The sequence below is a fragment of the Xenorhabdus beddingii genome (assembly GCF_002127545.1).
GTDB lineage: Bacteria > Pseudomonadota > Gammaproteobacteria > Enterobacterales > Enterobacteriaceae > Xenorhabdus > Xenorhabdus beddingii.
Map to the genome: position 1 here is coordinate 1 of NZ_MUBK01000001.1, position 57,671 is coordinate 57,671.

The following is a 57,671-nucleotide window of genomic DNA, read 5'->3' on the forward strand; positions in this document are numbered from 1 at the left end:
TGGACTGATTGCTTACTGCCTTAAATGGAAAAAGCCGTCACTGAAAATTTTCTACTCAGACGAAGATTTTCCAGCAACGGCTTAAGCGGTATTCGGGTTAAATTTAGGGTGAATTTGGTTAAACTGTGTATCAGCCATATCGTAAGTCTCCTTTACGTTGTGGTCAGACGCCTCAGATGTGTTAGCGCACTCTGGGGCGTTGTTTTTTTATGTTACGTTTCTTATGTCATGTTCTTTTATGCGTTATGCCGCCCGTGATTCCGCGATACGTTGCGCAATCCAGTCATCAATTTCTGATTCAATAAAGGCGACTGAGCGAGAGCCGAGTTTGATTTGTTTCGGAAATTCCCCGTCGCTAATCAGCTTGTAGATCCACGCTTTGCTATAACCCGTTCTGCGCTGAACTTCCGGCAAACGGATAAGATTTTCCTTCGGTGCTGTTATTGTCATATTTTTTCTCCTGTTACCGAGTCCTTGAGCGCTCATCGTGGACGTTGTTTGATGACAGGAGAATTATTTAAAAAGCAAGATTAAATGAACAGCGTTAATTATTTTTCCAATTTGTTGAATTTATCGTTTTATATGAGGCTCTACCTTTCTATCTGTATGTTGTATGAAAAACTGTCTCTGTTGGCACTACCAACAAAGTCTGAAAAACAATCATGTCATTAGGCCCTTTTACCAAATTTTCCGGTTAACACGTTTTCACCTCGTTCCAGCATCTCCATATAATCCGCATACCATTGCAGCATTTCCTTGCGACCATCGAGATATTGTGCATGATTGTAAGTGCCCCGGATGCTGTTCTTGTCAACATGGGCAAGCTGCGTTTCAATCCATTCAGACGGGTACCCTTGCTCATGCAAAATTGTGCTCATAGTATGACGAAAACCGTGGCCTGTTGCCCGCCCTGTATAACCAATGCGCTTAATTAATACATTTAACGCCATTTCACTCATCGGCTGTGATTGTTTTATTCTGCCGGGAAAAAGATATTTTCCTTGGCCTGTAATAGGTTTCATCTGCTCTAAAATATCAATAGCCTGCTGTGATAATGGAACAATATGAGGGCGACGCATTTTCATTTTTTCAGCCGAAATTTCCCAAATAGCCTTGTCTAAATCAATTTCTGACCATTCCGCTTTACGTAATTCACCAGGGCGAACGCCTAATATCATTTGTAAACGCATCCCCATTTTTACGATGAAACTACCTGTATAAGCATTTAAGGCTTTGTAAAATTCATGGAGTTCATCAACAGTTAAAAATGGATAGTGGGATTTTTTATGAGGAATAAAAGCAGAAGCTAAATCAGGTGCGGGATTATATTCAGCTCTTCCCGTTACTATTGCATATCGCCACACTTCACCGCAGCGTTGACGCACTTTTCTGAGCTTCTCCGTCGCTCCCCGATCATTCAATAGAGATAAAACAGCCATCAGATCCATTGGTTTAATTTCAGCAATAGGTTTTTTGCCTATATAGGGGAAAACATCTTTTTCAAATGTTTCCATCATTTCTAGTGCATAGGAAGCTGACCATCTGTCTTTGCGTTTTTCATACCATTCACGCGTTATATTTTCAAAGGTATTTTCTATCAGGTTTGCTGCAGATAATTTTTCAGCTTTTCTTACTTCACTGGGATTAATTCCATTAACCACTAGTTTTCTGGCTTCGTCACGTTTAGCTCTGGCTTCTGTGAGCGTTACAACCGGATAGACACCTAATGAGAGCATTTTGGTTTTACCAGCAAATTGATAACGGTATCTCCAACCTTTCGAGCCATTAGTATCAATTAACAAAGATAGCCCGTTGCCATCCGCCAACGTATAGGCTTTTTCCTTTGGCTTCGCCCGCTTAATCATTAAGTCTGTCAGCTTCATAATCCACCAATATTGTATAGAAAAAAGTGTATAGGAAATTTCTATACAAAAAACCATACAACAAATTGCATAGATTTAGAAAGACAATACTAGACTAAGAGAGAATAGCATAGGCATGAATCACTTGATTTTACTGAGATAAATAGACTTTTATGGGTCGTGGGAGAAGTGTATCTGGAGCGAGTGAAGGGAATCGAACCCTCGTATAGAGCTTGGGAAGCTCTCGTTCTACCATTGAACTACACTCGCATCAATGACGTGACGTTGTTAAATATATACTCCTTGCTGGATCTCAGCAAGTGATTATCATTAATATTTGTCTACATTTCAACCTGTTGTCTAACGCTTTCTTATCTATATAAAAAAACCCCCTGCCAGTTAATCTGGCAGGGGGTTTCGCCGATTTTAATCAAAAAATGATTATTTATTCGGACGCATTGCCGGGAACAGGATGACGTCACGGATAGTATGGCTGTTAGTGAATAACATTATCATACGGTCGATACCAATCCCCAAGCCCGCTGTTGGTGGCAAGCCGTGTTCCAGCGCCGTGACGTAATCTTCATCGTAGAACATGGCCTCGTCGTCACCTTCGTCTTTCTGGCGAACCTGCTCTGCGAAACGTTCAGCCTGATCTTCGGCATCATTCAGTTCCGAGAAACCGTTACCAATTTCACGGCCACCAATGAAGAATTCAAAACGATCCGTAATGAATGGGTTTTCATTGTTACGACGTGCCAGCGGAGAGACTTCTGCCGGATATTCGGTAATGAACGTTGGCTGAATCAGGTGGCTTTCTGCGGTTTCTTCAAAAATTTCACACTGAATACGACCCAAACCCCAGCCTTTTTCAACGTCAATGCCCAAAGATTTCGCGATAGCAACCGCTTTATCCATATCATCCAGATCCGCCATGTTGGTTTCTGGGCGATATTTGCAGATCGCTTCTTTCATGGTCATTTTGGTGAAAGGCTTGCCAAAATCGAACTCTTGTTCACCGTATGGCACCAACGTTGTGCCCAACACTTCTTGAGTCAAAGTACGGAACAGTTCTTCGATCAATACGATCAGATCTTGGTAATCCGCGTAAGCCATGTAGAGTTCCATCATGGTGAACTCTGGGTTGTGACGCGGGGATATCCCTTCGTTACGGAAGTTGCGGTTGATTTCGAAAACACGCTCAAACCCCCCCACGACCAGACGTTTCAGGTACAGTTCCGGGGCAATACGCAGGTACATATCAATGTCCAGCGCATTGTGGTGCGTGGTGAATGGACGCGCACTTGCACCACCAGGGATCGCCTGCATCATGGGGGTTTCAACTTCCATGAACCCTTTTTGGGTCATGAAGTTACGCAATGCCAACATCATGCGGGAACGGATTTGGAATGTCTTGCGGGATTCATCATTCGCGATCAGATCCAAATAACGCTGGCGGTAGCGGGTTTCCTGATCCGCCAAACCGTGGAATTTATCCGGCAGTGGGCGTAGTGCCTTAGTCAGCAAACGCAGTTCAGTACAATGGATGGAAAGTTCACCCGTCTGAGTTTTAAACAACTTACCCCGTGCGCCTAAAATGTCACCCAAGTCCCATTTTTTGAACTGAGTATTATAAATGCCTTCCGGCAAGTCATCACGGGAAACGTAGAGCTGAATGCGGCCACCCATGTCTTGCAAAGTGGCAAAGGATGCCTTGCCCATGATGCGACGTGTCATCATGCGACCCGCGACGGTCACTTCGATGTTCAGCTCTTCCAACTCTTCCTTGGTCTTGTCATCATATTTTGCATGCAGATCTGCGGAAATGTTTTCGCGACGAAAATCATTTGGGAAAGCAACACCATTGCTGCGCAGTGCAACAAGTTTCTCACGACGAGTTTTCAGTTCATTATTTAAGTCAGGAGCTTGTTCAGCTCCCTGCTGTTGTTGTGACATTTTAGTTCCTCATAGGCCAGCTTTCAGGCTTGCTTCAATGAATTTGTCCAAATCACCATCCAGCACAGATTGCGTATTGCGGGTTTCTACCCCCGTGCGCAAGTCTTTAATGCGGGAATCATCCAAAACGTAAGAGCGGATCTGGCTACCCCAACCAATATCCGATTTGTTCTCTTCCATGGCTTGTTTATCCGCATTCTTCTTCTGCATTTCCAGTTCGTACAGTTTTGCTTTCAACTGTTTCATCGCCTGGTCTTTGTTTTTATGCTGAGAGCGGTCGGTCTGGCATTGGGTTACCGTGCCAGTCGGTACGTGGGTGATACGTACAGCAGATTCAGTTTTGTTGACGTGCTGCCCCCCCGCACCAGAGGCGCGGTATACGTCGATACGTAGATCAGCCGGATTGATCTCAATATCAATATCGTCATCTACCTCTGGGTAGATAAAGGCAGAGCTGAATGATGTATGACGACGGCCACCTGAGTCAAACGGGCTTTTACGTACCAAGCGATGAACGCCCGTTTCTGTACGCAGCCAACCATAAGCATATTCACCAATGATTTTGATGGTGGCGGATTTCAGACCTGCAACTTCACCATCAGATTCTTCAATGATTTCGGTCTTAAAGCCTCTGGATTCAGCCCAACGCAGGTACATGCGCATCAACATGCTGGCCCAATCCTGAGCTTCTGTACCCCCAGAACCCGCCTGAAGATCCAGATAGCAGTTCGCGTTGTCATATTCGCCAGAGAACATACGACGGAATTCAAGCTGACCCAGTTTCTCTTCTAACTGTTCCAATTCCGCGAGGGCTTCATTGAAGGTTTCTTCGTCATCCGCTTCCACCGCCAATTCCAGCAGGCCGTTCACATCTTCCAATCCCTGATCGAGCTGATCGATGGTTTCTACAATGATTTCCAGTGATGAACGCTCTTTACCCAACGCCTGTGCCCGATCCGGTTCATTCCAGACATCAGGCTGTTCCAGTTCAGCATTAACTTCTTCTAAGCGTTCTTTCTTGGCATCATAGTCAAAGATACCCCCTCAGAACGTCTGTCCGCTCAGACAGGTCCTGAATATGGTTTTTTACCGGATTAATTTCAAACATATTTTGTGTCTTATACGTTGTGTATTATGAATAAATGATGGTCGCGATGGTCGCATAGATATTTCCGAACCGTGCATTGTAACGGATCTATCAGAGGCTTTATAGCATTTCTGGAGATTTGCCACATCATCATCTGTTTTTGATTAACCTGCTGTTAATCAGGCCCTTTGGATCATGTGGCAGTGATTATTTCGTTTGCGCCTTCAATTTGGATTCATTCAATACGGCCAAATATGCTGGATCAAAAGCTGGACATCACGATTACCACGAAATTCGTTAATATCCAGTTTATAAGCCAATTCTACCGTTTTGATGCTATTATCCGGCCAGCGACTGACATCAATGTTAAATGCGATGCCATCCAGCATTGGCCCGCCATTAAGTGGCTCAAGCATCACTTTCAGATGATTTGCCCCCACAATTCGCTGTTGCAGCAATTTGAATTTACCGTCAAAAACCGGCTCTGCAAATGCCTGCCCCCACGGGCCACCATCACGCAAGATTTCAGCGACCCCCAGCGACAACTCTCCTAATGCCAGTTCTCCATCACTCCAGATCACACCTTCAAGCTGGGCAATATCCAACCAATCTGCCATCAATTCGGAAAAATGGCGCTGAAAGAGGTCAAATTTGTCTTGCTCAATCGACAATCCCGCCGCCATCGCATGGCCACCAAATTTCAGCATCAACCCCGGATATAGGGTATCAAGACGTTCAAGGGCGTCACGCATATGCAGGCCATTCACAGAACGACCCGAACCTTTTAGCGTTCCGTCGCCAGCAGGGGCGAAAGCGATAACCGGACGATGAAAGCGTTCTTTGATGCGCGAGGCCAGAATACCGACTACCCCCTGATGCCATTCAGGGTGGTAAATCGCCAGGCCATAAGGTAACTGAGTATGGGTACGCTCGATTTTATCGCAAATCTGCAAGGCTTCTTGCTGCATACCTTGCTCTATTTCCCGACGGGTTTGGTTCAGTCCATCCAGCTCACAAGCAATCTGGCGGGCTTGCACGATGTCATCGGTCAATAATAATGCCACCCCAACAGACATATCATCCAAACGTCCGGCGGCATTTAATCGGGGTCCCAATGCAAACCCCAAATCACTGGCTGCCAGTTTTGTCGATTCCCGTTTGGAGACTTCGAGCAACGCCCGTATCCCCGCACAGCAACGCCCGGCCCGAATGCGACTTAATCCTTGATATACCAAAATACGATTATTGGTATCAAGGGGAACCACATCTGCCACCGTACCCAGTGCCACTAAATCCAGCAATTCCGCCAGATTAGGCAGGGGGATCCCCTGCTGCTCGAACCATGCTGATTGGCGTAATTCTGCCCTGAGTGCCGACATCAGATAAAATGTAACACCAACACCCGCCAATGCCTTGGAGGGAAAGGAACAGTCAACCAGATTGGGATTGATGATGGCATCGGCGGCGGGCAATGTTTCACCCGGTAAATGGTGATCCGTGACAACCACTTTGATGCCGTGTTGATGTGCTGCGGCGACACCATCATGGGATGAGATCCCATTATCGACGGTGATAATCAGGTCAGCGCCTTTTTTGACAACTTCATCAACGACTTGAACGCTTAATCCATAACCATCTTCAAAACGGTTGGGGACAAGATAATCAAGATTACGATATCCCATTGCACTCAGGGCGCGAATGCTCAATGCAGTACTGGTTGCCCCATCCGCATCGAAGTCCCCGACAATCACAATGCGCCAATGTTCATGCAAAGCCGTGACCAGCAAGGCAACGGCCTGCCCGATGCCATTAAGGGATTGATAATTGAGAAGTCCTTTTGCGCCACGCTCCAGCTCATCAGCTTGACGTATGCCACGCATGGCGTATAAACGGCGCAACAGCGGATGGATATTGTCGGGAAGAAGGCTGAGGTCCGCCGCAGGTCGGCGGCGGAGTTTTGTTTCTCTATTCACAGATTTTTATTCACTTTCACTGAAAGGGATGCATTATCGATCCCGATTATTCGCCTTGCTTCTCCAGCTCAGCCAGTAAATCTTTCGGTGGCAGGTAACCGCCGAGCACATTGCCATCTTTTAGGATAATCGCCGGTGTGCCCCGAACACCAAACTGCGAGCCTAGCTGATATTGTTTTGCAATATCAATTTTGCAGTTCTTGATGGGCGAAACTTTTTCGCCTTTGAAAACCGCATTCAGTGATTTATTCGGCGTCGCACTGCACCAAATAGACTGCATCTCTTTAGCGGATTCATGTTGCAGCCCATGACGAGGAAATGCCAGATAACGGACCGTGATCCCCAGATCGTTATATTCCTTCATGCTTTCATGCAATTTGTGGCAATAACCACAGGTAATATCAGTAAAAACCGTGACGACATGTTTTTCTTTCGGCGCTTTGTAAATAATCATTTGATTTTTCAAAGCCTCCAGTTTCTTAACCAGAACCTGATTACTGACATTTTTCGGTGCCTGACCACTAATATCATAAAGTGGCCCCTGTAACAGATATTTGCCATCATCGGACATATAAATAACGCCCTGCTCAGTTAAAATGGCACTCACACTTGGCAGTTGTGACGGAGTAATACTTTCAGCCTTAATTCCCATTCTAGACAGTGAGTTATTGATGGCACTTTCATCAGCAAAGACATTGCTGGCAACAGCAGTCAACAGTAATGAAAGGCAAAACGCAATCTTCTTCATTATTTGTTCCTTTATTCTCATCCCGTGGCTACCCACGGGGATGATGTTGTTGATGCAGCACTTTGAGGCGTTCAGTGGCTACATGAGTGTAAATCTGAGTTGTGGAGAGGTCACTGTGACCTAATAACATCTGCACAACCCGTAAGTCAGCGCCATGATTGAGTAAATGTGTGGCAAAGGCATGGCGTAAAACATGGGGTGACAAGCGTTCGGTGTCAATTTCTGCTAATACAGCATAGTGTTTGATCCGATGCCAGAACGTCTGCCGTGTCATCTGCGTTCCCCGCTTACTGGGGAAAAACACATCCGATACGGAGCCATTCAATAACCACGGCCGCCCATATTCCAGATATTTTTCCAGCCAATAAACGGCCTCTTCTCCCAGAGGAACCAGTCTTTCTTTATCCCCTTTACCCACAATTCTGACCACTCCCTGACGTAAGCTCACATCCGATAACGTCAGGCCAACCAATTCAGAGACCCGTAGCCCACACGCATAAAGCACTTCCAGCATGGCTTTATCCCGCAGTTCAATCGGTTGGTCAACCAAAGGGGCATTGAGCAAATTCTCAACTTGCTTTTCGCTTAAATCCTTGGGCAAACGCTTAGGTAATTTGGGCGCAGATAATAATGCGGTTGGATCATCTGCCCGCATTCTTTCACGATAAAGATACTGAAACAACCGCCGCATTGCACTGAGCAAGCGGGCTGAACTGCTCGCTTTATAACCGCCATCCACCCGCTCAGCCAAAAAAGATTGTAGTTCTATAGACTGCACTGAAAGTAAATCATGGTCATAATGCGCCAACCAATTATTCAGGGCTTGTAAATCAAGCCGGTAAGAAGCCAGAGTATTTTCAGCCAGACCTTTTTCCAGCCAGATAGCATCAAGAAATTGTTCTATCAGAGGGTTAGCCGATGAATGCAGTTCCGTTGAACGCGGTTCCGTTGAACGCGGTTTCGGAGAATTATTTTCCGGTGAACGATTTGTAGGTGAACCGTTTTTTGGCGAACCGTTTTTTTGTGAATCGTTTTCTGATAAATCGTTTTCTGATAGATCATGTTTTCTTGGCACAAGCCCTCCTTTTTTATCTGCGCCTTCCAATCGGCTATTATGCCTGAAAAAGCGATTATTCTGTTACAATACCACCCCTGATATCCAAAATTCCCTGATAAAAAATGATGAAAATTGGTCTCTTTTACGGCTCCAGTACGTGTTATACAGAAATGGTAGCAGAAAAAATACGCGATATACTCGGTGAAGACTTAATCGACCTGCATAATGTCAAAGATTGTGATCCCAAATTGATGGAAGAGTATTCTGTCTTGATCCTCGGTATCCCAACGTGGGATTTTGGGGAATTGCAAGAAGATTGGCTGACTATTTGGGATCAGCTTCCCTCACTGGATCTGGCAGGAAAAATCGTTGCCATGTATGGCATGGGAGATCAGATCGATTATAGTGAGTGGTTTTTGGATGCGTTAGGGATGCTGTATCATCACCTGCGGCCAACGGGTGTACAATTTATTGGTTTCTGGCCAACAGCAGGCTATGAATTTACCAGCCCGAAACCCTTATCTGACGATGGTCAGCAATTTGTCGGGCTAGCGTTGGACGATGTCAATCAGTTTGAACAAACTGATGAGCGTTTAAGCGAGTGGTGTATGCAGATTTTGGCTGAGATGGAAGCGTTATTCTGACTATATTTTGTTTTGGCTATTTTTGTTGTGGTTGTTTTTAATTAGCAAGTTAATCAGTTTAACTATCAGAATATTGGCGCATAAGCTGGTTTAAGTGGCGCCATGCTTCTGGTGAGACACTGTCTGAGGCTACCCATAACCGAATTGGCGGCTGGTGGCTTTCGTTTTCTGCCCGCCCAAAGGCATGAAGTATGACAATCATTCCATAGCGACTCAACCACGGTGGTTGAGTAATGCTCCACGCGGCTGTTTGCCAGTGCACTTTATTGCCCTTAAACAACACCAATCTTCCCCGGCACCGACGAATATTTTCCTGACTCCATATCCCACTGATCATGATGATAGCAAGCAAGGGGAGCCAGAAAAAAAGAGTGTCAGCCGGCCACGGTGCCAATAAAGCCGCGACTGCAACTCCGCTATGTACGCCAATAGAAAACCGGCAGGTCAGGCGGGATATTTTTAATTTACTGTTCCACAGGACCACGGGCTTGGTTTCTGCTCTGGATCAATTGCACCATCTGGAAAAGATCATCGTCTTCAGGGCGACCATGATTCATGAGCCAGTTGAAAAGATCGGGGTCTGGGCATTCCAGTAAGCGAACAAAGATCCGCTTGTCGTCATCATTCAATGAATCGTATTCATATTCAAAAAATGGCATGATGGAAATATCCAGTTCACGCATTCCACGACGACATGCCCAGTGAATACGCGCCTTGTTATCAATATCCATGTTTAAAAAGCCTCTTTATCATTTTCATCAGACCGGATTATCAACGATTCCAACCTGTTTTTCATCATCTGCGACGGCTGCATCCCCGAATATATCGACAAGTTGCGAAGCGTATCGCAACAAACCCACCACGAAAGTGTGATCAATAAATAACAGGAATAACCCCTTTGCATTGAGCAGCTTCTCTTTTACCATTAGTGTTATTTCTCAGATAGTTTACTAGCAGGAGCTGTTATGGCTTACCAAATTCCGTTTTCTGCACCATCTCCATCCTCTTCTGCAACACTCCCTCTGACCTTAATTTCCCTTGATGATTGGGGGATCGTGACTGTCATTGGGGCTGATGCGGAGAAATATCTGCAAGGCCAAGTGACCGCCGATATCGTCTCCCTGAATAAAAACCAACATGTGTTAACTGCTCATTGTGATGCCAAGGGAAAGATGTGGAGTAATCTACGGCTGTTTCGGCGTGGCGAAGGTTTTGCTTATATTGAACGTCGTTCTATATTGGATACGCAATTAACTGAATTGAAAAAGTATGCCGTGTTCTCGAAAGTCACTTTTACCCAAGATGAAGAAAGCACCTTGTTTGGTGTCGCAGGTACCGGAAGCCGGGAAGCACTGGCAACTCTGTTCCCTGCTTTGCCGGATGCCGAATCCCCTGTCATTCAACACGAAACGACAACCCTTCTTCATTTATCGCTTCCCACTGAACGTTTCCTTTTAATCACGGACAGTCCCACTGCCGCTCAATTAACCGAAACATTGGTCGAAAAATTCCAATCACAGTTACATGACAGTCAGCAATGGCTGGCACTGGAAATTGAAGCCGGTTTTCCTGTGATTGATGCGGCCAACAGTGCACAATTCATTCCACAAGCGACAAATCTTCAGGCAATCGAAAACAGTATCAGCTTTAAAAAAGGCTGTTACGCCGGTCAGGAAATGGTGGCTCGGGCTAAATACCGGGGTGCAAATAAGCGAGCCATGTACTGGCTGGCTGGCAGTGCTTCTACTTTGCCTGCCGCGGGTGATGATCTGGAATGGCAACTGGGTGATAAATGGCGTCGGACAGGTTCGGTGCTGGCGGCGGTCAAACTGGCTGATGATTCAGTTTGGGTGCAAGTTGTCATGAATAATGATATGGAGGCAGGCAGTATCTTCCGTATCCGCGAAGATGGAAACCATGCACTTACCATTCAGGTGCTGCCTTACTCATTAGATGAAGAAAAATAATTATTGAGGTTTGATATGTCATTAGCTGCACCTCCTGTTGATTTCGGCCCGTTTAGCGATGTTATTGCGTTTATCATGGAGCTGGATAAATTAAAATATGTCCATCGCAAGACAAAGCTACTGAATAATACGCGCCATGAAAACTCCGCTGAACATAGCTGGCATTTTGCAATTGCCGTACTCGGTTTTGCTCCCTATGCCGGGGATGTGGATATTAACCGTGTCATGCAAATGGCTCTGATTCATGACATTGTTGAGATCGATGCGGGTGATGTGATTGCGTTCGATCTGGCTGCCCGTGAAGCCATTCATGAACTAGAGGTTAAAGCCGCTGATCGTATTTTTGGTTTATTGCCGGCAGCACAGGGAAAATATTTTCTGGAACTTTGGCACGAATACGAAGATTCCCTCACTCCTGAAGCGCGTTTTGCCAAAACACTCGACAGGATCATGCCCGTATTTATGAATCTGCATAACCAAGGGCAGAGCTGGGTCGAAAATGACATTCGCTTTGAACAAGTCTACAAACTGCTCCATTTTGTTGCCGAAAGTTATCCTGAACTCTGGAAATACCTGCTTCCGCAATTGGAAGCAGCGAAGGAAAAAGGCTGGCTGAGGTAATTTTTTTCTTTCGATCTGTTTAAATAAGCTGTCAGGTTCAACCAATACGGTATCTGACAGCTTCAAGATATATTTTAAACATATTCTCTCAAAAAATTTATTCACAATCCCATACTGATTGTTCAACCACATTCATCTTTTGTTTTCTTATAGCCATTATCATCACTCAATAAAAATTAGCGGATTATGTGATGATATGGCCGTCAACGTAAGGATTAACTTAATTTAATGGATAGCCATCCAATTCTTCAATGTTATTTCGAAGCCATTCAGTTTTCTCCAAATAAGCCGCTGTCAATTTATCCAAGAAAACAAATAAATAATTATTCATTTCACTGTAATCATGGGAACGCAGAATGTCTGGTGTTTGAACAAATTTATATTCCGCCGCTTCATTAAGATCTTTTTTAGAATGTTTGATAAGCAATTCGACAACATCCTGAGTCAATTCCATATGACACTGGAAACCATAGACGATATCGCTGTATTCAATTATCTGTCTGGGGCAACCTTCACTAAAAGCGATAATTTTTGCATCTGGTGTTAAACCCGGCATGTCATTATGCCAATGCCCAACTTCGAGCGTTTCACCAAAATGGGTAAATTTGTCATTTTTTGCCCCTTCTGTCGTTAGGGTAATCGGATATTTCCCGATTTCTTTCTCCGGGCTGTGTTCGAAAGGTGCGCCCAGCGCTACCCCTGTTAATTGTGCTCCAAGACAAATACCAACAACGGCTTTATTTGAAGCAACAGATTTCACAATCAACTGCTTTTCCGCTTCTGAGTCAAAATGTGCACATTCAGCGATGGTCGTATCTGGACTTTGCGGTCCTCCCATAACAATCAGAAAATCAAAATCTTCTACGGTGTCTGGTAATTTATCCCCCTGATAAACTCGTGAAAAGGTGGTCTGATAACCTCTCTTATTAGCCCAATCTTCGTATGCTCCGGGAGCTTCAAAATATTCATGCACAACAAAATGTACTCGCATAATTGTATTACCTCAAAAAGGATTGAACGGTATTGTTCAGAGGAATATAACGTTCTAAAACTTGCCTGATATTTTTGGCTAATAGTTAAACCTGTTTATCATCCAAAGATGAAATTCTAAGTGTTGAATCAGTTCCTGTCTATTGTCTGATCATGGGATACAGTGTAAAAAAGCAGTGTAGGAATATTTCCAACACTGCTTCGGTTGAATCTCGTTAATTTATCTATTATTAACGTCAGTCGGTGCACAGAACAATGTAAATGGCGATCACCGTAACCCAATCAAAAAACACCCACAAATACAATAAATTTTATTTTATGCAAAATTTTCATTTCATAATGATGATTTTATTAAAATTAACTTTCATTTATAACTTTGCGCTTCAATATCCTAGATCTTCTTAAAAGAGACCAGACGATCACGGCTATAATTCCAGTCAATCCCGTGGTTAACCAACTCGTTATATTAATGGCATTAGTGAAAGACACCGCTGCTGCATCCACTAATATCTGACCTTCAATGCTTGTCAGTGAATGAGCAACTGAATGAGCACCAGCCAATGTCTCCACTGCCAATCTGGCTTGTTCCTGAGAAATCTCATCAGGCAGCTTCAGATTCAAACGATAAAAAGCAGTTACTGAGCCACCAATAACGGTTGTTCCAAGTACAACACCAACCTCATATGCTGTTTCGCTGATTGATGAAGCTGCACCGGCCTTGGAAGGCGGAACAGACGAAAGTATCAAATCATTGGAAACAGAGGCAATCGCACCCACTCCTATATTCAGTAAGGTAAAAGCGATAACGATTGAGGTCAGATCACTGCCTATACAGGCGATCAAGAAAAATGCCGAACCGGCCAAAACAAGTAAAAAGGGCATAAGCCAATATACGGATACTCTCTGAGCAACAGGGACTATTGCCATTCCAACAACAATGGCCATGACTTGACCAGGCACCAATGCAAGGCTGGCTGACAGAGGTTTCATACCTAGCACGATTTGCAGGAACTGAGTGGCAAAAAAGACAAAACCGACCAACAGCCCCAAACTCACTAAGTTTACGATAACTGAACCGGCAAATATGCTATTGCGGAATAGGGAAATGTCCATCAGCGGTACTGCTAATTTCTGCTGCCGACGTATAAACCCTCTCCCGCTAACCAAGCCGATAGCGAGTGCAGCAACGACATAGAGGTCAGCGCCATCACTGGCTATATGCTTAATTGCATAGACAATACCTGCCATTGCGATAATTGATAATAAGGCACTATAACCATCGATAAACCTTGTCTGCTTTTTGTCAGACACAGGTAATAAAATGGGGCCAAAAATCAATAAGGGCACCAGTACTGGTACAGCCAGTAAAAAAATGGCATTCCAGTCAAAATATTGCAGCAGCACACCGCCAATCACCGGTCCCAAGGCCGAACCAACGGTAAGTGTTGTTGCCCAAATAGCAACAGCAATACGACGTTGCTCTCGATCTTCAAAAAGGCAGCTAATCAAGGCCAGCGTCGATGGCATCAGCATCGCACCAAAAAAACCCAATGCAGCTCGCCCAATAATCAACTGTTCTGACGATAGGGATAATGAGGTTAAAACTGAAACAACGGAAAATCCCAGTGATCCCAATAGCAATAACACACGATGGCCTACACGATCCCCAATACTGCCCATAGAAACCAGTAATCCGGCCAACACCAAAGAATAAGCATCGATTATCCATAATTGTTGATTTGCACTCGGCTCCAAAGCCCCGGCTATTTTTGGCAACGCAAATCCCAAAATAGTATTGTCCACAGTGACTAATAAAACAGGCAACATTAATATCAACAATCCAAACCAATTACGCAATCCGGCTCGTTTATTCGAATTTACGCCTTTGTTCAATGACATTATCTGAATCCCTTTTATCTTAATTTAAGCATATAAAAATGCGCGGAAGATTAACGGCATACCAATAAAGTTTTGCTTTATTTTTTACAGTAATATGAAGTTATTTGAAGAAACCGGTAATTATGAGATCACTAAACAATCATCATGTGTCATTAATAAATGACACTGAAAATTATGTTTATGATTAAAGAGGGAGCTAACTATAGAAATAATAAAACGCTGTCCAAACAGGCATACTGGTGGAAGTGGTTTGAGATAAAAATGTCTGTGAGATTTGAAGCATCGTCATAGTGAAAATATCCAAAATAGTTATCTTACTTTACTGCTTTCTCGCTACGGGTTTAAGGGTGTTTTATGACCCGCCGATCACATTTTCATCACTAATGATATTGCAATATTAAAAATAATCAATTAAATTTATCTTGCCATCAAGATACTCTGCAATTTTACCGAATAACATCATATTTAGCGTCTGCTTTGTTAGGCTTTTGATTTTCCCATAGAACCCATTAATCCTCTACTCCCGCCACGTTAACTATTTGAATAAAATCAATAAGTACAAATGACATTTAAATTAACCCTTGCTGCCTAATTTATTGATATGGATTAAAATATGAAAATAATCAAATACCTTTTCATAAAGGTAACACACTGAAATTCCTGACACTTTCTTATTCCCCGTAGAGCCATGAGTAAGGAAGTGTCCTACCCTTTTGAAATATCATTTATATACTCGAATTTATCTTTAAATCAGAACAAAGGAGTCACGGGCTATGTTGCTACCGATTCAGAAAGATGATGAAGAAAAAAAGGAACCTGATGAGATGAGCTCCTCTTCCTTACTTATTCAACAAAAAATGCTGGACCATCGTTCCATTATTATTTCAGGTGAAATCAATCAAACATTGACAGAAAAAGTCGTTTCTCAGCTCCTGTTGTTACAAGGCATCAGCGATGCTCCGATAAAAATATATATCAACAGTCAAGGGGGGCATGTTGAAGCTGCTGATACTATTCATGATATGATTAAGTTTATCAAACCCGAAGTACATATTATCGGTACAGGTTGGGTTGCCAGTGCAGGGATTACTATTTTTCTCGCCGCAAAAAAAGAACACCGTTATGCTCTCCCCAATACTCGTTTCATGATCCATCAACCACTCGGCGGAGTCCGGGGTCCGGCGACTGATATCGAGATTGAAGCGAAAGAAATTGTCAGGATGCTGGATCGTGTTAATCAATTAATTGCGGATGCCACTGGACAGCCAATAGAAAAAGTGAAACAAGATACTGACCGCAACTACTGGATGAATCCAAAGGAAGCCATTGATTATGGTATTGTAGGTCAAATAGTCTCCAAATACGAAGAGTTGGATCTGGATAAATAGAAATCTGGGCCAATAGAAAAATGAAATGTCGTCGAGGGTATTCCCGTCCTACTGGACGGGGATACCACAGCGTACTGCATTAATCGTCATTAACGATAATCATCAATCGGCGCACAAGAACAATGTAAGTTGCGGTCACCATAAACATCATCAAGGCGTTTAACTGTCGGCCAGTATTTATTGGCTTTGGTTTCCTCGGTTGGGAAAACAGCAACTTCACGGCTGTATGCGTGATCCCATTCAGCAATGAGTTCGCTCTGAACGTGTGGAGCATTAACCAATGGGTTATCTTCCAAAGGCCATTCCCCTTTTGCCACTTTGTTGATTTCTTCCCGAATCGCCAGCATTGCGTCAATGAAACGATCGATTTCCACTTTGCTTTCTGATTCCGTTGGTTCAACCATCAGGGTTCCCGCAACGGGGAATGACATGGTGGGTGCATGGAAACCATAGTCAATCAGACGCTTGGCAATATCCATTTCACTGATACCAAACTCTTCTTTCAATGGGCGTATGTCCAGAATACATTCGTGGGCAACGTAACCATCGCGTCCGGTATACAGGATCTCATAAGCGCCTTTCAGACGAGCAGCGATGTAGTTCGCATTCAGGATTGCGACCTGGCTGGCCTGTTTCAGCCCTTTTGCTCCCATCATGCGGATATACATCCAACTAATGGGTAAAATGGAAGCACTGCCAAATGGGGCTGCGGATACCGCTCCCAGTGTCGTCACACCATCCATTTCGACCACTGAATGGCCGGGCAAAAATGGGGCCAGGTGTTTTTTCACTCCAATCGGCCCCACGCCAGGACCACCACCGCCATGTGGAATACAGAAAGTTTTATGCAGGTTCAGGTGTGAAACGTCGGCACCGATAAAGCCCGGTGTCGTGATACCCACTTGGGCATTCATGTTCGCCCCATCAAGGTAAACCTGCCCGCCGTTTTGATGGATAATGTCACAAATTTCACGGATGGTTTCTTCATAAACGCCGTGAGTCGATGGGTAAGTCACCATGATACACGCAAGGTCGTCACGATGTTTTTCTGCTTTTTCACGTAAGTCGCCCAGATCAATGTTGCCTTCTTTGTCACAGTTCACGACAACAACCGTCATGCCCGCCATCTGTGCAGAAGCCGGGTTGGTGCCGTGGGCTGAACTGGGTATCAGGCAAATATGGCGATGTTGTTCACCGCGACTGGCGTAATAGCGGCGAATTGCCAATAGACCCGCATATTCCCCTTGTGCCCCTGAGTTTGGCTGCATACAAAAGACATCATAGCCGGTCAACAGTACCAACCAATGGGAAAGTTGACCGATCAACTGCTGATAGCCTTGTGCCTGCTCGGGTGGGCAGAATGGGTGCATATCCGTAAATTCAGGCCAGGTTATCGGCGTAATTTCCGCTGCCGCATTCAGTTTCATGGTGCACGATCCCAGCGGGATCATGGCCTGATTCAGCGCCAAATCTTTACGTTCCAGACTGTGCATGTAACGCATCATGTCAGTTTCGCTATGATAGCGACGGAAGTTGTCGTGTGTCAGAATTTCATCATTACGCAGCATGGCGACAGGGATGGATTGACTATTGCCCGCGCTTTCCCTGTCCAGCGTTTCGATATCCAATACCGCATCAGAACCCGTCAACACCTGGAATAAAACGGCCAGATCATCGCGGCTGGTTTTTTCACTCAATGACACGCCAACGGCACCGAAAATATCGCTACGCAGGTTAACTTGCGCTTTCTCCGCTCTTGCCAATACGTGTGCTTTATCCGCCACTTCAACCGTCAAGGTATCAAACCATGTCTTATGACGCAGTGTGATACCCGCTTGTTGCAGACCCGCAGCCAGAATATCAGTCAATCGGTGAATACGGTGAGCGATGCGCTTCAAGCCCTCTGCACCGTGGTAAACCGCGTACATGCCCGCGATATTTGCCAGCAAGACCTGCGAGGTACAGATATTTGAGTTCGCTTTTTCACGGCGGATATGCTGCTCACGCGTTTGCATTGCCATACGCAATGCCCTATTACCGGCTGCGTCACGAGAAACGCCGATAATCCGCCCCGGCATGGAACGCTTGAATTCATCGCGGCAGGCAAAGAAGGCGGCATGAGGGCCACCATATCCCATCGGTACACCAAAACGCTGCGCAGAGCCAAATACCATGTCAGCCCCTTGTTTACCCGGTGCGGTCAGCATAACCAGGGCCATAAAATCCGCAGCAACGCTAACAACGATTTTACGTTCTTTCAGCTTGACGATTAAATCACGGTAATCGTGAACTTCGCCCGTAGTGCCAACCTGTTGCAGCAGGACACCAAAGACGCCTTCCAGTTCCAGCGCTTTTTCTGCTTTATCAACAATGACTTCAAATCCAAATGTTTCGGCACGGGTAAGTACAACATCCAATGTCTGTGGATGAATGTCATCTGCCACAAAGAAACGTTCAGCGCCTTTCAGCTTGCTGATCCGTTTTGCCATGGACATGGCTTCCGCCGCTGCCGTTGCTTCATCCAATAGAGAAGCAGAAGCAAGATCCAAGCCTGTCAGATCAATCGTTACCTGCTGGAAGTTGAGCAGTGCTTCTAGCCGACCTTGAGAAACTTCCGGCTGATAGGGGGTGTATGCCGTGTACCAACCCGGGTTTTCCAACAAATTGCGCAGAATAACGGGGGGAAGTATTGACGGTGCGTATCCCATACCAATATAAGATTGATAACGCTGGTTCTGGCCCGCCATCGCTTTTAATTCGGCCAGTGCCTGTTGTTCTGTCGCACCGTCACCGACTGCGGGGGGTTCTGGCAATGCGATATCACGGGGAACGATTTTACCTGTCAGATCGTCAAGAGAATTTGCGCCCACGGTCGCCAACATTTCTATTTGCTGTTCAGCAGAAGAACCAATGTGGCGACGAATGAATTCACCTTGATTTTCAAGTTGGATTAATGTCTGGGTCATTGATGATAATTTCCTGAAACTCGCTAAAAACGGCACACATAAAAACGCCCCATTCACAGCGTGATATGGGGCGGTCAACATAATTATTCGTCTTCTTCCAAGAGTGACTGGTAGCCTTCAGCATCGAGCAGATTGGCAAGTTCCTTCTCATCAGTCACTTTGAGGCGGAACAGCCAACCTTCGTGATACGGCTTACTATTCACTAATTCGGGAGAGTCTCCCAACTCGGGGTTAACCGCGATAATTTCACCACTCAAGGGCGCGTAGATATCAGAAGCCGCCTTGACGGATTCGACAACTGCACAATCATCACCACTGTTTACCGCTGTGCCGATTTCAGGCAAATCAACGAATACCATATCACCCAATAGTTGTTGAGCATGTTCGGTAATACCTACTGTGTATTCACCATTGCCTTCCGAACGAACCCATTCATGTGATTCTGTATATTTCAATTCTGCTGGTACATGACTCATCGCTGCCATCTCCTTGTTTCTTATTGATTAATAAAAAATCAAAACAATCAAAATATTACAATCGAAAATCATTCTACGAGTGGTTTACCCATCCGTACAAAGCCCGGTTTAACAACCTGAACCGGCATTTCGCGGTTACGGATCTGAACAATCGCCTGTTCACCAATGCCTTGGGGTACCCGTGCAAGGGCTATACTGAACCCCAGGGTTGGGGAGAATGTCCCGCTGGTAATCACGCCGGAACGTATTTCTCCGGCAGCATCGGTGAAGCTGACCGTTAAGCCACCACGCAATACCCCTTTTTCACGCATGACTAACCCAACCAATTGTTCTGTACCTGCTTCTCGCTGCCTTTCCAGCGCTTCACGGCCAATGAATTGACGATCTTCCGGTTTCCAGGCAATCGTCCATCCCATGTTAGCGACTAGCGGTGAAAGGGTTTCATCCATCTCCTGACCATAAAGATTCATACCCGCTTCGAGGCGTAATGTGTCACGTGCACCCAACCCCGCAGGTTTCACGTCTACAGTTAATAGTTGCTGCCAAAAATCCGCTGCCTGTTCTTTCGGTAACGCAATTTCATAACCCGATTCACCGGTATAACCCGTTGTCGCAATGAATAGATCCCCAGACTGAACACCAAAGAAAGGTTTCATACCGATGACGGACTGCTTTTGTTCATCACTTAACAACGATTGAACTTTCGCCTGTGCCTTTGGCCCTTGAACCGCGATCAATGCCAAATCATCACGCACCGTAATCTCAACGTCATATTGCTCCGCATGGCGGTTAATCCATGCCAAATCTTTCTCACGGGTTGCTGAGTTAACAACCAGACGATAAAAGTTATCAGTGAAGAAGTAGACAATCAGGTCATCAATCACGCCACCTGAAGCATTCAGCATCCCGGTATAAAGCGCCTTGCCCTGTTCGGTCAGTTTGGCAATGTCATTTGCCAGAAGGTAACGGAGAAAATCACGGCAACCTGGGCCGTGTAAATCCACAATTGTCATGTGGGAAACGTCGAACATACCAGCATCAGTACGCACGGTGTGATGCTCGTCGATCTGTGAACCATAATGCAGAGGCATCATCCAGCCATGAAAATCTACCATGCGTGCCCCGCATGCCAGATGTTGATCATATAGTGGGGTGTGTTTGGACATTATTTCCCTCTTTCCATTCTTGACACGAAAACATTTGTGTCTTGAAAAAACATTCGTGACCTGAAAAAACATACGGCGTATTAACCGGCAGATGTTGGATCATGAAGCAAAGAAGCGGTTAATCACGCAAACGATACCTTAGAACCCGAAGTTATCACTGAAAATGGAAATGAACCATAAAATAAATTAGCGGCACTGGAGTAATAATCTAAAAAAACGCCGACTATTATGCAGAATTTTTGTCTGATTTATTGCGTCAAAGTACTCAAAATTTGCAACAAATGGCAGGAAACAATCTTTTTTGATTGGAAAATGACTAAAGTGTGAAGTAAATCAACGGTACACACCTTAGTCCGATATGAGAAAAACTAATCCCAAATAAGAGGCTGAATTAGATTTTTTCAACTGAAGCGGTTTGGGTCATCAACCAATCAGGAAGATCATTAAGACCCATTGCATGACGAAGCAATTGTGGCTTGATTCCCGGCAAATGATCCGCCAACGCGAGCCCAAACCCACGCAATAGCTTTTTGGCCGGATGATTACCCTCAAATAACTGACGGAACCCTTGCATACCGGCCAACATAACTGCGGCACTGTGCTTGCGACGACGTTCATAACGCCCCAAATAGAGAGACTGACCAATGTCTTTTCCCTGACTATGTAATCGGCTCAATTCGCCCATCAGTTCTGCCACATCCATAAACCCCAGATTGACGCCCTGACCGGCCAAAGGATGAACGGTATGTGCCGCATCCCCCAATAACGCCATACGGTGCGCGGCAAAGTTGCGGGCATAACGTCCCATCAATGGAATGGTTTGCCGATCACTGACCAGCTCACATTGACCCAGCCGCATGTCAAATGTCACACCCAATTGCCGATTAAACAATACGGGTTCCATTATCTTGCGCTGTTGCGCTGATTCAGCCGGCAATGACCAAACAATTGAACACAAATGGGGATCAGACAACGGCAAAAAAGCCAATATTCCATCACCGTGAAAAACCTGCCGGGCAACGCCCTGATGGGGTTCTTCAGTGCGAATGGTCGCGACCAGCGCATGGTGCTCATAATCCCAAAAAGTGAGTGGGATGTCGGCATGTTGACGCAGCCAAGAGTTTGCACCATCTGCACCAACCACTAAGCGAGAAGTCAACATGCTGCCATCAGATAAAGTGATGAAGGCTTCGTTTTCTCCCCAGGCAACACTCCGGAGGGAGGATGGGGTAAAAATCGTCACGTCCGACAGGCTTTCCGCACGTAGCCAAAGCGCCCGTCGGATCACATGGTTTTCGATGATATGACCAAGATGTGTCAGGCCATTTTCCGCCGCATTAAACTGAATGCGGCCGAAACTATCCTGATCCCAAACTTCCATGCCCTGATAAGGGCTGGCTCTCATCGCCAGAATATTCTGCCAGACACCAAGATGAGTGAGTAATCGTTCACTGGCTGCATTGATGGCTGATACACGCAATGCGTGTTCCTCATGGGCATCAAATGCTTCTGCTGGTGGGTGTTCTTCTACAATCGCGATGCGCAAACCGCTACCTTGCAAACCACAGGCCAACGCAAGGCCAACCATACCGCCCCCTGCGATCACCACATCAAATGATTGCATGTTTTTCTTTCCTCTTAATCTGCCAATGCTGACCGGGTGACCCAACCCAATGTCTGGCGGGCAAATAGATCCCGCATCGGTGGTAATGTTTCCATCGTCATCAGGCCCAAATTACGCCCAATTCTTAACGGCAAGTCGTCATTGGCGAATAATCTGACCAATCCATCCGTGATACCTATTGTCGTTTCACGATCTGCCTGACGCTGCTGTTCATACTGGGCCAGTATTTTATAGGAACCAATATCTTGCCCTGAAACCGCCGCCGCTGAAACGACCTGTGCCAATGCCATAACGTCACGCATTCCTAAGTTAAAACCCTGCCCGGCAATCGGGTGCAAAGTTTGGGATGCGTTGCCCACCAGCGCCAGACGGTGACTGATTTGCCTGTTGGCAGTTAATAAAGCCAACGGGTAGCTGTACCGCTGACCCGCTTCCCATATTTTCCCCAGACGCCAGCCAAATGCTTGTTGCAGATATTGGATAAATTCGGCCTGACTCCAGCCATTGATTTCTGATTGTTTTTCCAGTGGATGGCACCACACCAGAGAACTGCGCCCTTCAGACATCGGTAATAGCGCCAATGGACCATGTTCGGTGAAGCGTTCAAAGGCTCTTCCTTGAGGGTGTTCAGAAGTCAGAATATTGGCGATAATCGCGACCTGACCGTAAGATTGTTTCTGGCATGGAATATTGCACGCCTGAGCTATCGCAGAATGGCTACCGTCAGCGGCCACCAGCAATTCGCCTGTCAGCTTTTCACCCGTATTCAGCGTCACAATCACAGAATTCGCGCTGCGCTCGAAGGAATTCACTTTCGCCGGGCAATGAAGTTTGATATTCGGTGAGTGTTTTAATAAATCAAATAGATGGATGCCGGCATCATGCAATTCAATGACATTACCCAATGCCGGAATAGCATAATCATCGGCGCGAATGTTGACGAAACCGCCATGACCACGGTCGCTAACATGAACGTGAGTGATTGGGGTAACACAATGTTTCAGCACAGACCAGATATCTATCTGATCCAAACGCTGGCATGTACCATAAGCCAAAGCAATGGCTCTCGCATCAAAACCCGGATGTGCCTGAGTCGGTTCAGCCGCTTCAATTAAGGAAACCTGCAACTGCCCCCGGCTTAATGCAGAAATGGCCAGTGCCAGTGTCGCCCCTGCCATTCCGCCACCCACGATAATCACGTTCATTTATAACTTCCTGATTATTTTAACCTTAGCCCTGTCTTGCCCGCGCCATCAACGCTTCGATCTCATCGGGATCTTTGACGACATGCTCAGTCAGGTTTTCATTCCCTGTTTCCGTTATCACGATGTCATCTTCAATGCGGATACCGATACCGCGGTATTCCAACGGCACATCCGCATCCGGAGCGATGTAAAGCCCCGGTTCCACCGTCAGTACCATGCCGGGTTCCAGAACGCGATCACGATCAACACCGTAATCCCCCACATCGTGTACATCCAGTCCCAACCAGTGGCTCAAACCATGCATGAAAAATTGGCGATAAGCATTGGTCTCGATCAATTGTTCGACTTCACCGTGCATAATGCCCAATTTCACCAGCCCATTGACCATAATGCGCACCACCTGTCCTGTCACTTCACGGATGTTGGTGCCGGGTTTGTATAACTCCAGAGAAACATTGATGGCTTCCAGCACAATGTCATAAATTTCACGCTGGGGACGAGTAAACTGGCCATTGACCGGGAATGTCCGCGTAATGTCGCCTGCGTATCCTGCATATTCACACCCCGCATCAATCAACACTAAATCACCGTCTTTCATGCGACGCTCATTTTCAGTGTAATGCAGAATACAGGCGTTTTCTCCCGCACCAATGATGGTGTTATAGGCAGGATAACGTGCACCCTGATGGGTAAATTCATGGTGAATTTCGGCTTCAAGCTGGTATTCAAACATATCAGGGCGGCAAACCTGCATGGCTCTGGTATGTGCCTGCGCACTGATTTCCCCGGCCTTGCGCATGATTTCCAATTCAGATTCCGACTTAAACAGACGCATTTCATGTAGCCACGGGCGCCAATCTGCCATCACAGAAGGGGCTTTGAGGTTACGGCGATTATTTTTGCGCAATTTATCCAGGGCACTAAATACGATGCTATCCGCGTATTCAAACTCGCCCTGTGCGTGATAAACCACGGCCAAGCCATTTAGCAGCAAATAGAGCTGTTCATTGAGATCATCAAATGGCAGTGCGCGATCCACCCCCAGTTTTCCCAATGCGCCTTCTTGCCCAAGACGACGACCAAACCAAATTTCCGCATTCAGATCGCGAACGCGATTAAACAGTACACTATGATTGTGAGTTTCATCGCTTTTGATCAGTATCAAAACCGCTTCCGGCTCATTGAAGCCGGTCAAATACAGAAAATCACTGTGCTGACGATAGGGATATTCGCTATCTGAATTGCGTGTCGCAGGCGGGGCAGAAAAAATAATGGCCGCACTGGCCGGTGCCATTTTTGACAATAATGCCTGACGACGGGATAAATATTCTTGTTTAGTCATACCCTCTCCTGCGATTTCATTATTATTAGTTGGGACACTCTTCATTTTTCAAGCGGCTGCTTTACTGGGTTATCCCCGTTCACCCCAGGCACAGAGTTAACTATATGCTTGGATGCGCCCGGAAATTTGTTTCCTTGCCGTCGCGTGTTACTTGAAACCTATCAGGTATATCACTCATCAGTGCAGTGTTGGCTTTTCATTTTTTGCACTACCTGAGGTTTTCGGTATTATCAAAGCGATATAACAGAGTTGGACTGCAACACGAACATATTCCAGAACTTCCTCAAGAGCTTGGGACAATTCTTCCTGATCTTCGCTTTCGTCATATCCCAGCATGCCGATATTACGCAAGTCGGTGACAATTTCTTTAATTTCTGGCTTTTCTGTCAATTTGGGATTTGCAACCCCCAATCCCAATAAGAAATGGTTTACCCATCCCGCCAACGCATCTGCACATTCAAAAACCCCGGCCTCTTCATCAGGAAGCAGCAGCTTAAACACAAAATTGCTGTCATCCAGAGATTCAAAGGTCGTTTCGTACAATTCCCTGAGTGGCAGGGACAAAACCTGAGAAAATGCCAGACCATCATTCGCGAGATCATGCACCAATGTTTGCCAGCTACTATCATGATTTCCACCACATAGTAATCCACTGATTAAGCCGTGCATTTCGGCGGCGGTCAGCGCAACGGACTGTTGATGCAAAATTTCATCAAATGACTGATAATTAGGTAATGAGTTTTGTATAGACATGTATATTGATCATCGTTGGCGATATAAGTTCATGCTATGCTACCATCAAGGGGAGTCGCTATACCAGACAGCATACACCGATATTGAGGAGGGGGAGCTTTTGGTATTGTACAGTAATGATTGGTGTCGGCCTTGTTTTTATACCAGAATTTACTTTATACCCAATAGATTTCAAGTTGCAACTCAGCCAATAAAGCACCAATTTGAAAGATGAAGGGGATATGTCAGAATCAAGGTATCGGCGCAGTAATAAATCAGGAAGGTGTCATGTCTGCACAACCAGTAGATATTCAGATTTTTGGGCGGTCATTACGTGTCAATTGTCCACCAGAGCAGATAGAAGCATTGCAAGCTGCGGCTGAGGAGCTTGATCTACGTTTACAAAACCTCAAAGAACGCACCAGAGTCACTAACACTGAGCAACTGGTTTTTATTGTGGCACTGAATGTCTGTCACGAGTTAGCACAGGAAAAGATGAAAACCCGTGACTATGCCTACAATATGGAACAAAAAATCAAAATGCTCCAGCAGACCATTGAAAACGCATTGTTAGAACAAAATAAAAGTTAGAACAGGTAAAATGACCTGATGCTCCTACCCGTCAATAAACTCGCTCTTGTTGATAAATCAGGCAGTAGTCACTATAGATTAATATAAGCAGTTGCTTTCTTCATTTAGTTCCATACAATAGGCTTTATAGCGTTGCTTAGAGCCTATTTAGATGTTTTAAGCGGCAAAAAAATATTCTCTGAGGTGTGCGTGAGCAGGGAAGTCCCCTGAGCCGATATTTCATACCGATAGAATGTGGTGCTCTGTTTCTTGTGAGCATGCTTGGCCTGGACCAAGAAGCCTAATAGAAACGACTCCACGTTCACCTTGAACCAAGGGTTCAAGGGTTACCACCTGCAACGGCATCTTGGAGAACTCTAATTTTATCTGTTTTGTATCCTTTTCTGCGTTAAACAGGCAGGTACTATGCAATCAGATTCTTTCTTTTCTCTCCGTAAATCCATTCGAAAAAAAATTCGCAAACTACGTCAAAGTTTATCCCCTGAGCAACAAGCGCAATTTGCCCTGCAAGCAGCCAAACAGGTCATGGCTCACCCCAAAATTTTATCAGCCCAAAAAATTGCCCTGTATCTCTCTTTTGACGGGGAATTAGATACACGCCCATTAATTCAACAACTTTGGCAACAAAATAAACACGTCTATTTGCCAGTCTTGCATCCTTTCAGTCGTCATCACCTACTTTTCCTGCGTCACAGCGCTGATACCCCGCTGATCCGGAATCAATTCAATATAGAAGAACCTCCGTTGGATGTCCGGCAGGTTTTGCCTGTTTCTGAGCTTGATATCATGTTCATCCCGTTAGTTGCATTCGATTGTGCGGGGCAACGTTTGGGAATGGGGGGAGGATTCTACGATAGGACGCTCGCAAACTGGCAACAGCAGAATTTCTATCCGATTGGGCTGGCACACGATTTACAACACGTTGAAACATTACCCAGTGCAAGTTGGGATATTCCTTTGCCAGAAATCATGACTCCCGAAAAAGTATGGCAATGGACGTAAGCCGTTGAATCATTCACAGGGGCTATTGTTTGTTCAATAGCCCCCATTTCACTTAGTAAAGCAGCCGAGAACGGATCGTACCAGGCAAGGCTTTCAATTGTTGCAATACCAGTTCGGCCTGAGATGGGTTCTGTGTGGTGATATCGATAACCACATAACCAATATCTCTTTCAGTCCGCAAATATTGTGCTTCGATATTGATTTCCTGATCAGTAAACACTTGGTTGATGCTGGTTAAGATCCCGGGGCGGTTTTCATGGATATGAAGCAATCGGTTGGTATCCTTGGCATGAACAGGCAATGAAACCTCTGGAAAATTAACCGCAGACAGCGTAGAACCGTTGTCAGAGTATTTCACCAGCTTGCCTGCGACCTCCGCGCCAATATTTTCTTGGGCTTCCTGAGTCGATCCCCCGATGTGTGGAGTCAGCAATACGTTATCAAACTTTATCAGGGGTGAGATGAACGGTTCACTGTTCGTTGCCGGCTCTTCTGGGAAGACATCAATCGCCGCGCCGGCAAGGTGCCCAATTTCCAAGGCTTCACTTAAAGCAGGAATGTCTATCACCGTGCCCCGTGACGCATTGATCAAAATTGAACCGGGTTTCATGAGTTCCAGTTCTGCGGCGCCAATCATATTTTTAGTTGATGCCGTTTCAGGAACATGCAAACTCACCACGTCACTCATATTTAACAATTCAGATAAATGATGAACTTGCTGTGCGTTACCCAATGGTAATTTATTTTCAATATCATAGAAATAAACGTTCAGACCGACACTTTCAGCCAGAATACCAAGCTGTGTACCAATATGGCCATAACCAATAATTCCCAGTTTTTTTCCGCGAGCCTCATAACAGCCTTTTGCTTGCTTATCCCACACGCCATTATGGGCTTTTGCATTCGCCTCTGGAATACGGCGCAATAACAACAGCAATTCCCCCAATACCATTTCAGCGACTGAACGGGTATTGGAAAAGGGGGCATTAAAGACAGGAATACCGCGTTTTGCTGCGGCCGTCAGGCTAACTTGGTTAGTGCCAATACAAAAACATCCCACAGCAACCAATTTTTCCGCTGCTGCAAAAATTTCCTCAGTCAACTGAGTACGGGAACGAATCCCCACAAATCGGGCATCACGAATTGCTTCTTTTAACTCTTCGGGTTCCAATGCACCTTTATGATATTCAATATTGCTGTATCCAGCCGCTTTCAGTTTGTCTACTGTGCTTTGATGAACGCCTTCCAGTAGCAGAAATTTAATCTTATCCTTTTCTAAAGATACCTTAACCATTTGCCCGCCCTAGTTGTACTAACTTCATAACGCCTATAGATTCCACTAAAATAACAAAAAAAACGATAACGGCAATACAATCGTTTACTTGTATAACAGAATAAGAAACAGTAAATAAGTTGTTAATCGAAGTAAAATAATTAGTTACAAGGCAAAAGCAGAATTTTGAGTTTTTTTAGGCGGAAAAGTGATACATATCACCAAAATTATTTTTTTAATAAATACAAAAATATTTTGGGGCAGAATAATCCGCCCCCAACAAACGCTTACTGTTTGATCGTTTTGACGCCGTCCGCACTCCCCACCAGCACAACATCAGCCCCTCGATTAGCAAAAAGACCCACGGTTACCACACCCGCGATCCCATTGATTTTATCTTCTAACTCAGCAGGTTCAGCAATCGAAAGGTTGTGGACATCCAAGATGTCATTACCATTATCAGTCAGCACATTTTCACGATAAACCGGAGTGCCTCCCAACTTTTCCAGTTCACGGGCAACATAAGTACGCGCCATTGGGATAACCTCAACGGGCAGTGGGAATTTTCCCAATACATCGACTTGCTTAGACGAATCAATAATACAGATGAATTTCTTTGCAACAGCGGCAATGATTTTTTCACGGGTTAATGCTGCACCACCGCCTTTGATCATCTGCATCTGACCGTTAATTTCATCAGCGCCATCAACATAAATATCCAAAGTGTCAACATCATTGCAGTCAAATACCGGAATGCCGAGACTTTTCAGTTTTTCAGTAGAGGCTTCTGAGCTGGACACTGCCCCTTCAATGTTATCTTTGATAGTGCCTAACGCATCAATAAAATGCGCTGCCGTTGAGCCTGTACCAACACCAACGATGGTGCCGGGTTTGACGTATTCCAGTGCTGCCCAACCTACTGCTTTTTTCAGTTCGTCCTGAGTCATATCAATCACAGCCTATAATCAGTTACAAGGAAAAATCTGACGGCTAGTATAAACAATATTGCCTCGCTCTATGAAAAAATATGGCATAGTGCTACTCGAGCAAATAGTGCCACTCAAGCAAATAGTGCCACTCAAGCAAATAGTGCCACTCAAGCAAATAGTGCCACTCAAGCAAATAGTGCCACTCAAGCAAATAGTGCTACTCAAGCAAATAGTGCTACTCAGGCCACATATCCCCACAAAAAGAGTAAAAACGGAGAATCTTATTTTCAATGAAACGTCCTGATTACCGATCCCTACAAGCATTAGATGCAGTGATCCGAGAACGTGGTTTCGAACGGGCGGCACAAAAACTTTGTATCACCCAATCTGCGGTATCCCAGCGAATCAAACAATTAGAAAATATGTTTGGTCAACCATTATTGGTGCGTACCGTTCCTCCCCGTCCCACGGAACAAGGGCAAAAGCTACTCGCGCTATTACATCAGGTAGAATTGCTGGAAGCGCAATGGCTCGGTGACGAGAACGGTAATGATATCCCGTTGTTGCTTTCCCTTGCGGTGAATGCAGATAGCCTGGCAACCTGGCTTTTACCGGCACTTCATCCCGTTTTGTCCGATTTACCCATTCGGCTAAATATTCAAGTGGAAGATGAAACCCGAACTCAAGAACGTTTACGACGTGGTGAAGTTGTCGGGGCAATCAGTATTCAACCTCAGCCCCTGCCAAGCTGTCTTGTTGATAAGTTAGGTGCGCTCGATTATCTGTTTGTGGCTTCTCCCGGGTTTGCAGAACGTTTCTTCCCACATGGCGTCACCCGTCCGGCATTGCTGAAAGCACCGGCTGTTGCATTTGATCATCTGGATGATATGCATCAGGCATTCTTGCAGCAGAACTTTGATTTACCTCCGGGGAGTGTCCCCTGCCATATCGTGAATTCTTCTGAAGCGTTTGTCCAATTGGCCAAACAGGGTTCGACGTGCTGCATGATCCCGCATTTACAAATCAACAAAGAGTTGCGTGCAGGTGAGTTAGTGGATTTAACCCCAGGGCTGTATCAACGCCGTATGCTGTATTGGCATCGCTTTGCCCCGGAAAGCGGAGCGATGAGGAAAGTTACTGACGCCCTGCTGGCACTAGGACGTCAGATGTTACGTCAGGAAGATGAAATTAATTAACGCTGTAATTCGAAAACCGCATCAACGTGATCTGAAAATTCAATGTTCTGTGGTTCATAAGTTTCACTGGCGGATTCTGAGGCTGACGCGGCCATCAGAGCTGTCTGGTATTTCAGGCGGCTCATTGGCGCGGGCACGGCTTCAGGGGCTTGGTAATTGATGCTATAGACAGGGCCTAACTTACTATTGAACCCTTTTGCCAGCGCAGTCGCTTGCTGAATTGCATTTTCAATCGCTTTTTGTCTGGCTTCATCGCGATAACGCTGTGGGTTCTCAACGCTGAACTGCACTGAATTAATTTCATTCAACCCTGCTTTTAGCGCTCCATCCAATAAAGCATTCAGTTGATCCAATTTGTGAACTTTCACTTCAACCGAACGCGAAGCTCTGTAACCGGTGATGGTTGATTTACCCGTCTTCTGCTCATATTGATATTCTGGCTGTGTACGCAAATTAGCCGCATCAATATCTTTCTTTTCAATGCTATTGTTTTTCAGAAAATCAAAATATTTCGCGACCCGCTCATCCACTTTTTTCTTTGCATCTGCCGCGTTCTTTTGCGTTTCACTGACATGGATTATTAACGTAGCCATATCGGGTGTGGCTTTAATTACCGCGTTACCAGAGGTAGAAATATGCGGGACAGATGGCAATTCAGCAGCGGAAGCTGTCATGGCAGAGAGGCTTCCCAGAGCCATCATCGCGGCCAGTACCAGTGATTTATGTTTCACAAAACCTCCTTCAAATACAGCAAATCGACATGAGTAAGGTGCTTTTCAGAAACATTAGCACACTATTTATGAAGAAGTATTAAAATCAGTAAAAATCTGTAATCCTTGCTTCATTAAACCCCAAGCGATGTACCACATCACACAACCCACAAAAACATTGATAATACGTTGTGATCGGGGCTGATTAAGGACCGGTGAGAACCATGCAGCCAAAAATGACAATGCAAAAAACCAACTGATTGATGCCATCACGGCTCCGAGGGTAAACCACGGCCTAAGCTCACTGGATAACTGCCCGCCTATGCTTCCCAACACGACAAAGGTATCCAGATAAACATGGGGATTCAGCCAGGTTACTGCAAAGAGAGCCATAATGACTCGCCAACGGCTTTGGACAATATTGTCAGCACAGGAAAGTTCGACTTCTGCCGATAGCGCGGTCCGAAAAGCGCCCCAACCGTACCATAGTAAAAAGACAACACCTCCCCATGTCACGGCTTGCAACAAAAATGTCGATTGCCCAAGTAAAGCACTGCCACCAAATATTCCCGCCATAATGAGAACCGCATCACTCATGGCACATAACGTTGCACTCATTAAATGAAACTGCTTTCTGCTCCCCTGCTGCATCACAAACACATTTTGTGGCCCAAGGGGAAGGATCAGCGCAGCACTGAGAAAGAAGCCCTGTATCAATGTTGAAAACATGCAAAAATTCCTGATAGTGATTCAGTGGGTTACGGTATCAATGCATATTAGGCAATAGGGTATATTAGTGAAAATGAATAATTCTTATTCATCATTAGGGAAATTAATGGGCAATAGGGAGCGTCATCGGAGTGGCCGTTGAATTTGGTGTGAGCAAAGAAATGCTCACACCCGGATCTTTTCATTATTCGTCGGTTTTTGTCTGGAGAGCAGCTTGCTGCTGATGCAGATAAATATCCATCTGTGGGAATGGAATACCGATATTGTGTTTATCCAAAGTGCGCTTAAAGTTTTCCATCAAATCCCAGTACACACTCCAGGCATCACCATTGGTCGTCCATACACGCACAATAAAATTCAGCGATGAGGGAGCCATTTCATGCAGGCGTATAGTGACGCCTTTTTCATGTTGAATGCGTTGATCCGCTTGAATCACATCACCCAACACTTTTTTCACTTCATCAATATCCGCATTGTACGCCACCCCAACCACAATTTGAGTACGGCGGTTAGGTTCACGACTGGTATTGATAATGTTGTCCGCGATAATTTTACCATTGGGGATCACAACAATACGATCATCGGCCGTGCGCAATGTTGTAGAGAAAATCTGCACTTGTACAACAGTTCCTTCCACGGCACCGATAATGACATATTCACCGGTACGAAGTGGACGGAACAGCACCAGCAGAACCCCGGCGGCAAAATTAGACAGCGAGCCTTGCAAGGCCAGACCTACCGCTAAACCCGCAGCACCGATGACTGCAATCACAGATGCAGTCTGAATGCCCAGTTTTCCAAGCACGGCAATAATTGTAAACGCAATGACCGCATAACGAACAATCGCGGATAAAAAGTCAGAGATAGTCGTATCAATACCACGCAATGACATAATCCGCTTAACAGCTTTACTGACCATCTTGGCGATAAATAAGCCAACGATAAGGATCAGGATGGCAGATACCATATTCACCGCATACTGAATCAATAGATCCTGATTGCTGGCAAACCAGCCTGCTGCTTTATCAATCTCATTTGACAGATTGATCTCTTCCATACAAAGTCCACCATGATTGTTGGAACCTATCTTCCCTGGGTGCCGTTATTGGCTATATAAACCCCATCGGAACAACATAGGTTCCTGTTCAAAAAAACACTCTTACAGTACACAGGAGTGATGGAAGATCAAGTATGGCAAAAAAATATCATTGGCAGAATACTCATTTTTTTATCAACTCAAATAGGTAGAATAACGTAAATGTTCAGCCGTCAATGAGTTACCTTTTTCAATCATCGCTTGTGGCGTTCCGCTGAACATAATTCGTCCCCCGTCAGTCCCAGCGCCTTCCCCCAGGTCAATAATCCAGTCCGATTCTGCGATCATCTCGATATTGTGCTCAATGACGATCACGGAGTTTCCTTGCTCAACCAAGCGGCGAAACAGAACAATAAGCACAGCGACATCTGAAGGATGAAGCCCCGTTGTGGGTTCATCAAAGATATACACATTCCCTTTATTGCTAAGGTACGATGCCAGTTTCAGTCTTTGGCATTCTCCTCCTGATAAATGATCAAGAGACTCACCCAGGCGCATATACCCCAACCCGACATCCCGGAGATGAACTAACGTTGGGGAAATATCGTTATCCCCGTTAAAAAACGCAACAGCCTGTTCAATACTCATATTCATCAGGTCAACAATGGTTTTGCCTTTGTATTTGTAACATAAGGCTGTTTTATTATATTTTTGACCCCGGCAGGCTTCGCAAGGCAACGTAACCGAATCCATAAAAGCTAAATCAGTTTCAATCACCCCTAAGCCGTGACACTCTGAGCATCCTCCTTTGGAATTTGAGGAAAACCAAGATCTATCGACTTTATTGGCGTGGGCAAACCGTTCCCGGATAGCGTCAAAAATGCCACTCCATGATGCAATATGGGAACGTTTTGAGCGTTGGATCGGTTTCTGATCGATAACAACGGCATTTTTACACTTAGGAACAACTTCTCCTATAATCAGGGAGCTTTTTCCTGAACCGGCGACACCGCTCACAGCAAGCATTATTCCCATCGGGATATCGATAGAAATATTCTGGAGGTTATGCAGGCTCGCGTTTTTGATGTGTATATAGTCGACAGCCGCTTTGGGATTTCGATTGAATTTGGTCTTTTGGAACAGGTGCTTCCCTGTTAATGTACCCGAAGTACGTAAACCATCAATGTCGCCTTGATAAGTAATTTCTCCCCCTTTATCTCCTGCGCCCGGTCCTAAATCAATCACATGATCTGCGATTTTAATCATATCGGGATCATGCTCAACCATTAATATGGTGTTGCCTTTGTCACATAATTGCTGAATCATGGTGTTGAGTTTTTTAACATCGGCAGGATGCAAACCCGTACTAGGTTCATCAATAATATAAGTCATTCCAGTCAGACTACTGCCTAAATGACGCACCATTTTTAACCGTTGAGATTCTCCTCCAGACAACGTTGTTGTTGAGCGATTAAGATTTAAATAGCCCAAACCAACAGAGCACATGGCTGTTAAGCGTTCCGTCAAAGCATCCGTCAGCGTGTGCACCACCCGTTCATCCAAACTCCTTATAAATTGCGTCAGCTCGATAATTGGCATATCTACGCAATCACCGATACTTTTACCTTGAATCAAACACGACAGGATCTGTTTATTAAGCCGTTGTCCGAGGCAAACAGGACACTGTTTCATTGAAACCATTCGCTTAAATTCTTCATTTTTGTGTTCTTTGTTGTCCTTAACAAGGTAGCTTCGGATAAATCGGGTAATAATGCCTTCAAATCGGGCAGATTTAGGCCAGTCCGGGGAAGGGGTGTTAGGGGCTACATTTTCTGCATAGAGTAAAAGCTGACGTTCCTCCGGTGTATAATCGACAATTTTCTTGTCATTATCAAATAACCCTGAGTGAACATATCGGCGCCATCGCCAAGTCCCCGGCGCGAATGTGCCGTATTCAATAGCGCCTTCATTCAGCGATTTGTTCTTATTAACCAGTTTTTCAACATCTATTGTATTCACAATTCCCAACCCTTCACATCGAGGGCACATACCTGATGGATGGTTAAAAGAAAACAGGTTGGAATACCCGACAAAGGGGTGACCTATTCTGGAAAATAAGAGTCGGAGCAGAGTATAGATGTCTGATGCAGTACCCACAGTAGAACGGACATTCTCACCAATGCGTTTTTGGTTAATGATAATGGCCGTTGTGAGATTATGTATCTCATCAACATCGGGCTGACCATAATAAGGTAACCGATTCCGGATATAAGGCGGGAAAGTATCATTCAGTTGTCTCTGCGATTCTGCGGCAATGGTGTCAAATACAAGAGAACTTTTTCCTGACCCCGAAACCCCCGTAAATACAGTGATCACATTCTTGGGGATCCTCAGGCTAATACTTTTGAGATTATTTTGTCGGGCGTTACAAATCTCAATAGAATTTTTTGCAAGATCTTTCATACAGCGATTACCTTATGCGGATTAACATCAAAGAAAAAACACTGATAATTCCACACCCAATGATGACAACAGAAACTGGAAACAGGGATATCGATTGCCCGAGACCCGTCAAAAATGCGGTCAAAGAAGCGGCACCAAACTGAAGCGCGCCAAGAGTGGCAGACCCGGCACCCCTGACATTAGGGACAGAGGTTAATGCCAGGCTGGCCGCATTACCAAACACCAATGCCATCGTGAACATGAGCATCGTGAAAATGACGATGGTTAGCGCCATTTGATAGGCGTCAAGATAACTGACAACCAACAACAGACAAGCCAGAATGAAAGTCGTCACCACCCCAAGAATCATCAATTTTTTAGCGCCGAACCGTACAACCCATCGCGCACTCAATATACTACTCAACATCATAATTCCCGCGTTGATCGCGAATATTAAAGCAAAAGAGGTGGGTGTAAATTTGAACATTGTTTGATAGATAAAAGGTGATGATGAAATATAGGCAAACAGCGCTCCGAAAGTGGCTGAGAAGATCAACGTGTATCCCATGTAGAGTCTGTTTTTAAATAGGCTGAAAAACAGGGTGACGAAATTATTCTTCTTATCTTTCTTCTCTGGCTTATTGGGCAAACTTTCCGGAACATAAATAAAAGTTAAAATAGTGAGTATCAATGAGGTGATGCCCATCACGATAAAGACAACCGGCCACGGGAAATAGGCAACCGCTCCCCCGATTAAAGGCGCAATAATAGGTGCGACGCCTTGTATGGCCAGAATTAAATTAAAATAGTAAGCGGCCGTATTACCAACGCTAAGATCAGAGACAATAGCCCGCGTCAGAACAATACCCGCCGCGCCTCCCGCACCCTGAAAAAATCGGCTGACAACTAACAATTCAATATTGGGAGAAAGTGCACAAGCAACAGATGCAATGGTCAGTAAAACCATGCCGCCTAATAATAGATTCCTCCTGCCCACTTTATCCGACCAGGGGCCAATGATAAGTTGCCCAATCGCCAGCCCCGCCATAAATGAAGTGAGGCTTAATTGGACACCGGCTTGAGTGGTATTGAGGGTCTGTGAAATGGAAGGAAACAGCGGCAGATACATATCGGTTGAAAGCGCGCCAATCGCGCTTAACATGCCCAACACAAGGACAAGTTTAAAACTCAAGTTGTTTTTTTTATCAGGTGAATCAACCTGATCTAAGTACATATCATTACCTGTGTTTTGTATTTTATTCACTGGAGTTCATCTCTTAGGAAAGTGTTGTAATGACTATAACACCACAGGAATATGATTTCCAAATGGAAATCATAAATCACAATATTCACTCTGAAGATAGTGGTTTTAAGCCACTTACCATTTATTTGAATGCAAAAATGAAACTATATGCTTCATCACTCAAGTTGCCTCAATGACGGTGACGAACGTCTCATCAAAGCCAGAAGTCATAAGACTTGATCCGTATGGACATTGCCTACCGCGTTGTTAATCATCCAGTGATAGATGGGAAATGCGTTGACCGTCAAGAACGACTCATTGTGAAATTGTATTGATGCAACGTTGCTGGTTTTCAATGCAATCACCTCATGCCCGTCTAATTGTTCAAGATAAACTAAACAATGATATTTCGGAGAAAACCAATGCGGTAGTTTGTGCATGGCTGCAAAACTGTTATAGAAACCGACTTGGTATGCCGTGTGTTCAATCGTAATTTTATACTGTGTTCCCTGACGTGTCTGAGAAAGACGTTTGATAGGCAATCCCAATTCAGCACAAATAAGCTGATGCCCCAAACAAGTCCCCATGAGCGGTAAATGGTGTTTTAGACGATTTGAGATTAAGGTGCGTCCCACCTCCATTTTTTCATGATATGCATCATTGGGATCACCCGGGCCGGGACCAATAAATAGGATATCTGCTTTGCCCGAATCCATTAATTGCGGTAAACAGGTGACAGAGGCAAACCATGCGACAATGGTCACCTCATATCCAATACAACGAAGCTGATACGCAATCATTTCAGTAAATGTATCTTCCATATCAATCAGTGTGATGGTGGGAAGAGGAGAGGTCATCGGTGCAATTTCGTTAACCTTTCCCAGCCAGAAAGAAGATACTTTCTTATTACGTTGTTGTAATTTCTTGGTAATGTGGCGTATGGCAGGTTCTGATAACTGAATGTGAGCGGCCGGCTTATCTAACCCTCTTTTATCAAAGAAAAGTGATATCAGTCCACTCAGTTTAGCTTTCGTCTCTTCCGCTTCATTTTCTGGGTTAGAATCACGAACAATGGTTGCCCCTGCCGTTAATCGAAAATGTCCCTCTTTGGTAATATCAGCAGTCCGAATTAAAATAGAGGAGTCCAGAAAACGCTGATGATTCCTGATGCCGACGACACCAACGATACCACTGTAATAACCCCGGCCACGAGGCTCGCGCCGTTTAATGACATGAGATGCATTTTCTACCGGACTCCCCGTTACGGTCGGTGCAAAGAGGGATTCTTTCAGGATAAATGGGATGGGTTGTAACGTTGAACCTTCAATAAAATACTCGGTGTGTGCGAGCCGCGACATCATTTTTAACTGCGGGCCAGTGACTCTGATATGACCATCACAAATCCGGCTCATCATTTTCAGCTCTTCATCAACCACCATAAAGAGTTCATTTTGTTCCTTTTTGTCGTTCACAAAGTGATACAGGGCAGACTCTACGTTTTTTTCCGGATATTTTAACGTACCGCTGATTGGATTCATGGCTACACGTTCACCATCGACCAATATATGTTGTTCCGGACTACTACCGATAAAATAGCGATTGCCTGTGTAAACAACCCATGTCCAATACGAACCCAGCTCATTTGTTATTAGCCTATTAAATAATGATAATGCGTGGTGTAATGAGAAATCGACAATATCGCCTTCCAGACTTCTCGACATCACAAAGTTACACCCTTCTCCGGCACTGATTTCAGTGTTAATCACATCATTAACAATCTGAATATAAGCGTCATCCGTGAGGTCGAAATGGATATTGTCGGCTTTTATCGGTGTATCGCTTTCAATAAATCCCCAATCATTCACGCTATGCTGGGTTTGTTTTTCAACATGCATGACAATGACCGGCTCATTATCGTCATGACAAGCAAATCCTTTTTCCGCAATTTGATTGAATGGCAAAATCACTAATTGAGACAACGTCAAATCACCGGCAAGTGCCAGATCAGAATTTGAGGGTTCTAATGAAAGTGTTGATAAGGAACGTGCGTATGTTATTTCTCCCTCAAGGTATAAAAAAGAATCTTTAGTATCAGATAATGGCCGATAAATACAGGCAAAAGGCTTGCTTGAGTTTATTAAGTGACTAAAGAGATTTTTGGCCGGCGCTAATGTTGATGACGACATCATACCGTCCTTGTTTCAGTAGCAAATTGGGGGCCAATGGAAGTTGGCAGCAGATGGGAGATCATTTGCTCTGTCGGCACCACCATGGCACAGATTTCCGCAGCGAAACTTAATGCTAAATGGTGTTTGTCTTGCGAAAAATCTGCAACGGCATCTGATATAAAAAATGTTTCTATATCATGTGAATAAGCCTCAATCGCCGTGGTCAGACACCCTATGTGGGCATATACGCCGCAAATAATCAGTTGATCACGATGTAAACGTCTTAAACTTTGAAGTAAGTGAGACTGAAAGAATGCGCTGTAACGCCACTTAGTGAGTACGGTTTCACCTTCAATCGGTGTCAGGGGAGCCACTATTTGACGGTGTTCATCCGTTGCTTTCATCCCCTCTCCCCAGATACTGCTTAATAATCCGCGTTGCTCAGGCGTCATGCTACCGGGCTGGGCGGTATAAAACACGGGGATATCCTGTTCCCTTGCAGTGTTTAGTAGTCTATTGATGTTCCGGATCACAGAGTGTATCGGGTCTTTATCGGCTTCAAAAAAGTCAACAAAGTAATTTTGCATATCATGGATCAATAAAGCTGCTCGATTGCGATTGGGCACCCAACCTACCACTGATTGAGGTAAATTTTCTCGCTGTGGTAATGGGTACGGCAATATTCTGTCCATTTCGTCCTCCCTCAATGGTGATTAACAACTCCCCAACGCGGCACCACCATCGACAAGCAGTGTCGATAATGTCGTTTGACCGGATTCCTCACTAAGATAGAAGCAAACGGCAGCCGCAATTTCTTCTGGCGTAGCAATTTTGTGCAATGGAATACCAATACGGAATTGTTCCGGATTACCGTCTAATGTGTAGTTTTTATCACTCTCTTTTTTCCACATGCTACGGAGCATAGATGTATCTGTGGAACCCGGGGCAACGACGTTACAACGGATACCAAAGGGAGCCACTTCTAACCCAAGTGCATAAGTAAAGGCTTGTGCAGCCGCTTTCGAGGCGCAGTACGCAGCCATCGTTGCTCGTGGTACACGGGAAGCATTTGAAGCGATGGTAACAATGCTGCCTTTTTTTTGTTCGGTCATATATCGGGTTGCAGCCTTACTGACATTGAACACTCCGGTCGCGTTGACGGCAATGGTATGATTCCAATCAGCAATATCGGTGTTTTCAACAGACCCATGATGTAATGTTCCTGCGCCATTGACCAAATAACCCACCTGGCCGAGTCGGTTATTGATTGCAAGAAAGACGTTGTCTATTTGCCGGGGGTCAGTGACATCTGCCGGAAAACCGGCAATCAATTGCGGATACTTCTTGTTCAAGTTGTCTACCCGGTCTTGCAGAATCTCTGCCTGATTATCAATGAGCGCTAATTTTAATCCCTGTGCTGCAAGCTGTTCCGCGATCGCTTCACCGATACCACCACATGCACCGGTAATAACCGCAACGTAGTTTTTGTCAAAAGTCATAATGTTTCCTGATTGATGTTCCATTGTTGAATAAGAGCAATCATCTGGGGCTGGTTTATAGAAAAGCATTATCTCGTTATATTGGATTAATGGTGGTCGCGTTAGTCATTCTGCTTTTACAACAGGCAAAGCATCTTGACAGTATCAAGTTGGCTGCTGCCATTTCGGATTGAAATATCCAATATTTCCATCTCGTGAAGACTCTATTTCTGGTGAAAGATGAGTTAATAATCTTATCCGGTAATATAATATTTAATACCTCTACTCATTAAAAAAGATAGAGGTATACACTCATTCACTCTAACTAAAAGAGCGTAAGTTATCACACACCCCTAGGTGCCGATTGTCAATTATTAAGTAAGGGGAACAATGAAAAACAATTGCATCCGATTGTTTTTTAAATTCTTTTTTAGGTGTATCAAAAAAATAATAAGAAATGATTTTTTTTTGGGAAACTATTTGACTGTTTTACAGATTACACTGTAGACTTCGAATCGCTTACGTTTTTTTTAAAAAAATATAACTCAGAGGTATTAATTAATTCTTGATAGTTTATTCCGTTTAATACAGCGATTAAACTCATTCTGTTACTTTAATTTTTATTGTCACTCTATTATTAATAGACCCTAGTTACGGCGCAAAGGGATATCTACATGCCTAAATATGTTGAACAGTTAGGTGCGATACCAGATGTTTTATTTGAGGTAGTCACAAAATATTCAAATAAAACAGCCCTGATATTTAATTCAGAAACGTTATCATATCGTGATCTTTGGGAGCAGTCAGAAAAAATAGCCTCCGTTTTACAAAAAATAGGGATTAAAAAAAGCGATAAGGTTGCCGTCAAATTAACGCGCAGTCTGGAATTGTATTTGGTGATGCTGGCCGTGATTCGAATGGGTGCGGTGCTCGTTCCCATCGGGAATAATAACCCTGAGCAATATGTGAACGAATGTATCAGCGTTGCCAATGCCAGCTTATTAATTACAAATGGTGACAATGGTGACAATGTAAAGTCACCCGTCCGTTGTAGCGCCATCACTATTGAAGATCTGTTGTTGAAAGCAGAAACGTTAGATTACGTCCCAATCGCATTTGAAACATTAGCGGCAACGGAACCAGTGATGATGCTCATGACGTCAGGTTCAACCGGTCAACCGAAGTGTGTCATTATCCGTCATTGTGGTTTAACTCGTCTTGCCATTCCCGTCGAACAACTCGGAAATACCGATAATGATCGTTATTTGCAACTGGCAGACCCTTCATTTGCGGCGAGTGCCAATGAAATCTGGATGAGCCTTTTGACCGGAGCCACGCTGGTTGTTTACCCGCAGGATATGCCTGATTTGGCCACGCTCGATAACATCATCACTCACCAACGTATTTCCATCCTTTTCCTTTCCGGCGGATTATTCAGGCTGTTTGTAGAAGTGTGTCCTGAAACGTTGCATAAACCTCACAGTGTCATTGTATCGGGTGACTTTGTGAGCGCAGATTTATTTTTAACCGCAGCCAGAGCAGGCAACGGGCGTATATTCAACGGAATGGGCTGCACTGAAAATTCCGCCATTTCATCGATTTATCATGTCTCCCCAACCACTGTTTTTGATAACGCCTCACCTGTTCCGATTGGCTTCCCGCTACCGCTTATCAAGATGGTTGTCCTTGATGATGACTTTAAGATTTGTGCCCCAGATGTTCCCGGGGAGCTCTGCATTGGGGGTGTGGGTCTTGCAGAAGGCTATTCAGACCCTGAGTTAACCCATAACCGTTTTGTTTGGTTGCATCTTAATGGCTGCCACCAGCGTTATTACCGTACTGATGACCGTGCTAAGAGTGATGAGTTTGGCAAAATTACCTTATTGGGGCGTGGTAGCCACATAGGTAAAATTCGTGGTTTCAGGGTGGAAATCACAGGAATAGAACATGTACTCCGGGCACATCCACAAATAGATGATGTGATCATCATCGTAGAACAAACGGCTAATGAACCTCGTTTACATGCCTGTTATCTGAGTAAATCAACCTCACTGCACGATACAGAACTGCGTGAGTTTCTTAACGCTCAATTACCGTCGTATATGGTGCCTGAACGCTTTACACATTGTCATTCGTTACCGATGACAAAAAACGGCAAGCGCGATCGCATTCAATTAGTTCAACTTATTACCCATGGGAATGCCTAAAATGGAAAATGGTGTACAAACAAAAATTTTATTAATTTGGGAAGACATTATTGGAAGCAAAAACGTAGATCCTGCGACGCCTTTTTTAGAGCAGGGAGCTAATTCCCTCCATCTCATCAAGTTGGCGGCCCTTGTCAGCAAAGAATTGAATACTCCTGTTTCGTCTGGCGAAGTATTTTTGGCAGGTAATATTAATGCGTTAGCAAATAATCTGACCAACGCTTAAAGCGCGCTTTTATATCCATGGATTTCAAGTTACTGCACAGCCAAAAAAACAACTTAAAAAAATAACGGGAATATTCGGAGAAAAGAGATGCATAACGAGACATTATACAATGCCGTCAAGGATACGTTAGACCACCATTTGAAACAGTATGATGAAAACAAACTAAACGCCCTTTCCATCACAGAAGCCCGTCAATGTGCAAACTTGTTATCCGAATTTTTGAATACCCGTGTGAATGCACAAGATATCCAGTCTTCGTTCTCGATACATAACTTAGTTGAGCTTTTAATTTGCAAGGCGCCTGAGTTAAATGACCGAACTTACCTGCCTGGTACATACGGGCAAAAAGGGATATGGTTACTGACCCAAACGTTAAGTCAGCCTGAAAGTTATAATGTCCCGCTGCTTGTAGAAATCAGTGCAACCCTGGATAGTCGTTTACTGGAAAGGGCATTGAATCAACTTATCGAAATTAATCCTATTTTACGCACTCGCTTTGCCTTTAATCAAAGTCAGCTTTATCAAGTCATAGAACCTACTTATCACTTTAATATTGTTCAGGTAAGTCTCGATAACCTCTCTCAACCAGAAAACGTGATCAGGAATATGTCCGCCAGACAATATGACCTGGCGAATGGTCCGTTGTTCGATATTTGTCTGATAACAACCGGTTCGGAACGCTGCTGGTTGGCATGTTGTTTTCATCATATTATTGTTGATGCTCCTTCAGTGCGCATTATCTTAAGAGAGCTTCTCCAATGCTATTCCCATTTGACTGAATATGGGGAATACAGCACGCGAGTGACGAGCGCCAATTATTTAAAGTTTACTCAATGGCAAAAAGAACTGTTGGTCAGACCTGAAACGGCGGCCATGAAAGATTACTGGAAGAAAGTGCTGACACCTTATCCTCCTATGATAGACCTCCCCGTTGATCACTCCCGAAAAGAATGTAAAGGCATTAAAGCCGGTTATTATCCTATAAAACTGGCTCATGCTGATGAATTGAGGATATCAAAACAAGCACAAAAACTTGCCATGACACCGTTCATGTACATGACCCTATGCTGGCAATTTCTATTACATCGTTTATCCGGTCAAAAAGATATCACTATAGGTATTCCATTTACACTCAGGGATCAAAGTGAATTTGAAGAAACCATCGGGTATCTGATCAATACCCTACCTTTTAGATCCTATTTAGACCCAGATATTACGGTGAATCAATTTGCAGCATCAGTTCGTGATCGTTTTATAGAGTCCCACCTCAACAAACAATTACCCTTTGGGGAGATTGTCGCCAGTACCAACCAAAGCAGTGGGTCAGGTCACCCGATCTTTCAAACCCTGCTGGTCATGCCCGATACCAAAGATGATGCTTTCCAGAACCTCCCATTCTCAGTGAAACTCACTGAACAATATGGTCAAGCCGCCAAATACGACCTGACTTTATTTATTGAAATGGGTCAATCTCATCAATTAGTCATGGAATTTAATGCCGAACTGTTCGAAGAAAGCACAATACAGTATTGGCTGGAACTTTATAAACAGAGTGTTTTGCAGATGGGGGAATGGGGTGACAAAACACTCGGTGAAATTGATCTGCTTACGCAAAATGCACAATTGGCTCTCTCGCAGCGTTCAAGCATGCCACTCGCGGGCGCAGGTTATCAATGTTTTATCAGCGAGATAGAAAGATACACGAAAGCGCATCCGAACAATATCGCGTTAATGACACGTCACGGCCAATGGTCATATGAATGGTTGGATCATCGTTCCAACCAACTCGCTCACTTCCTGTATACGCATTATGGGGTCAGTGTTGGTTCTCGGGTAGGATTATTGTTAGAGAGAAACGCAGATTCTATCGCTTCTTTGTTGGCGGTGTTGAAAACCGGCGCATCATATGTTCCCGTTGACCCCGATTACCCGCAGGAACGCATTGAATATATGCTTAAAGATGCAGCCGTGGATTGTCTGATCACTACGGGTGCGGTACACAAACTCGTTGCTTCATTAGCAACACACATTCCCCAAATAGTGTTAGATGATACGGTATCCGTACAGCGTGTTAATTGGCAATCAGTACAACGACAGCCCGATGATGAGCTTTATATCATTTACACTTCAGGTTCTACCGGGCAACCCAAAGGGGTACGTTTACTGAATAAAACGTTATCCAATCTTCTATCGTGGCAAAAAAACGTAACCGTCTGTGGTGAAGGAGACTGCACCCTGCATTATATGTCGCTGTCTTTTGACGTTTCTGTTCAAGAAATTTTTGGCACATTATGTACCGGGGGAAAATTATACATTTCAGATGAAGAGGAACGTAAAGACCTACATCATCTTCAGGGCGTCATTGAATTGAATAGCATTCGTCGGGCCTATTTTCCCTATGTGGCATTGCAACACTTGGCCCAATTAACGGTGATGAACGAATGCAGACTTCATACGCTTGATGAGGTTTATTCAACTGGCGAACAGTTGGTTCTCACATCTGACATTAAACAGATGTTCAATCATCACCGGAGGCTAATTAACCTGTATGGCCCATCAGAGAGTCATGTTTGCTCTGCTTATATCCTGCCGACAGACACCTCTGCATGGGGGGATGCTGCTTCAATCGGCTACCCGTTACCTGGTTTTACTCTGCTTGCATTAGACAAATCTGGGCGCATGGTTCCCGCCGGCGTAGCCGGGGAACTTTGGATCCTCAGTGATTTTCTCTCTCCGGGTTATCACAATAAACATAATGAAACCCAAACACGTTTTTTTACCCGTAGCTGGCCAGGTGCATTGAGCCAACATGCTTATAAATCAGGTGACTTGATTAAGTTAGAGCATAATGACACGCTTACCTACCTTGGCCGTATAGATAACCAATTAAAAATTCGTGGATTCAGGATTGAGCCATCCGAGGTAGAAGCCGTACTCAATGCATTTGATGGAGTCAAAGTCTCTGCTGTCATTGGAAAAGAAATATCAGCGGGAAATAGGCAATTAGTCGCTTTCGTCGCGACAGCCGTTTCCTTGCATAGTCGGACGCTGTTAGAGAAATTGCGCGACTACTTACCGGATTACATGATCCCCAGTGAACTCGTTTTTTTACCTGACTTACCCACAACCCCCAGTGGTAAAATCGATCGAAAAGCACTGCATCACATTGATATCAAAAATAAATATGACGTAACATCAGACAGTTATGAAAAAGTATTCACTAACACTGAACAAACAATAAAATTACTGTGGCAACAAATTTTCCCGAATCAGCACATTAAAGTCAAAGATGACTTTTTTACTATCGGCGGACATTCATTATTAGCAACACAATTAGTTTACTTACTGCGTAAACAATTTAACGCCGACTTTCCTCTTAAATTATTATTCAACAACCCCACGTTACGAGATATGGCGGCTTCCGTTGATAGCGTTCTGACCAACGGAAAACGGTCGAGTCATGACATTGAGAAAACATTTATTCATGATGCCACTGTTCCACATGACTGGACTTACGTTCAGAGAACGAGTGTATCCGAAAGCGGAAATGTGTTACTCACAGGTGCTACCGGTTTTCTGGGCATCTATTTACTGCGCTCTTTATTATCCCAATTGACGGGTGATATTTTTTGTTTAATCAGAGCAAAAGATATCGGTGCTGGTCTTGCCCGGGTAAAAGAAAATGCACAGAGATACGGGATCGAATATGACATCGATTTTTCGCGCATTAAAATTATTATTGGTGATGTGGCTAAGAAAAATTTGGGTTTAACCGAGCAAGAATATCAGTCCTTATCAGAAAGGGTTTCGAAGGTATATCACTGTGCCGCCCACATTAATTTCGTTCTTCCCTATCGCTCTGTTAAGGGAACAAATGTCGATGGGATCGTAGAAATCATTCATTTTTGCTGCCATTACGCCCATAAAAAACTCGAATACATTTCAACGATTGCTGTATTTGCGCCAGATTATCCTCACCAACCGATCACAGAAAACAGTCTCCCTGATTATCCACATTCGTTGTCCATTGGTTACACCCAAAGTAAATGGGTAGCCGAACAGTATGTGCAGGACGCCCGATCTCAAGGGGTCGATATCAATATTTACCGAATAGGCCGCATATCGGGTGATAGTATGACTGGGGCATGTCAAGAAGATGATTTCTTATGGCGCCAGATTAAAAGTTTTATTCAAATGAGAGCAGCCCCCTTTCCCGAATTATTGGCTACTGACCTGTTACCTGTTGATTTTGTCGCTCAGGCGATCGTCGCGTTATCGACGTCCAAAAAGAGTGGCCATAATTTTCACTTATTCCACCCTAAAAGTACGAATTTCACACCAATCTATCAAGCCATCGAACAAACGGGACATGATATTGAAATTGTTTCTGAATCTAAGTGGTTAGAAAAACTAGAACAGATGGTGGTTGATGGGCATGACGTGGCTTTGGGGTCATTGATTCATCTTTTCAAAGAAGATGTTTTGAATATCGGTGATCACCTCTATAACAATCAAATCACATGTAAAGCCATTAAAACGTTTGGATTAGATTTTCCAAATATCAATGTAGAAACGTTCAAAAAATTGATTGGTTATTTTATGGATAAAGAGATCATCAATAACCCTAAAAATGAATGAGGATAAATAATGCTTAATCTCGTGTTCAACAGATATATAGATGCCGTTATCGAAAAGTCACCATCAAAGTTGGCTTCTTTGTTCCATGACGAAGGTATTTTAAAACTCCCTTTTCGTACCACTCGGGATATTATTGAGGGTAAATCACATATACATGAACATTATTCAGAAAGTTTTGGTCAGGCACCTTTAATCTTTACATCCGTTCAGGATGTAAAAATGTACCCAACCAACAATCCTGATACTTTTATTGTTGAATATCGTCTGAATGGTAAAACATTACCGCATGAAAAAGATTTTTATTGTTTATATATTAATGTATTTGAACTCATAAACGATAAAATTAAAGCATTGCATGATTATGAAGATGTTCTTAACAGAAATAATATATTCTCTGATCACTAAATAACAATTCAAAATTGTAGATTTCTCTGCACTACTCCTTGCTATGCAAGGAGTAGTCACTCGTCATGGCAGAGTGTATCGTTATTCATCTGGTATACCTGACGAGTGGGGAAAACGCATCAATATATAATGAATATGTACATGCCGTGAGGTTAAAAAACCGCCTTTAAGCCGGGTACTTATTTAAACGTTTGTCATCACCTTATCCGTGTATAATAGATAAAGTAAAATATGGCGATTTTACAGCTATAAGCAAATACCACTTTAAGCACATTACTTTAAGAACATTACCTTAAGAAAATCGTATGAAAAACGACAACGAATTGAACGAAATACACTCTGGGATGACCACTGGAAAACAAATCATTCATGAACCCACAATGACCCCTTTTGAACGTGCATTAGGAAAGTTACAATGTGTCCTTGTTGCCAGGAGAACGATGACAAATCCTGAAGGCGTGTCATGGCCCCAATATGATACGTTGTATTTACTTCGACAATTTCAGCCGATGAACCCCAGTGTTATCGGCAAAAAGTTAGGGTTTACTCGATCGAAAATTTCCAAAATTCTGCGGTCGCTAAAAGATAAGGAACTCATAGAGCAAGAGTTCGGAGAAAACGACAAACGTGAATTGGCAACAAAATTAAGTCAAAAAGGATTAATGTTTTTGCACAATGCGGAATTAAGCAGACACAACATGGCCGACATCGTTGCATCTAATATGTCTAACGGTGAAATCGCCATATTTACAGAACTTTGCAATCGTGCGGCCGATCTTTTGTATGAACAAACACTCAGTGACCACAAAGATTAGCGCACAAAGTTGAATATTAAATGGCGATTGCACAAAATCGTAAACAGGGTCCCTTATTTATTGCGTATTTTGCAAAACAAACTCTCTGTAATCAGCTAACATAACGATAAAATCGTCTGTGCCACAAAAAGCCAGACTCTCGTTATCATAATAACTCATTCCCTCTTCTATCATCTCTGTGTCAAACTGGAGTTGGTTGGCCCTGATCATGATTTCATCCTCACTCATCAATAAAGTATACTCATGACCGACTAACTGCCACTGGCGTTCACTGCCTTTAAGATCCTTCAGGGCCACAGTGATTTTATCCAATACGGTCAAATCACCTTTTACTTCCTCATTCAACCAATGGCCTATGGCTTCATGATCCATTGAAAAAGATGTTGTCACCTGACCAGTAACATCCTGCATAAATTCATATTCCATTACGCACCTCCACTATTTTTCGCTTACGACGGACCCAACTGGATTTTAAACATTTCTGCTCAACCCACCTCTGAAGTAGTCCACAAACTGACACAAAAACTGCCATAAAGTTAATACAAAAAAAGGAGGCGTTTAGCCTCCTATTCATTGCAATATACTTTTTTACACTGAGGTTTGGAAGATCACATCATCCGCTTTTTCTGTGTACTGGCTCAATTGATCAAAATTGAGGTAGCGATAGGTATCTGCTGCGGTTTCATCGACCTTATCCATGAATTGCAAATATTCTGCCGGTGTTGGCAAACGCCCCAATAATGAAGCCACGGCAGCCAGTTCCGCAGAAGCCAGATAAACATTGGCACCAGAACCAAGACGGTTCGGGAAGTTACGGGTAGAAGTCGATACCACAGTAGCCCCATCCGCCACTCGCGCCTGATTCCCCATGCACAATGAACAGCCGGGGATCTCAATACGTGCCCCACTTTTACCGAAGACGCTGTAATAACCTTCTTCCGTTAACTGGGCGGCATCCATTTTGGTTGGAGGTGCAACCCACAAGCGGGTCGGTAATTGACCTTTATGCTGATCCAGCAACTTACCGGCCGCCCGGAAATGACCGATATTCGTCATGCAGGAACCGATAAAGACTTCATCAATTTTGCTGTTAGCAACGTCTGACAACAACCTTGCATCGTCTGGATCATTCGGTGCACACAAAATAGGCTCTTTAATGTCAGCCAAATCGACTTCAATCACCGCAGCATATTCTGCATCTGCATCCGCTTCCAGCAATTGCGGATCTTTCAGCCAGTTTTCCATACCGATAATACGGCGTTCCAATGTCCGGCGATCACCATAACCTTCAGCAATCATCCATTTCAACAACACAACATTCGATTGCAGATATTCAATGATTGGCGCTTTGTCCAGCTTAATGGTACAACCTGCAGCAGAACGTTCCGCAGAGGCGTCAGCCAACTCAAATGCCTGTTCAACCTTAAGCTCTGGCAAGCCTTCAATTTCGAGGATGCGACCAGAGAAGATATTTTTCTTACCCTTCTTCTCAACGGTCAATAAACCTTGCTGGATCGCATAGTAAGGAATGGCATGCACCAAATCACGCAGAGTAATGCCGGGTTGCATTTTCCCTTTAAAACGAACCAATACTGATTCCGGCATATCCAGCGGCATGACGCCCGTTGCAGCCGCAAATGCCACCAAACCTGAACCCGCAGGGAAAGAAATACCGATGGGGAAACGGGTATGAGAGTCACCGCCTGTCCCCACCGTATCCGGCAATAACATGCGGTTCAGCCATGAGTGGATAATGCCATCCCCCGGTCGCAGCGATACCCCACCCCGGTTCATGATGAAATCAGGCAGAGTATGATGTGTCGTCACATCGACAGGTTTTGGATAAGCCGCAGTATGACAGAATGACTGCATGACCAAATCCGCAGAGAAGCCCAGACACGCCAAATCTTTCAATTCATCCCGCGTCATTGGCCCGGTGGTGTCCTGAGAACCCACAGAAGTCATCTTAGGTTCACAATATTCTCCCGGACGAATACCGGTTGCACCACAGGCACGCCCGACCATTTTCTGCGCCAATGAGAAGCCGCGATCGCTTTTCGCAACCGCTTTTGCCTGACGGAATACCTCACTGTGTGGCAACCCCAGTGATTCACGCGCTTTTCCAGTTAAACCACGACCAATAATCAATGGAATACGGCCACCGGCACGCACTTCATCAATCAGGACATCCGTTTTCAGCTCAAAGGCAGACAATAATTCATTGGTTTCGTGGTGGCGGATTTCACCTTTAAATGGATAGATATCAATCACATCACCCATGTTCAATTTGGAAACATCCACCTCAATGGGCAATGCCCCGGCATCTTCCATGGTATTAAAGAAAATGGGGGCGATTTTTCCACCCAATACGACACCAGCCCCCCGTTTATTCGGCACAAACGGAATGTCTTCACCCATAAACCACAATACGGAGTTAGTGGCTGATTTACGGGAAGAACCCGTACCGACAACATCCCCCACATAGGCTAACGGATAGCCTTTCTGATTCAGAGCTTCGATTTGTTTAATCGGGCCTACGGCACCGTCTTGATCGGGTTCAATACCTTCACGGGCATTCTTGAGCATGGCCAGAGCATGTAGAGGAATATCAGGACGTGACCACGCATCAGGCGCAGGAGAAAGATCATCGGTGTTGGTTTCACCCGTGACCTTAAAGACGGTCACGGTGATTTTTTCTGCCAACGCAGGGCGTTCCAGAAACCATTCTGCATCAGCCCATGACTGAACAATCTGTTTGGCATGGACATTACCTGCTTTAGCTTTTTCTTCCACATCATAGAAGCTATCAAACATCAGCAAAGTATGAGAGAGCGCTTTCGCCGCAATAGGTGCCAGTTTTTCATCATCAAGGGCATCAATTAAAGCGTGGATATTATACCCGCCCTGCATGGTTCCCAGTAATTCGATGGCTTTCTCCTGTGTCACCAGGGGTGAAGCGGCTTCACCCTTGGCAATGGCAGCAAGGAAGCCCGCTTTAACATAAGCGGCCTCATCGACACCAGGAGGAACACGGTGAGTCAGTAAGTCTAACAGGAAATCTTCTTCACCTTTAGGTGGGTTCTTCAGTAATTCGACCAGCGCTGCTACTTGAGCTGCGTCTAACGGCTTAGGGACGATGCCTTGAGCTGCGCGCTCGGCTACGTGCTTGCGGTATTCTTCTAGCACGACTTTCTCCTCGCTCTCATTGTCATTTTATATACCCGGCTGTCTGCACCCGGTAACGATCATCTAAAATAACTTTCTAAAACAATCATCAAGGGTGCCAGGTCAGAGGATTTTGCTCGCATAACGTTATAATTATGCTCAACTTAGGGCGTTTAGCATACCAAAATTTGAATGGCATGTTAATTCATTCACATAAAATCAACATTGAACCATGATAAAATTCTGGATAAATGAGTTTAAAGAGTGTATTAAAGTTTGAAATACTATTTGTTGCTATTTCAACCTGAAAATCCCTTAATTTCTATCAGAATTTTTATTGGACGCGCAGATTTTCCCTTTCCATACTACAACATACAAATTAACGGATAAGGCAATCATCTCATGAAAGCATTTCAATGTGACGACGTTCATTCCGTCTTTAATCATTATCCTGAACGATATCAAAAGTTGTTATTGACGATAAGAGAGTTAATATTTGACGTCGCATCAAAAACGGACGGAGTCGGCTTAATTACCGAGACGTTGAAATGGGGGCAGCCCAGTTATCTTACCCTTGAAACGGGATCGGGCACCACAATCCGATTGGGCCGTTTCGGTGATTCGCATGTGGCTCTCTTTTTCCACTGCCAGACGACATTAGTTGATACGTTCAGAACGCTTTTTCCTGAACTGACTTATGCAAAAAATCGGGCCATCGTTTTGGCGCCAGAAGCCGATTTGCCAACCGATGAGTTGAGTATATGTATTGAAATGTCATTCACTTATAGATTAAGGAAAAAGAGAGTGTCATACCATGATTACAAACCGAGAATTAAATGACCTGAATTCCCCCGCCAATATTAGAGAAGTTTCAAAAGCTCAAATGTTGGTAAACCTTAACCAGATAAAAACGAATGAATCTCAATGTGAAATGGGAGCATTTCAAGATCCATCAGAAATAAACAGACATAACACATTTATAAAAACAAGCACTTCAATACAAGATATTTATTCAAATGAACAGATTGGAGGATTACAAAAACATCGTTATTTTGTCTGCTCAGTTCAAGGAAAACCCGTCGGTATTATGATTTTCATACCCGCCTCACCGGCCTCTTCCTCTGAGCCTGATGACAAAATCGGGTATATGCTGACCTACCCTTCTGGTCAGGGATATGGCGGTTTACTTATTGAATATGCAGTCAATCTATCCGTCTCACTAAATCATTCAGGAAGATTAATATTAAACGCAGAACCCTATTCTAAACCCATCTATGAACATTTTGGATTTACTCCCACAGATCAGAGTTTTTTGGGTACAACCACCATGCGACTCACCCCCGCCAATAGTAATAAATGGATATCAACCCCTAATGGATATAAACTTAAAAGAAGCGGTTCTCTGGGTAATTATCTGTCGAGTTTTAATTGGCGGTGTAACATATTGTAATTAAATCATTATATTGGGCCATATTATGAAATCTCCTAAAAAAATCTTTGATAACTTATTATCAAGGATGCATATAAGAGAATCACCCAAAGAAAGATACAAACGATTATTTCAAACGACTATCAATGAAATAAGTCAAAATGAGATGTTTGAAGTTAATTCCATCGGAAAGACGTGAATGGTCAGCGATCGACAATACTTATCGTCTTAGAAAATAGATGCCATAAATTTAATTGTGCAGGTAAATAAAAACGGCCTCCATGGTGGAAGCCGTTTTTCACCACTGCAAAATCTAAAGCATTATTTCTTTTTCTTTGCCTTAGGGTTTGGCAAATCCGTAATGCTGCCTTCGTAAATTTCTGCAGCCATACCGATTGATTCGTACAGTGTCGGGTGAGCGTGGATGGTCAGAGCGATATCTTCTGCATCACAGCCCATTTCGATAGCCAGACCGATTTCACCCAGCAGTTCACCGCCGTTAGTACCAACAATAGCACCACCGATAATGCGGTTAGATTCTTTATCGAAAATCAGCTTGGTCATACCCTCTGAACAGTCAGATGCGATTGCACGACCTGATGCCGCCCATGGGAAAGTCGCGGTTTCATAGCTGATGCCTTTTTCTTTCGCTTCTTTCTCAGTCAGACCAACCCATGCCACTTCTGGTTCAGTGTAAGCAATGGATGGGATAACTTTTGGATCGAAGTAATGTTTCTTACCAGAAATAACTTCAGCCGCCACGTGACCTTCGTGAACACCTTTGTGTGCCAGCATTGGCTGACCAACGATATCACCGATAGCGAAGATGTGAGGCACGTTAGTGCGCATTTGTTTATCCACATGGATAAAGCCGCGCTCATCAACTTCAACGCCTGCTTTGCCTGCATCCAACAGTTTACCGTTTGGTACACGGCCGATAGCCACCAGAACCGCATCATAACGCTGTGGTTCAGCAGGGGCTTTTTTACCTTCCATTGTCACGTAGATGCCATCTTCTTTCGCTTCTACTGCGGTCACTTTAGTTTCCAGCATCAGGTTGAACTTCTTGCTGACACGTTTAGTGAACACTTTAACAATGTCTTTGTCCGCAGCAGGGATCACCTGATCGAACATTTCTACCACGTCAATCTGAGAACCCAGAGCGTGGTAAACCGTTCCCATTTCCAGACCGATAATACCGCCGCCCATGACCAGCAAGCGTCCCGGAACCGTTTTCAGCTCCAGTGCATCGGTAGAATCCCATACGCGAGGATCAGCATGTGGAATGAATGGCAACTGAATTGGGCGTGAACCCGCTGCGATAATGGCGTTATCAAAATTAATCGTTGTTGCGCCGTTTTCGCCTTCGACGACCAGAGTGTTAGCGCCTGTAAATTTACCAACACCGTTAACAACGTTAACTTTACGGCCCTTAGCCATGCCGCCCAGACCACCGGTCAACTGAGAAATGACTTTTTCTTTCCAGAGACGGATCTTATCGATATCAGTTTGTGGCTCACCAAACACGATACCGTGTTGTGCCAGCGCCTTGGCTTCTTCAATCACTTTTGCTACATGAAGCAGCGCCTTGGATGGGATACAACCCACGTTAAGGCAGACACCACCCAGAGTAGAGTAGCGTTCAACCAAAACGGTATCCAAGCCTAAGTCTGCACAACGAAAAGCAGCAGAATACCCAGCAGGGCCTGCTCCAAGCACCACTACCTGGGCTTTAATTTCAGTACTCATCATGACCTCTTAATTGTTTGTCCGGCGGGTCAGACGAAAAAAAACCATATTCCACCGGGACGTACACACCGCGAGCAGTTTACAGAATTGTAAATAACCTGAAAAGCGCGTTAACGTGACAGAAATCCCAACCTGCCAGATGCAAGGAGAAAATATCTGTCACGACAGTAATCATTAGGCCGGTAAATATACCGGCCTTAGCATTACATCACCAAACGGCGGATGTCGCTCATCAATTGATTAATATAAGTGATGAAGCGAGCACCGTCTGCCCCATCGATCACACGGTGGTCGAAAGACAGAGACATAGGCAGGATCAGACGTGGAACGAATTCCTTGCCATTCCAGACGGGTTTCATGGAAGAGCGGGACAGTCCCATGATCGCGACTTCTGGTGCATTCACGATAGGTGCAAAACCGGTTGTGCCGATACCACCCAGGCTGGAGATAGTGAAGCAACCACCCTGCATGTCGGAAGCTGTCAGCTTACCGGCACGCGCTTTCTTGGAAACTTCAGCCAGTTCTCTTGACAGTTCCATGATGCCTTTCTTATTGACATCTTTGAAGACAGGAACAACCAGACCGTTAGGCGTATCAACCGCAATACCGATGTTGACATATTTTTTCAGGATCAGCTTTTGGCCATCTTCAGAGATGGAGCTGTTAAAGCGAGGCATTGCTTCCAGTGCTTTCGCAGCGGCTTTCATGACGAATACCAGCGGAGTGACCTTCACGCCAAGCTGTTTCTTCTCAGCTTCTTTGTTCTGTTGTTTACGGAATTCTTCAACTTCAGTGATATCCGCTTCATCGAACAGGTTAACGTGAGGGATCATGACCCAGTTACGGCTCAGGTTAGCACCGGAGATTTTCTGGATACGGCTCATTTCAACTTCTTCGATTTCACCAAATTTGCTGAAATCAACTTTAGGCCAAGGCAGCATACCCGGCAGACCGCCGCCCGTAGCAGCAGGTGCTGCTTCCGCACGTTTAATCGCCTCTTTCACGTAAGCCTGAACGTCTTCACGCAGGATGCGACCCTTACGGCCAGTACCTTTGACTTTAGCCAGATTCACACCAAATTCACGCGCCAGACGACGGATCACAGGAGTCGCATGAACATAAGCGTCATTTTCTGCAAATTCGTTTTTGCTTTCAGCCAGCTTACTTGCTGCCGGTGCGGCTTTCGCAGGTTCAGCCGCAGGAGCTGGAGCCGCTGCCGGCGCTGCCACAGGTGCTGCACCTGCAACTTCGAATACCATGATCAGAGAACCGGTCTTGACCTTATCGCCAGCGGCAATTTTGATCTCTTTCACCGTACCGGCGAAAGGTGCAGGAACTTCCATTGACGCCTTGTCACCTTCAACCGTGATCAGGGACTGCTCTTCAGCAATGGTGTCGCCCACTTTGACCATGATTTCGGTCACTTCAACTTCATCACCACCGATATCGGGTACGTTGACTTCTTTCGCCGCAGATGCCGCCGGTGCTGCTGCCGGAGCCGCTGTTGCCACAGGTGCTGCGCCAGAACCCGCCACTTCGAATACCATGATCAGAGAACCGGTTTTGACTTTATCGCCAGCGGCAATTTTGATCTCTTTCACCGTACCTGCGAAGGGTGCAGGAACTTCCATCGACGCCTTGTCACCTTCAACCGTGATCAGGGACTGCTCTTCAGTGATGGTATCACCGACTTTGACCATAATTTCGGTCACTTCAACTTCGTCACCACCGATATCAGGTACGTTAACTTCTTTGCTTTCAGCCGCTACAGGTGCCGCCGCCGGAGCTGCTGCCTGCTGAACGGGCGCAGCTTCTGCTGCACCGTTTGCGGATTCAAACACCATGATCAGTTTGCCGGTTTCAACTTTATCGCCAACCGCAATTTTGATCTCTTTAACCACACCCGCCTGTGGAGAGGGGACTTCCATAGACGCCTTGTCACCTTCAACCGTAATCAGGGACTGCTCTGCTTCTACAGTGTCACCGACTTTCACCATGATTTCGGTAACTTCAACTTCATCCGCACCAATATCAGGTACATTAATTTCAATGGACATTAATCTTTACCTCTTATGCCAGACGTGGGTTAGCTTTTTCTGGGTTGATGTTATATTTCGTGATAGCTTCTTCAACCACTTTCACATCAACTTCGCCACGTTTAGCCAGTTCACCCAGAGCTGCAACAACCACGTAAGAAGCATCAACTTCAAAGTGGTGGCGCAGGTTCTCACGGCTGTCAGAACGACCGAAACCGTCCGTACCCAGTACACGATAGTCACTTGCAGGAACAAAGCTACGTACTTGCTCTGCGAACAGTTTCATGTAGTCAGTAGACGCAACTGCCGGTGCTTCACTCATGATCTGAGCAATGTAAGGAACGCGAGGTTCTTCTGATGGGTGCAGCATGTTCCAACGCTCACAATCCTGACCATCACGAGCCAGTTCAGTGAAGGAAGTGACGCTGTACACATCAGAACCGATACCGTATTCGTCAGACAGGATCTTCGCGGCTTCACGAACATGACGCAGGATAGAAC

49 protein-coding genes, 1 tRNA gene and 1 other RNA gene (1 of these 51 running past the window's edge) are annotated in these 57,671 nt (G+C 44.6%); 16 read left to right on the forward strand and 35 right to left on the reverse strand.

What is annotated here, in order from left to right; genetic code table 11:
• Nucleotides 1-243: 243 nt before the first annotated feature.
• The 8 genes from Xbed_RS00005 to xerD all read right to left on the reverse strand — a co-directional run bounded on the left by Xbed_RS00005 (nt 244) and on the right by xerD (nt 8,554).
• Entirely contained in the window at nt 244-450 is a 207-nt protein-coding gene (locus tag Xbed_RS00005) for a helix-turn-helix transcriptional regulator (RefSeq protein ID WP_086110913.1), read from the reverse strand.
• Nucleotides 451-668: 218 nt separating this feature from the next.
• Entirely contained in the window at nt 669-1,883 is a 1,215-nt protein-coding gene (locus tag Xbed_RS00010; protein WP_086110914.1) for a tyrosine-type recombinase/integrase, read from the reverse strand.
• Between the two features lie 175 nt (nt 1,884-2,058).
• Nucleotides 2,059-2,132 (reverse strand) — tRNA-Gly (locus Xbed_RS00015).
• A 171-nt stretch (nt 2,133-2,303) separates the two neighbouring features.
• Nucleotides 2,304-3,818, reverse strand: a complete 1,515-nt coding sequence (gene lysS / locus Xbed_RS00020) for a lysine--tRNA ligase (protein WP_086110915.1) — start codon at nt 3,816-3,818, stop codon at nt 2,304-2,306.
• Between the two features lie 9 nt (nt 3,819-3,827).
• Nucleotides 3,828-4,926 (reverse strand): peptide chain release factor 2 gene (gene prfB, locus Xbed_RS00025; RefSeq protein ID WP_139837436.1). Its coding sequence is split into 2 segments (ribosomal slippage): nt 3,828-4,850 and nt 4,852-4,926, totalling 1,098 coding nucleotides; the frame shifts between segments, so codons are not numbered across the junction.
• Nucleotides 4,927-5,144: 218 nt separating this feature from the next.
• Nucleotides 5,145-6,878 (reverse strand): single-stranded-DNA-specific exonuclease RecJ, encoded by a 1,734-nt coding sequence (gene recJ / locus Xbed_RS00030; protein ID WP_086110916.1) that lies wholly within the window; start codon nt 6,876-6,878, stop codon nt 5,145-5,147.
• Between the two features lie 46 nt (nt 6,879-6,924).
• The gene (gene dsbC / locus Xbed_RS00035; RefSeq protein ID WP_086110917.1) at nt 6,925-7,626 is read right to left on the reverse strand and encodes a bifunctional protein-disulfide isomerase/oxidoreductase DsbC; all 702 of its coding nucleotides are present in this window, start codon (nt 7,624-7,626) and stop codon (nt 6,925-6,927) included.
• A gap of 28 nt (nt 7,627-7,654) precedes the next feature.
• Nucleotides 7,655-8,554, reverse strand: a complete 900-nt coding sequence (gene xerD / locus Xbed_RS00040; RefSeq protein ID WP_086111112.1) for a site-specific tyrosine recombinase XerD — start codon at nt 8,552-8,554, stop codon at nt 7,655-7,657.
• A gap of 254 nt (nt 8,555-8,808) precedes the next feature.
• Between xerD and fldB the strand changes: the two genes are divergently transcribed.
• Entirely contained in the window at nt 8,809-9,327 is a 519-nt protein-coding gene (fldB, locus tag Xbed_RS00045; protein WP_086111113.1) for a flavodoxin FldB, read from the forward strand.
• 58 nt (nt 9,328-9,385) lie between these two features.
• On the opposite strand, the gene Xbed_RS00050 is transcribed toward fldB, so the two are convergent.
• Genes Xbed_RS00050 through Xbed_RS19645 form a run of 3 tightly spaced genes read right to left on the reverse strand, consistent with a single transcriptional unit; the run spans nt 9,386 to nt 10,253 of the window.
• Nucleotides 9,386-9,811: a protein YgfX gene (locus Xbed_RS00050; protein ID WP_244182367.1), complete on the reverse strand. Its 426-nt coding sequence runs from the start codon at nt 9,809-9,811 to the stop codon at nt 9,386-9,388.
• On the reverse strand, nt 9,792-10,058 hold the full coding sequence (gene sdhE / locus Xbed_RS00055; protein ID WP_086110918.1) for an FAD assembly factor SdhE: 267 nt from the start codon (nt 10,056-10,058) through the stop codon (nt 9,792-9,794). The genes Xbed_RS00050 and sdhE overlap by 20 nt, the downstream gene beginning before the upstream one ends.
• A gap of 27 nt (nt 10,059-10,085) precedes the next feature.
• Nucleotides 10,086-10,253: a hypothetical protein gene (locus Xbed_RS19645; RefSeq protein WP_167371838.1), complete on the reverse strand. Its 168-nt coding sequence runs from the start codon at nt 10,251-10,253 to the stop codon at nt 10,086-10,088.
• A 39-nt stretch (nt 10,254-10,292) separates the two neighbouring features.
• Here Xbed_RS19645 and ygfZ point away from each other — a divergent pair, with 39 nt between their 5' ends.
• Nucleotides 10,293-11,294, forward strand: a complete 1,002-nt coding sequence (gene ygfZ / locus Xbed_RS00060) for a tRNA-modifying protein YgfZ (RefSeq protein WP_086110919.1) — start codon at nt 10,293-10,295, stop codon at nt 11,292-11,294.
• 15 nt (nt 11,295-11,309) lie between these two features.
• Complete coding sequence (locus Xbed_RS00065) at nt 11,310-11,915, forward strand: HD domain-containing protein (protein ID WP_086110920.1); 606 nt, start codon at nt 11,310-11,312, stop codon at nt 11,913-11,915.
• 220 nt (nt 11,916-12,135) lie between these two features.
• Here Xbed_RS00065 and Xbed_RS00070 read toward each other — a convergent pair whose 3' ends face one another.
• Both Xbed_RS00070 and Xbed_RS00075 read right to left on the reverse strand, forming a co-directional pair.
• Nucleotides 12,136-12,906, reverse strand: coding sequence for a type 1 glutamine amidotransferase (locus Xbed_RS00070; RefSeq protein WP_086110921.1), 771 nt, complete (start codon nt 12,904-12,906; stop codon nt 12,136-12,138).
• Between the two features lie 356 nt (nt 12,907-13,262).
• The gene (locus Xbed_RS00075) at nt 13,263-14,804 is read right to left on the reverse strand and encodes an MFS transporter (RefSeq protein ID WP_086110922.1); all 1,542 of its coding nucleotides are present in this window, start codon (nt 14,802-14,804) and stop codon (nt 13,263-13,265) included.
• A gap of 773 nt (nt 14,805-15,577) precedes the next feature.
• On the opposite strand from Xbed_RS00075, the gene Xbed_RS00080 reads away from it, so the two are divergent.
• A complete protein-coding gene (locus Xbed_RS00080) occupies nt 15,578-16,192 on the forward strand; it encodes an ATP-dependent Clp protease proteolytic subunit (RefSeq protein WP_086110923.1) in 615 nt (204 codons plus the stop codon).
• Nucleotides 16,193-16,281: 89 nt separating this feature from the next.
• Here Xbed_RS00080 and gcvP read toward each other — a convergent pair whose 3' ends face one another.
• The 7 genes from gcvP to Xbed_RS00115 form a co-directional block, all read right to left on the reverse strand.
• Nucleotides 16,282-19,158 carry an aminomethyl-transferring glycine dehydrogenase gene (gene gcvP, locus Xbed_RS00085; RefSeq protein ID WP_086110924.1) on the reverse strand — a complete coding sequence of 959 codons (2,877 nt, stop codon included), beginning with the start codon at nt 19,156-19,158 and terminating at the stop codon, nt 16,282-16,284.
• A gap of 83 nt (nt 19,159-19,241) precedes the next feature.
• On the reverse strand, nt 19,242-19,634 hold the full coding sequence (gcvH, locus tag Xbed_RS00090) for a glycine cleavage system protein GcvH (protein ID WP_086110925.1): 393 nt from the start codon (nt 19,632-19,634) through the stop codon (nt 19,242-19,244).
• A 68-nt stretch (nt 19,635-19,702) separates the two neighbouring features.
• On the reverse strand, nt 19,703-20,800 hold the full coding sequence (gcvT, locus tag Xbed_RS00095) for a glycine cleavage system aminomethyltransferase GcvT (RefSeq protein ID WP_086110926.1): 1,098 nt from the start codon (nt 20,798-20,800) through the stop codon (nt 19,703-19,705).
• A 391-nt stretch (nt 20,801-21,191) separates the two neighbouring features.
• Nucleotides 21,192-22,424 carry an FAD-dependent 2-octaprenylphenol hydroxylase gene (gene ubiI, locus Xbed_RS00100; protein WP_086110927.1) on the reverse strand — a complete coding sequence of 411 codons (1,233 nt, stop codon included), beginning with the start codon at nt 22,422-22,424 and terminating at the stop codon, nt 21,192-21,194.
• A gap of 14 nt (nt 22,425-22,438) precedes the next feature.
• Complete coding sequence (ubiH, locus tag Xbed_RS00105) at nt 22,439-23,629, reverse strand: 2-octaprenyl-6-methoxyphenyl hydroxylase (RefSeq protein ID WP_086110928.1); 1,191 nt, start codon at nt 23,627-23,629, stop codon at nt 22,439-22,441.
• A 25-nt stretch (nt 23,630-23,654) separates the two neighbouring features.
• The gene (pepP, locus tag Xbed_RS00110; RefSeq protein WP_086110929.1) at nt 23,655-24,971 is read right to left on the reverse strand and encodes a Xaa-Pro aminopeptidase; all 1,317 of its coding nucleotides are present in this window, start codon (nt 24,969-24,971) and stop codon (nt 23,655-23,657) included.
• 177 nt (nt 24,972-25,148) lie between these two features.
• A complete protein-coding gene (locus Xbed_RS00115; RefSeq protein ID WP_086110930.1) occupies nt 25,149-25,724 on the reverse strand; it encodes a YecA/YgfB family protein in 576 nt (191 codons plus the stop codon).
• 267 nt (nt 25,725-25,991) lie between these two features.
• Here Xbed_RS00115 and zapA point away from each other — a divergent pair, with 267 nt between their 5' ends.
• The 3 genes from zapA (at nt 25,992) to Xbed_RS00130 (ending at nt 27,296) form a co-directional block, all read left to right on the forward strand.
• Nucleotides 25,992-26,294, forward strand: coding sequence for a cell division protein ZapA (gene zapA, locus Xbed_RS00120; protein WP_086110931.1), 303 nt, complete (start codon nt 25,992-25,994; stop codon nt 26,292-26,294).
• 172 nt (nt 26,295-26,466) lie between these two features.
• Nucleotides 26,467-26,651: non-coding RNA, 6S RNA (ssrS, locus tag Xbed_RS00125), on the forward strand.
• Between the two features lie 48 nt (nt 26,652-26,699).
• Complete coding sequence (locus Xbed_RS00130) at nt 26,700-27,296, forward strand: 5-formyltetrahydrofolate cyclo-ligase (protein ID WP_086110932.1); 597 nt, start codon at nt 26,700-26,702, stop codon at nt 27,294-27,296.
• Nucleotides 27,297-27,348: 52 nt separating this feature from the next.
• On the opposite strand, the gene serA is transcribed toward Xbed_RS00130, so the two are convergent.
• Together serA and rpiA are read right to left on the reverse strand one after the other, a co-directional pair.
• Nucleotides 27,349-28,590 (reverse strand): phosphoglycerate dehydrogenase, encoded by a 1,242-nt coding sequence (gene serA / locus Xbed_RS00135; protein ID WP_086110933.1) that lies wholly within the window; start codon nt 28,588-28,590, stop codon nt 27,349-27,351.
• 266 nt (nt 28,591-28,856) lie between these two features.
• The gene (gene rpiA / locus Xbed_RS00145) at nt 28,857-29,516 is read right to left on the reverse strand and encodes a ribose-5-phosphate isomerase RpiA (RefSeq protein ID WP_086110934.1); all 660 of its coding nucleotides are present in this window, start codon (nt 29,514-29,516) and stop codon (nt 28,857-28,859) included.
• 272 nt (nt 29,517-29,788) lie between these two features.
• Here rpiA and Xbed_RS00155 point away from each other — a divergent pair, with 272 nt between their 5' ends.
• Nucleotides 29,789-30,694, forward strand: coding sequence for a LysR family transcriptional regulator ArgP (locus tag Xbed_RS00155; protein ID WP_086110936.1), 906 nt, complete (start codon nt 29,789-29,791; stop codon nt 30,692-30,694).
• On the opposite strand, the gene Xbed_RS00160 is transcribed toward Xbed_RS00155, so the two are convergent.
• The 8 genes from Xbed_RS00160 to Xbed_RS00195 all read right to left on the reverse strand — a co-directional run bounded on the left by Xbed_RS00160 (nt 30,691) and on the right by Xbed_RS00195 (nt 40,521).
• Entirely contained in the window at nt 30,691-31,425 is a 735-nt protein-coding gene (locus Xbed_RS00160; RefSeq protein WP_086110937.1) for an oxidative stress defense protein, read from the reverse strand. The two genes, Xbed_RS00155 and Xbed_RS00160, sit on opposite strands and share 4 nt — an antisense overlap.
• 66 nt (nt 31,426-31,491) lie before the next feature.
• A complete protein-coding gene (gene argO, locus Xbed_RS00165; protein ID WP_086110938.1) occupies nt 31,492-32,133 on the reverse strand; it encodes an arginine exporter ArgO in 642 nt (213 codons plus the stop codon).
• Between the two features lie 184 nt (nt 32,134-32,317).
• Complete coding sequence (mscS, locus tag Xbed_RS00170; RefSeq protein ID WP_086110939.1) at nt 32,318-33,190, reverse strand: small-conductance mechanosensitive channel MscS; 873 nt, start codon at nt 33,188-33,190, stop codon at nt 32,318-32,320.
• 174 nt (nt 33,191-33,364) lie between these two features.
• Entirely contained in the window at nt 33,365-35,632 is a 2,268-nt protein-coding gene (locus tag Xbed_RS00175; RefSeq protein ID WP_086110940.1) for an ATP-binding cassette domain-containing protein, read from the reverse strand.
• 7 nt (nt 35,633-35,639) lie between these two features.
• The gene (locus Xbed_RS00180; protein WP_244182368.1) at nt 35,640-36,845 is read right to left on the reverse strand and encodes a multidrug effflux MFS transporter; all 1,206 of its coding nucleotides are present in this window, start codon (nt 36,843-36,845) and stop codon (nt 35,640-35,642) included.
• 236 nt (nt 36,846-37,081) lie between these two features.
• Entirely contained in the window at nt 37,082-39,040 is a 1,959-nt protein-coding gene (locus tag Xbed_RS00185) for a chorismate-binding protein (protein ID WP_244182369.1), read from the reverse strand.
• On the reverse strand, nt 39,040-39,714 hold the full coding sequence (locus tag Xbed_RS00190; protein WP_086110943.1) for an isochorismatase family protein: 675 nt from the start codon (nt 39,712-39,714) through the stop codon (nt 39,040-39,042). Before Xbed_RS00190 ends, Xbed_RS00185 begins: the two co-directional genes overlap by 1 nt.
• Nucleotides 39,715-39,735: 21 nt before the next feature.
• Nucleotides 39,736-40,521 carry a 2,3-dihydro-2,3-dihydroxybenzoate dehydrogenase gene (locus tag Xbed_RS00195; RefSeq protein WP_086110944.1) on the reverse strand — a complete coding sequence of 262 codons (786 nt, stop codon included), beginning with the start codon at nt 40,519-40,521 and terminating at the stop codon, nt 39,736-39,738.
• Between the two features lie 26 nt (nt 40,522-40,547).
• On the opposite strand from Xbed_RS00195, the gene Xbed_RS19650 reads away from it, so the two are divergent.
• The 6 genes from Xbed_RS19650 to Xbed_RS00220 all read left to right on the forward strand — a co-directional run bounded on the left by Xbed_RS19650 (nt 40,548) and on the right by Xbed_RS00220 (nt 48,791).
• Nucleotides 40,548-40,694, forward strand: coding sequence for a hypothetical protein (locus tag Xbed_RS19650; protein ID WP_167371839.1), 147 nt, complete (start codon nt 40,548-40,550; stop codon nt 40,692-40,694).
• A 480-nt stretch (nt 40,695-41,174) separates the two neighbouring features.
• On the forward strand, nt 41,175-42,707 hold the full coding sequence (locus Xbed_RS00200) for an amino acid adenylation domain-containing protein (RefSeq protein WP_086110945.1): 1,533 nt from the start codon (nt 41,175-41,177) through the stop codon (nt 42,705-42,707).
• A gap of 1 nt (nt 42,708) precedes the next feature.
• The gene (locus Xbed_RS00205) at nt 42,709-42,933 is read left to right on the forward strand and encodes an acyl carrier protein (RefSeq protein WP_086110946.1); all 225 of its coding nucleotides are present in this window, start codon (nt 42,709-42,711) and stop codon (nt 42,931-42,933) included.
• An 87-nt stretch (nt 42,934-43,020) separates the two neighbouring features.
• Entirely contained in the window at nt 43,021-47,571 is a 4,551-nt protein-coding gene (locus Xbed_RS00210) for a non-ribosomal peptide synthetase family protein (protein WP_086110947.1), read from the forward strand.
• Nucleotides 47,572-47,580: 9 nt separating this feature from the next.
• Nucleotides 47,581-47,976 (forward strand): nuclear transport factor 2 family protein, encoded by a 396-nt coding sequence (locus tag Xbed_RS00215; protein ID WP_086110948.1) that lies wholly within the window; start codon nt 47,581-47,583, stop codon nt 47,974-47,976.
• A gap of 305 nt (nt 47,977-48,281) precedes the next feature.
• Nucleotides 48,282-48,791, forward strand: coding sequence for a MarR family winged helix-turn-helix transcriptional regulator (locus Xbed_RS00220; protein ID WP_244182370.1), 510 nt, complete (start codon nt 48,282-48,284; stop codon nt 48,789-48,791).
• A 57-nt stretch (nt 48,792-48,848) separates the two neighbouring features.
• Here Xbed_RS00220 and Xbed_RS00225 read toward each other — a convergent pair whose 3' ends face one another.
• Both Xbed_RS00225 and acnB read right to left on the reverse strand, forming a co-directional pair.
• Nucleotides 48,849-49,217, reverse strand: coding sequence for a YacL family protein (locus Xbed_RS00225; protein ID WP_086110949.1), 369 nt, complete (start codon nt 49,215-49,217; stop codon nt 48,849-48,851).
• 162 nt (nt 49,218-49,379) lie between these two features.
• Nucleotides 49,380-51,977 (reverse strand): bifunctional aconitate hydratase 2/2-methylisocitrate dehydratase, encoded by a 2,598-nt coding sequence (acnB, locus tag Xbed_RS00230; RefSeq protein ID WP_086110950.1) that lies wholly within the window; start codon nt 51,975-51,977, stop codon nt 49,380-49,382.
• 381 nt (nt 51,978-52,358) lie between these two features.
• Here acnB and Xbed_RS00235 point away from each other — a divergent pair, with 381 nt between their 5' ends.
• Nucleotides 52,359-52,796 carry a DUF1801 domain-containing protein gene (locus Xbed_RS00235; protein ID WP_086110951.1) on the forward strand — a complete coding sequence of 146 codons (438 nt, stop codon included), beginning with the start codon at nt 52,359-52,361 and terminating at the stop codon, nt 52,794-52,796.
• Nucleotides 52,771-53,406 (forward strand): GNAT family N-acetyltransferase, encoded by a 636-nt coding sequence (locus Xbed_RS00240; RefSeq protein WP_086110952.1) that lies wholly within the window; start codon nt 52,771-52,773, stop codon nt 53,404-53,406. The genes Xbed_RS00235 and Xbed_RS00240 overlap by 26 nt, the downstream gene beginning before the upstream one ends.
• A 300-nt stretch (nt 53,407-53,706) precedes the next feature.
• Here Xbed_RS00240 and lpdA read toward each other — a convergent pair whose 3' ends face one another.
• The 3 genes from lpdA to aceE form a co-directional block, all read right to left on the reverse strand.
• Complete coding sequence (gene lpdA, locus Xbed_RS00245) at nt 53,707-55,134, reverse strand: dihydrolipoyl dehydrogenase (RefSeq protein ID WP_086110953.1); 1,428 nt, start codon at nt 55,132-55,134, stop codon at nt 53,707-53,709.
• 203 nt (nt 55,135-55,337) lie between these two features.
• Nucleotides 55,338-57,191, reverse strand: a complete 1,854-nt coding sequence (aceF, locus tag Xbed_RS00250; protein ID WP_086110954.1) for a pyruvate dehydrogenase complex dihydrolipoyllysine-residue acetyltransferase — start codon at nt 57,189-57,191, stop codon at nt 55,338-55,340.
• 13 nt (nt 57,192-57,204) lie between these two features.
• Nucleotides 57,205-57,671: the end of a pyruvate dehydrogenase (acetyl-transferring), homodimeric type gene (gene aceE, locus Xbed_RS00255; RefSeq protein WP_086110955.1), read on the reverse strand. It continues 2,197 nt past the right edge of the window; 467 of the gene's 2,664 nt are visible here — the last part of the coding sequence; the start codon falls outside the window, past its right edge; its stop codon occupies nt 57,205-57,207.

Coding starts and splice junctions, on each gene's coding strand:
- argO (WP_086110938.1), bottom strand. CDS start 32,133: ATGTTTTCAACATTGATACAGGGCTTCTTTCTCAGTGCTGCGCTGATC.
- Xbed_RS00005 (WP_086110913.1), bottom strand. CDS start 450: ATGACAATAACAGCACCGAAGGAAAATCTTATCCGTTTGCCGGAAGTT.
- serA (WP_086110933.1), bottom strand. CDS start 28,590: ATGGTTAAGGTATCTTTAGAAAAGGATAAGATTAAATTTCTGCTACTG.
- Xbed_RS00115 (WP_086110930.1), bottom strand. CDS start 25,724: ATGTCTATACAAAACTCATTACCTAATTATCAGTCATTTGATGAAATT.
- Xbed_RS00155 (WP_086110936.1), top strand. CDS start 29,789: ATGAAACGTCCTGATTACCGATCCCTACAAGCATTAGATGCAGTGATC.
- zapA (WP_086110931.1), top strand. CDS start 25,992: ATGTCTGCACAACCAGTAGATATTCAGATTTTTGGGCGGTCATTACGT.
- ubiI (WP_086110927.1), bottom strand. CDS start 22,424: ATGCAATCATTTGATGTGGTGATCGCAGGGGGCGGTATGGTTGGCCTT.
- Xbed_RS00070 (WP_086110921.1), bottom strand. CDS start 12,906: ATGCGAGTACATTTTGTTGTGCATGAATATTTTGAAGCTCCCGGAGCA.
- aceF (WP_086110954.1), bottom strand. CDS start 57,191: ATGTCCATTGAAATTAATGTACCTGATATTGGTGCGGATGAAGTTGAA.
- ubiH (WP_086110928.1), bottom strand. CDS start 23,629: ATGAACGTGATTATCGTGGGTGGCGGAATGGCAGGGGCGACACTGGCA.
- lysS (WP_086110915.1), bottom strand. CDS start 3,818: ATGTCACAACAACAGCAGGGAGCTGAACAAGCTCCTGACTTAAATAAT.
- Xbed_RS00130 (WP_086110932.1), top strand. CDS start 26,700: ATGCAATCAGATTCTTTCTTTTCTCTCCGTAAATCCATTCGAAAAAAA.
- Xbed_RS00180 (WP_244182368.1), bottom strand. CDS start 36,845: ATGTACTTAGATCAGGTTGATTCACCTGATAAAAAAAACAACTTGAGT.
- Xbed_RS19645 (WP_167371838.1), bottom strand. CDS start 10,253: ATGGTAAAAGAGAAGCTGCTCAATGCAAAGGGGTTATTCCTGTTATTT.
- dsbC (WP_086110917.1), bottom strand. CDS start 7,626: ATGAAGAAGATTGCGTTTTGCCTTTCATTACTGTTGACTGCTGTTGCC.
- Xbed_RS00225 (WP_086110949.1), bottom strand. CDS start 49,217: ATGGAATATGAATTTATGCAGGATGTTACTGGTCAGGTGACAACATCT.
- Xbed_RS00075 (WP_086110922.1), bottom strand. CDS start 14,804: ATGTCATTGAACAAAGGCGTAAATTCGAATAAACGAGCCGGATTGCGT.
- Xbed_RS00195 (WP_086110944.1), bottom strand. CDS start 40,521: ATGACTTTTGACAAAAACTACGTTGCGGTTATTACCGGTGCATGTGGT.
- sdhE (WP_086110918.1), bottom strand. CDS start 10,058: ATGGATATTGATAACAAGGCGCGTATTCACTGGGCATGTCGTCGTGGA.
- Xbed_RS00175 (WP_086110940.1), bottom strand. CDS start 35,632: ATGAAAGATCTTGCAAAAAATTCTATTGAGATTTGTAACGCCCGACAA.
- lpdA (WP_086110953.1), bottom strand. CDS start 55,134: ATGAGTACTGAAATTAAAGCCCAGGTAGTGGTGCTTGGAGCAGGCCCT.
- Xbed_RS00200 (WP_086110945.1), top strand. CDS start 41,175: ATGCCTAAATATGTTGAACAGTTAGGTGCGATACCAGATGTTTTATTT.
- pepP (WP_086110929.1), bottom strand. CDS start 24,971: ATGACTAAACAAGAATATTTATCCCGTCGTCAGGCATTATTGTCAAAA.
- gcvP (WP_086110924.1), bottom strand. CDS start 19,158: ATGACCCAGACATTAATCCAACTTGAAAATCAAGGTGAATTCATTCGT.
- Xbed_RS00220 (WP_244182370.1), top strand. CDS start 48,282: ATGAAAAACGACAACGAATTGAACGAAATACACTCTGGGATGACCACT.
- gcvT (WP_086110926.1), bottom strand. CDS start 20,800: ATGTCCAAACACACCCCACTATATGATCAACATCTGGCATGCGGGGCA.
- Xbed_RS00205 (WP_086110946.1), top strand. CDS start 42,709: ATGGAAAATGGTGTACAAACAAAAATTTTATTAATTTGGGAAGACATT.
- Xbed_RS00190 (WP_086110943.1), bottom strand. CDS start 39,714: ATGGACAGAATATTGCCGTACCCATTACCACAGCGAGAAAATTTACCT.
- Xbed_RS00185 (WP_244182369.1), bottom strand. CDS start 39,040: ATGTCGTCATCAACATTAGCGCCGGCCAAAAATCTCTTTAGTCACTTA.
- mscS (WP_086110939.1), bottom strand. CDS start 33,190: ATGGAAGAGATCAATCTGTCAAATGAGATTGATAAAGCAGCAGGCTGG.
- gcvH (WP_086110925.1), bottom strand. CDS start 19,634: ATGAGTCATGTACCAGCAGAATTGAAATATACAGAATCACATGAATGG.
- ygfZ (WP_086110919.1), top strand. CDS start 10,293: ATGGCTTACCAAATTCCGTTTTCTGCACCATCTCCATCCTCTTCTGCA.
- Xbed_RS00010 (WP_086110914.1), bottom strand. CDS start 1,883: ATGAAGCTGACAGACTTAATGATTAAGCGGGCGAAGCCAAAGGAAAAA.
- fldB (WP_086111113.1), top strand. CDS start 8,809: ATGAAAATTGGTCTCTTTTACGGCTCCAGTACGTGTTATACAGAAATG.
- Xbed_RS00080 (WP_086110923.1), top strand. CDS start 15,578: ATGTTGCTACCGATTCAGAAAGATGATGAAGAAAAAAAGGAACCTGAT.
- Xbed_RS00235 (WP_086110951.1), top strand. CDS start 52,359: ATGAAAGCATTTCAATGTGACGACGTTCATTCCGTCTTTAATCATTAT.
- Xbed_RS00240 (WP_086110952.1), top strand. CDS start 52,771: ATGATTACAAACCGAGAATTAAATGACCTGAATTCCCCCGCCAATATT.
- Xbed_RS00215 (WP_086110948.1), top strand. CDS start 47,581: ATGCTTAATCTCGTGTTCAACAGATATATAGATGCCGTTATCGAAAAG.
- Xbed_RS00210 (WP_086110947.1), top strand. CDS start 43,021: ATGCATAACGAGACATTATACAATGCCGTCAAGGATACGTTAGACCAC.
- rpiA (WP_086110934.1), bottom strand. CDS start 29,516: ATGACTCAGGACGAACTGAAAAAAGCAGTAGGTTGGGCAGCACTGGAA.
- Xbed_RS00065 (WP_086110920.1), top strand. CDS start 11,310: ATGTCATTAGCTGCACCTCCTGTTGATTTCGGCCCGTTTAGCGATGTT.